A 47453-nucleotide genomic window follows, 5' to 3' on the forward strand; every position below is an offset into this window, starting at 1 on the left:
CAACTCCACTCGCTCGGCCAGCGCCGGAGTCAGCCGAGCCACGTGCGGGCTCTCGGGAGCCAGTTCCAGTGAGACCTTCCCTGCGCCGGAACCCGGTCGTCTACCAACGCCCGCGAACACTGCTGCCGGAGACGCCCCTGTGTTCGTCACTGACGACGCAACCCGATTCAGACAGCCAGCGAGCGACCCAACCGCAACGAGCCCGCTCGCTGCGAGTAGTGACCGACGGCTGACGGTCGCACACGGCACCGTATCTCCGTGACTGGTACGTCTCTCTGAACACATAATCAGACTGTAGACGTTACACGTTATGATAAGCTTTCTTATATTTATTACCTGATAACAGGGCGACTGGTGGCCGACTCGTGCGTTGTATCTCGTCGGTTATTTGACTCCATCCACCGCTAAACACTCGCAAAGGCGGAATTGCTTGTTGTGGAACGGTACGCCGCTACATCTGGTACCAGAGGAGGTTCCAGTACGCGAGCACGAGCGCAAAGACGACGCCGACGAGGCCGACCGCGGTGTACTGAAGTCGTGTCAGGGGACGCCAGACGCCCTGTCGCCAAGCCACCCCGACGAGGACAAGGGTCGTGACACTCGCGAGTGCTCCCACAGCCGGCAATAGCAAGACGACTTGCAGCGGCAGTGGGTCCCCGAGAAGGGCCGCCTGTGGGTCGCGCAACACCACGACGGCCAATCCGATCAGGAACGCGAGATAGCTCACCGCTGTGAGGCCAGCGATTCGTCGAGTGTGTCGGAGTGGGGAGCTCGGTCCGTCTCGCGTTGCACCACGGTACCATCGCCAGAGCCCCGTCGCCGTCCACCCGACGACGGCGCCGAGAAACACGAGGATGCTCAAGCCAGCGGCAACTGCGTGCGTGGCCGGTTGCTCACTGACACCGAGTCGTTCGTAAGCCGAGGCAGGCCTGCTGTCGAAGAACAGGTGCGTGATTTCGCCGTCCGTCTCGCCGAACGCCAGTGCATCCGACCCATCGACGGCTTCGAAGTGCAGTTCTTCCACCTCGACCCACCGTTTCGACCCGCCGGGACCGGTCGTGACGAGTCGCCCCTGGTCATCGACGGAGACGGAGACGTTCGACTGCACGCCCAACAGTTTCTCCGACGTGGTGTACGGCGATCTGAGTGTGCGATACGTGCCGGCCACATCGCTCGCCCGGGTCGGCTCGCCATCGGGCAGCGGTGTCGACTCCTCGCTCGAGAAATACTCCGCAAGCAGCGCATCGAGCAGTTCGTCTCTGGCTTCGATACCGCCGGGGCTGTTGTACGACACGAATAGGCCGACGTCGTGTTCGGGAAAGAGCGCCAGCAGACTGTGGAACTGCTCGGTATCGCCGCCGTGTCCGACGATACGCACGCCTTTTCGGCTCAGTTCGTAGAACCCAAAGCACATCCCGTTTAGTCGGTCGTCGTTGCCGAATCGTCGCCGGTGCATCGTCGCGACGGAATCGGACTCGAGGATACGTCCCTGGCCGGTTGCGCCACCCCGCAAGTGAGCGCGGACGAACCGCGCCATGTCGGTTGCCGTCGTACTCATCGATCCAGCCGGCGCCATACCGACGTACTCGAAAGCACCCTCTCGGTACCGGCCGTTCGGGGTCGTGTACCCCTTTGAGAGCGTCCCATCGATAGCATCCGGGACAGGCTGGTCGAACGTGCTCTGGTCCATCCCTAGCGGGTCGAAGATCTCCGCTTCGACATACTCATTGAACGACGACCCGGCAGTCGCGGCGCCGATATGACCGGCAAGCGCGGCTCCGTAGTTCGAGTAGGCGGTGAACGCACCCGGCGGCCGAACTCTCGCCGGCCGTTCATGCTGGAGCATCGTCGGGAGCGGGCGCAGATCCGATTTGTTCAGAACGAACGTCCCACGAGCGCGCTCCTCGAACCCCGCAGTATGAGTCGCAAGGTGGTCGAGCGTGATCGGCTGATCATACGTGTCAGGTATCGTAACATCATCGAGGTACTCGTTCACGTCAGTCTCGAGATCGAGTCGGCCGGCCTCGACACCCTGCATGACTGCCGTCCAGGCAAACAGTTTCGACGTCGATCCGATGCGAAAGAGCGTCTCGTCGGCTTCGACCGGCGCGTCGGTCCGGACGTCTCGGACACCGTATCCCCTGGTGAACGTCGAATCACCGTCTACGACCGCAACAGTCGCACCGGGGATGTCGTGGGCGTCAAGTTGGGCGTTCAGTACGCCGTCGAGAAATGTCTCGAAGGAATTCGGATCGGAGAGTGGTCCGTTGGAGGGCCCCTGCCGGCCGTGGTCGGCCGCGCTCGCGCTCTCGGATGTGCTGTTGAGCGCGAGCGCTGCGGACCCTGTCGCCGCGAGCCCGCGAAGCACGGTGCGTCGGGAGTGCGCGGAGTACAGACAGTCCTCCCCGGTGGCATCGATCGGTGTCTGTGATTGGGACATTGGTCGACCTCGTTTCTGAACTGCTTGGCCTACACTGCTGGCAGGATGGGCGGAAATTCGACATTCACAGACATAAACACACAGGGCAGATATCCTGATAGCGGTGGGGAATCCAACCACGAGTCTACGACGGCCTATTTTTTCACTGACTTTATTTATGTTACTTAGAGAGTACAGTTGTGAACGTCCCCATATCACGACGCAGATACCTCCGAACGGCCGGCGTAGCCGGAGTAGCCAGCCTCACTGGGTGTTCACGCACCGTCAAAGAGGGGATAGGAGCTGAGAGATCGGCTCCTTCCGGCGTCCCGATGTTCCGATACAACCCCGCCCGGACGGGAGGGCCACTGGGCGCGACCGGCCCGACCGGCTCAGTCACCGAACAGTGGGTCGTCCAGACTCAGAGTGGAATCGGATATTCGCTCGCAGTCTTCGATGACACCGTTTACGTCGGGAGCAACGACGGGGTAATCTCCGCTCTCGCTGCGGGCGATGGCACTGAACAGTGGTCCGTCGAGGCCGACGGGCAGATCGGCTGGCCACCGGCGGTCGTCGACGACACCGTCTACGTCGGCTGCGGCGACGGGGCGCTCTGTGCGCTGGCTGCCAGCGACGGGACCGAACACTGGGTCTTCGAGACCGGCAAACAGGTGGCTCCGGCTCCGGCGGTCGTCGACGACACCGTTTATATCGGAGGTGTCGGAGACGACGAGGGGGTGCTCTACGCGCTGGACGCCACCGACGGCACCGAGCGGTGGTCGTTCGAGATGGGGTTCAACGCGTACGCGTCGCCGGCGGTCGTCGACGGCACCGTGTACATCGGTGGGAGCAGCGCCTATGCGCTCGACGCCGCTGACGGCACTGAACAGTGGACCCACGAGTTCAGCTATCTGGACAGCGCGACCCCGGCGGTGGCCGACGGCACCGTCTACCTCAAACACGGCAAAAGAGCCTGGGCACTGAATGCTGCCGACGGGACCGAACGGTGGTCGTTCGAACCGGAAGACCCCATGGAAACGGTCTGGATAGGACCGCCAGCGGTACTGGACGAGACGGTCTACATCGGCGGTCACGATACCGCGTACGCGCTCACTGCGGACGCGGGTACCGAACGGTGGTCCTTCGAGGTAGCTGATAGCGTCGGGTCCTCACCCGCAGTGACCACTGACGCTGTCTACCTCGGTGGGAACGACGGTGCGGTCTACGCGCTGGCTACGAGCGACGGCACCGAACAGTGGCGCTTCGACGCGGGTAGTTGGGTGTCGTCTGTGGTAGTCGTCGACGGAACCGTCTACGCTGGCACTGCCGACGGAGCTATCCACGCGCTGACCGCTGAGTGACGGTCCGTTTCAGGAGGAGATCACATGCTGCTCCGTTGCACTTCTGTATCTCACAGCCGGTTTCTGTCGCGATGCAAATTGGCTAGTGTTCTCCTCGATATCGGAGTCTCAGTATCCATCGCAATCAGAACAGAAGACAGCACTTGCTGAGGGTTTCAACAGAGCCTGCAGCACTCGAAAATCACGGAGAGGATGAGAGTTTAGCAGTGATTCGCGGAAGGGTAAGGGTTCCAATAAGAAGCCCAACAGAGATGTTGCGGCTGATCAGTAATATAGTGCTTACTAAGCTTGAATCTGGTTGCGGGACGACAAAATAGAACATGTTAGAGCTAAAAGGTGTCAAGATCAGAAATACCGAACCAGCGAGGACAGCAGTCTGAACTCTCCGTCCCAACTGCGAAAACGAACGACCACTCTGAAGAACCATCCAGAACAGACGAAAAGCAAGAAGCGTTACGAGAATCTCACCGGCATGTTCGATTGCGATGACCATGAAAATCCCAACGATGAGACGTTCAACACCACCAAATAGCTCTATGAGATGCCATATTTGACGGCGTAGTAGCCGAGCAATCCAACAAATACCAGCAACTGTCGAGAGTGCGAAGACCCCACGGGGGACCTGATCGGGCACAACAGTACGTTGCGTGGACTATATTAAGTATTTGTGAGTGGTTGAATATCGATTCACGAGCCGCTTCGGCATCTAGATGGCCCTAATCAAAACAACAGACGATGAGCGCGAGTGCGAGACCGAAGGTGAGGGCACCGACCGTAGCGAGAACCGCTGTTGGTGGCGTATCTGCGAGCACGCCCGATAACGTCACAATCATACAGACACTCAGTCTAATAGATATTTAAAATAAACTACCTCGTCCGAGTGAAAGACGAAGGGGAGCGGATTTGAACCGCTGTAGCAAGTCATTTTCAGACTGCCACCACCGGAGTGGCGCTCTACCAGGCTGAGCGACCCCTTCACAATACACCCATGTTCTCCTTGTATATTAGTTACCTTCCAAATAATTGAGACATCTTGTTCCAATCCGGTCGGGCAATGGAAGATATACAGTGGATAACCCGCGCAAACAGCCCGGCGAGAAGGCAGTCCGCGGCTTCAGTCGGGACGGAGTCCGGCTGCCGTCTCCAGATCGCGGTGATCGTCATCGCTTGTCATTCTCTATTCCACGTGAACGCGGGTGCCGAGCGATACTCCACAATGTTCTAGTTGGTACCTATCGGATCATATGTAGGAGATGTTGGGAGCGCTCGGAACGGGAATCGTTCTGGCCTCTCTCGGAGCCAGTTCCGGCGCGCTGTATCTGTTGTGGTATCTGTACCACCAGCGAGAGCGATCCGGAGCAGGCTGGTTCATGGGGAATATCGCGGCCGTCGCCGTGTTCTGTGCCGCCTACGGGGGCGGATTGCTCGTCTTCGACCCGACGATCCGGATGGCGCTCGGAGCGATCGCGTTCGTTGCTCTGGGGGTTATGGGCCCATCCTTTCTCGCGTTCGGCCTCGATTACACGGGGCGCGGAGACCTCATCCGTACGCCGCTTTTCGGGATCGTCACCGTCGTCCCGCTGCTTACGGTCGCCCTCGCTGCGACGAATCCGGCTCATCAGCTCGTGTGGACCGGGTTTCAGATCGCCCCGGTGTTCGGGCTGGCAACGGCCGAGTACACGGTCCAGCCGTGGGGGCTCTTCGCCCTGTTGTTCTCTATGGGAACCGCCGCGATCGGCTCACTTCTGCTCATCGGTGCGATACTGAGTTACGGGCCGCTGTATCGACGTGAAGCCATCGCGGTCATCCTGAGTACCGTCCCGCCGATAGTTGGCGTGTCTGTGTGGCTGTTGGAACTCGGTCCGGTGTCACAACTGCATCTCACGGCACCGCTGATGCTCGCCCACGTGTCGCTGGATGCGTACGCGTTCGTCGGGACGCATATGTTCCAGACGAACCCCGCGACACAGCGGATGGCCGAACGGACCGGCCTAGACTCACTTTCAGATCCCGTCCTCATCCTCGATACGGAACGACAAATTGTCCGCGCAAACGATCGCGCAGCGGACCTGTTTCCGGGCACGCTAATGAACACGGCACCGATCGCCATCGAGACCGTCCTCGGCGTCGGGTTAGAAACCCTCCGTGAAACCGGAGAACTCAGGGTCGGTACGGAGCGGGGCAAGACGTTTGCCGTGTCGTTCACGGGCTTAACCGATCCGAGCGGTACCTCAGTCGGGAGTATGCTGGTGTTGTACGATGTGACCGAGGACCGGCAGCGTGAACAGCAGCTCGCGGTGTTGAATCGGGTTCTCAGACACAACCTCCGGAACGAAACGACGGTTATCGGCGGCTATGCGGATCTGCTTAAAAACACGCTTGAGGACCCCGAACGAGCAGCACAGGCGGGGAAAATCGAAGGCGCAAGCGATCGATTACTCGCCATCGCTGAAAAGGCGCGCACGTTCGAGGAGCTTCAAACCCGAGACAGAGACCCAGCGGACCTGGATGTCTCTACCGCCATAGCCGAAGTCACGCAGCACTATTCGGCTGCACACGGCGACGCCACGATTGAGTGGACCGTCACTCCACCGGAGCTTCGGCTTCGAACAGATTCGGTACTGCTCTCGGTGCTGCTCGATAATCTCGTCGAGAACGCGATCATTCACGCGGAAGCGCCCGAGCAAACAGTGATCATCAACGTCTCTGACACACCGGACACCGACGGCGACGTCGTTTTCGAGATCCGTGATAGAAATGAGCGGATCCCAGAAATGGAAATCGAAACGCTCCGTGCGGGCGACGAGACGCCGCTGCAGCACGGACGAGGGATCGGCTTGTGGATCGTCTATTGGTGTGTACAGAAGCTACACGGTCGTATCGACTTCGAGTACGACGACGGGAACGTGCTCGTCGTTACGCTTCCGAACCGAACAGAGTGATCTGTGCTGTGGTCGTGTTGGCTCCAACACGAATTGCGTGATTTGCGTTCCGTACGCAGCCCGTGTGACCCAACCGATCAGTCTCGGGCCGCCGAGACGGCCTCAACGACGGCTCGCGCGTTCGCTTCGATCCGGTCGTACGCGCCGTCGTCGATCGCCTCGTGATCGACGATCGAACCGCCGACGCCGACCGCGACCGCGCCGGCCCGGACGTACGCGCCCGCGTTCTCCCCACCGACGCCGCCGGTCGGGATGAGAGGGATCTGTGGGAGGGGACCGCCGATCGCCGCGACGTGATCCGGGCCGCCGGTCTTTGCGGGGAACACCTTCACCGCGTCGGCGCCGGCTTGGTAGGCCTCAAGCGCCTCGGTCGGCGTGTACGCGCCGACCGCGATCGGCGTTCCGTAGCGGTTCGCCGTCCGGATGATCTCGAGGTTCACCGTCGGCGTCACGAGGAACTCCGCGCCGGCGAGTTGGGCCGCTCGCGCCGTCTCCGAGTCGAGCACGGTACCGGCCCCGACCAGCGCATCGTCGACGCGGTCCGATATCGCCTCGATCGACGACATCGCGTTCGGTGTGTCCGCCGTTACTTCTAGTGCTGTCACGCCGCCGTCGACGACGGCGTCCGCGACCGCCACGGCGTCGTCCGCGTCGACGCCGCGGAGGATCGCGATCACCCCACCGTCCGTGATCCGGCCGAGTCGAGCAGTTCGCATGATGGGTATCTGCCCGGGTGGGGTATTAAAACGGACCGTGTCGGGTGCGGCCGCGCCGCGTCACAGCAGTTCGAGTTCGATCGTCTTCGCGGCACTGGAGACGAGTCCGGCGGTGTCCTCCTCCAGTCGTTTGCCCTGCATCTCATCGGACGGTCCGGAGACGCTGACTGCGCCTACGGGGTCACCGTCGACGACGATGGGGGAGGCGACGCACTGCCAGTTTTCGTCGAGTTCGCCGCGATCGAACGCGATGTTTCGGTCCCTGATCGATCGGAGTTCAGATCGGAGCGTCGCCGGGTCCGTCACGGTCCGCTCGGTCTTCCGGTCGAGCCCGTGGCGGGTGACGTACTCGTCGACCGCGTCCCCTGACCGATACGCGAGGATCGCCTTTCCGGCCGCGGCCGCATGGAGTCGGACGCTGCCGCCCACCGGGATGGGATGGTCCCGGGAGCCGATCCGGTGGAGATAGACGGCGGCGGCGTCTTCCGGAACCACGAGGTTCGCGACCGCGCCCGTGTTCCGCGCGAGCATGCGGATCTCGCGTTGTGCGGCCTGGTAGACGGGGTTCCGTTCTCTCGTCCCGAACCCGATCCGGAGAAACTGGTGGGTGAGCTCGTAGGTGCCACCCGAGTTTGTTACGTATCCGAGGGCACAGAGCGTCGAGAGGTGGTTGTGAACCGCACTCTTCGAGACGTCTAGCGTGTCGGCTAATTCGGTGACTCCGCCGCCGTCCCGCTCGTACAGCTCTTCGACGATCCGGAGAGACGTCGCGGTCGCCTGAACGGTGATAGTGTCCGTGTTCCCCATCGTTTCTCAGAGTGGTATGAACGACAGGTGTATAACGTTTGTTTAGTATCGGAGAACACAACCAGAGATCGAGAGATAGAACCATGCTAAATACGCATGGATTATAAAAACAAAATTTGAAATTAAGGTATGAGCCGCTCAGAATCTGGAAAATAGTATATAATAGGCTGATGTTCACCCCAAGGAAACGCAAATGAAGCGTTTCTAAGCCGGTTTTAGGACAGATGTACAGTAATTTTATATATCTACAATATAAGGGACGAACAGTCAGGTACAATCATGACTAACAAACCAGACTACGCACGATACGGGCGGCGGCGACTGATGAAGGGCGCGGGGCTCGCGGGGCTCGCGGGGCTCGCGGGATGTATCGGAACCGGCGATCCCGAAGGTGGAAGCAACGGCGGCGACGGGAGTGAAGGGAGCGACGGAAGCAACGGTAGTAGCAGTAGCGACGAGGACAGCAACAGCGACGGTGGCGATAACATGGCGTCCGAAATCGACGTGTGGGGGTGGGACGTCGCCGCGCGGGCGCTGACGATTACGGCCGAAGAGTACGAGTCCGAGAACGACGCGACGGTCTCGGTCGAGGAGTTCGGTCGGTCCGCGATGAAAGACCGACTTCAGACGAACCTCCTCTCGGGGTCCGGCGCACCTGCGGTGTCGATGCTGGAGTCCGTTGACGGCCCTTCGCTCATCGACACGGGCTCCGTCGCGTCGCTCACTGACGAGATCGAAGAGGCGGGCATTCGCGAGGACTTCGTCTCCGGAAAGTGGGAGGCACTCACTGTCGACGGAGACATCTACGCGCTTCCGTGGGACACCGGTCCGACGGCGGTCTACTACCGGCGGTCGGTGTACGACGAACACGATATCGACCCGGACAGCATCGAGACGTGGGCGGACTTCATCGAAGAGGGACAGAAGCTACCGGACGATCAGTACATGCTTAACCTCCCCGAGGGGGACCTCTCCGGCGTCTGGCGGTACCAGTTCCGCCAGCTGTCCGGCGAGCCCTTCCTTGAGAGCGGCGAGGTGAACATCCACAACGAGAAATCCCTCCGCGTGGCTCGTAACATCAAGGAAGTATACGACGCCGATATCGCAGCCAACATCGAGGGATGGACGTCGGCCTGGTTCAGCGCCTACGGCGACGCGACCATCGCGTCGCTCCCCTCGGCGGCGTGGATGGAGGGAACGCTGCGCGCCGAGCTCCCCGACACCGCTGGCGACTGGGGCGTGTTCAAGATTCCCGCCCTGGAGTCGGGCGGACCGCGGGCGTCGAACTGGGGCGGCTCCAACCTCATGATCGCCGATCAGGTATCCGACGAAAAGAAAACGCGCGGGTGGGACTACATGGAGTACTCGCTGGCGGCCGAAGAGATGCAGCTGGCGATGTACGACGAGTACGGGCTCTTCCCGGCGCTGGAGACGACGTACGAAGATCCGGTGTTCGACGAGGAGCTCGACTTCTACGACGGACAGCCCGCACGGGCGCTCTTCGCAGAGGTCGCACGGGAAGCGCCGGGGTACCGGTTCACCGCGGATACCCCTGAGGTGTCACAGGCTATCGAGACTGAGCTCCAGCGCATGATCAATGGAGAACAGTCGCCCGAAGAAGCCGTCCAAGCAGCTGCGGAGACGGTCGCCGAGAATACCGATCGGGACCTCGCGTAACCCCAAGGGATCGATCGCATGGCAACTTCTGATGAAACGGACGACCGGGTTGGGCAGGCGTATCGCCGCCGCATCCGCACGAAGATACGGACAGCCACGCGGCGGTCCAGACGAGCGGCGCGGCCGGTCTGGGATCGGGTGCGATTCGCCAGACAAGACCTGACAGCGGCGACACCAGCGCTGCCTCGGGTCGCGTACCTGTTCATCGCGCCGTTCTTCCTGCTTTTCAGCGTGTTTCTCGCTTTCCCGGTGTTTTACACGCTGTACCTCTCGTTTTTCGAGTACCAGGGCGTCGGTCAGGGATCGCTGTTCTGGATCGATCTCGGTCCGGTGTACATCGAGATTCCGCAGATCGCACAGCTGAATTTCGTCGGACTCGGGAACTACGCTCGCCTGCTCGGCAACGACCTGTTCTGGCAGTCGATGTTCAACACCTCGTACATCCTCGTCATCCAGGTCCCGCTGATGATCGGGCTCGCGCTCGCGCTCGCGCTCGCACTGAACGCGTCGTTCATGCGGTTCAAAGGGGTGTTTCGCACCGCCATAGCGCTGCCAGTCTCTGCGAACCTCGTGGCGTACTCGACGGTGTTTCTGCTGCTTTTCAACGAGCAGTTGGGCTTCCTCAACTACGTCCTCGCCGGCGTCGGGCTCGGCCCGGTTCCGTGGCTGACCGACGGCTTCTGGGCGCGAAACACGATCATCGCCGCGGTGACGTGGCGGTGGACGGGGTACAACATGATCATCCTGCTCGCCGGGCTCCAAACGATCCCGCAGCAGCTGTACGAGGCGGCCGAGATCGACGGCGCGAACCGATGGGAGAAATTCCGCTACGTCACGCTCCCGCAGCTCAAGCCGGTGTTTCTGTTCGTCGTCGTACTGTCGACGATCGGGACGTTCAAACTGTTCGCCGAGCCGTACGTCATCACTGGCGGCGGGCCGACGAACTCGACGATCACCATCGTACAATACATCTACCGACAGGCGTTCGTCAACTTCAACCTGGGCTACGCGAGCGCACTCACAGTCGTGTTCGTGGCGGTCGTCAGCGTGTTTTCCGTCATCCAGATCAAGATCGGGGGTGAGGACTGATGCGCGAACAACGACGTAAGGACGCGGTCTGGCGGTTCCTCACGTACGCCTTCGTCATCACGATGGTCGTGGTGATGATGGTTCCCTTGTACTGGATGCTGGTCGCGGCGACGCTCCCGCAGGAGCAGTTCCTGCAGTTCCCACCGCGGCTGCTACCCGGAACGGCGTTCCTCGATAACTTCGCGGCGCTGCAAGAGCGGCTCGATTTCGTCAGGACGATCCGGAACAGCGTTCTCATTGCAGTGGTTTACACGCTGCTCTCGCTGGTGTTGTGCTCGATGGCCGGCTTCGCGTTCGCCAAGTACGAGTTCAAGTTCAAAGAGCCGATCTTCTACGCGATTCTGGCGACACTCGTGTTGCCGATCCAGCTCCTCGTCATCCCACTTTTCCTGCTGATGGCACAGCTAGACTGGACGAACACGTTCCGAGCGATCATCCTTCCGTGGGCGGCGAACCCCATTGGGATCTTCCTCATGCGGCAGAACATGAAATCGATTCCGGACGCGTTACTCGAGTCTGCTCGCATGGACGGGGCGACGGAGTTCCAGATCTTCTATCGGATCGCACTCCCGACGATGCGGTCGTCTCTGGCCGCGCTAGCGATCATCCTGTTCCTGTTCCAGTGGGACCTGTTCTTGTACCCGCTCGTGATCCTCGAGACGGCGGACATGTACACGATCCCCGTTGGACTGGCGCAGTTGACCGGATTCCAGCGGATATATTACGATCAGATCATGGTGGCAGCGACGCTTGCCATCGTGCCGATGGTCGTGCTGTTCTTAGTGCTGCAGAAACAGTTCGTCAGCGGCATCCTCGCGGGGTCGCTCAAGGAGTAATCAATGTCAGGAATCAATATCACAGAACTGGATAAGGTGTACGACTCTGGAACCGAGAAGGTGGTCGCAGTGGAGGACCTCTCCATCGAGATCAACCACGGCGAGTTCCTCGTGTTGGTCGGACCGTCCGGCTGCGGGAAGTCGACGACGCTCCGCTGTCTCGCCGGCCTAGAGGACGTGACGACTGGCTCGATACAGTTCGGCGACGAAGACGTCACGGACCACCGAGCCAGCGAGCGAGACGTAGCGATGGTGTTCCAGAACTACGCGCTGTATCCGCACATGACCGTCCGAAGCAACATCGGCTTTGGACTGAAGCTCTCGACGAAGCTGACCGGCGACGAAATCGAACAGCAAGTGGAGGACGTCGCCGAGATGCTCGGAATCAGCGAACTGCTCAACGAGAAACCCAAAGCACTCTCCGGCGGGCAACAGCAACGCGTGGCGCTCGGGCGAGCAATCGTTCGAGAGCCATCCGTGTTTCTGATGGACGAGCCGCTCAGCAACCTCGACGCAAAGCTCCGGTCGGATATGCGGACCGAGTTGCAGGAGTTGCAGGCAGACCTCGACGTCACGACGGTATACGTCACGCACGACCAGACGGAGGCGATGGCGATGGGCGATCGGATCGCCGTGATGGACGGCGGCGTACTCCAGCAGGTCGGGCCCCCGGAAGAGGTGTACCGGTCACCGGTGAACCAGTTCGTTGCGGACTTCATCGGTTCGCCGAGCATCAACCTCCTCTCGGCCGACGTCGAAGGAGAAACCCTCCGAGGGCCCGGCGGGTTCACGTACGAAATCGACGATACGGAACCCGTCGCGGGCCACGACCGCGTCCGCGTTGGCATCCGACCGGAGGACATCACTGTCGTCGATTCAGGCCAGAACACAGCCGATGTAACGGTGGTGGAGCCGATGGGGAACGAGAACTTCCTCTACATGGAGATGGACGGACACGAACTCACCGCTCGCGTCGATCCGGCGATCCGACCGGCAGAGGAGACGCAGGTCTCGTTCGACTTCCGCGAAGCGGCTCTCTACCTGTTCGACGCCAAAACCGGCGACGCACTCAAGACGAAGACGGATACCGTCGACCCCGCGGTCGTCGGGACGACTGAAGACTAACCTATCATGTACATTACTGACTACGAGCTGTTCGAAGTACCGCCCCGCTGGCTATTCTTGAAGCTGACGACGAGCGACGGCACCGTCGGCTGGGGAGAACCGATCGTGGAGGGGAGGTCCCACACGGTCGTCGCCGCCGTGGAGGAGTTGCTCGACAACTACCTCCTCGGCGAGGATCCGACGCGGATCGAAGACCACTGGCAGGCGATGTACCGCGGCGGCTTCTACCGCGGCGGCCCGGTGCTGATGAGCGCCATCGCCGGCGTCGACCAAGCGCTGTGGGACCTCAAGGGAAAGCAGTTCGGCGCACCCGTCCACGAACTGCTCGGCGGCCGCGCGCGGAACCGGATCCGCGTGTATCAGTGGATCGGCGGAGACCGACCGGCGGACGTCGGCGATGCCGCCCGTGAGAAGGTTGACGCGGGCTTCACGGCGCTAAAGATGAACGCCACCGCAGAGATGCGACCGATCGACACGCCGGCCACCGTGGCCGACGCGGTCGATCGGATTGCGGCCGTTCGGGAGTCGGTCGGCGACGAGGTCGACATCGGAGTCGACTTCCACGGGCGCGTGTCGAAGCCGATGGTACGGCGGCTCGCGGCCGCGTTGGAGCCGTACGACCCGATGTTCATCGAAGAGCCGGTGTTACCGGAACACAACGATGCGCTCTCGTCGATCCGGCAGTCGACGACGATCCCGATCGCGACCGGCGAGCGGATGTACTCGCGGTGGGATTTCAAGGAGGTGTTCGAGACGGACGCCGTGGACGTGATCCAGCCCGACGTCTCGCACGCGGGCGGGATCACCGAGATGAAGAAGATCGCGTCGATGGCCGAGGCGTACGACGTGTCGGTCGCGCCGCACTGCCCGCTCGGGCCGATCGCGCTCGCGTCCTGTATCCAGGTCGACGCCTGCACGCCGAACGCGCTGATCCAGGAGCAGTCGCTCGACATCCACTACAACGAGACGAGCGACGTGCTCGACTACCTCGCCGACCCGACGGTGTTCGAGTACCGCGACGGCTTCGTCGATATCCCCGGCGGCGACGGGCTCGGGATCGAGATCGATGAAGAGCACGTCCGGGAACAGCGCGGCAACGTCGACTGGCACAACCCCGTCTGGCGGCACGACGACGGCTCTGTCGCAGAGTGGTGATCCGGATGCCGACGCAAACGCGGCGGCGCGGAAGGGAGCGATGACCCGCCGACACGAGTCCCCGACCGAGCATGCGGTGCCCGGGCGGTTCGCCGGCGAGACCGTGATCGTCACGGGATCGACGCGCGGGATCGGTGCCGGCGTCGCGGAGCGGTTCGCCGCCGAGGGGGCGAACGTCGTGGTCAGCGGCCGCACCGCCGAGGCCGGCGAGGCCGTCGCCGAGCGGATCTCAGAACGGACCGGAGACGAGGCGACCGACGACCCGCCGGCCGGCGACGCGACGTTCGTTCGCGCCGACATGCGCGACCCGGACGACGTGGCCGCGTTAGCGGAGGCGGCCGCCGAGCGGTACGGGTCGGTCGACGTGCTCGTGAACAACGCCGGCGTGCAGACGGAGACGGCCGCCGACGACGCGACGCTCGACGACTGGGCGTTCGTCGTCGAGACGGACTTCAGAGCGTACTGGCTCGCCGCGCGGGCCGCCCTCGAACACATGGACCGCGGGGCGATCGTGAACATCTCGTCGAACCACGCGTACGCCACGATGCCCGCACACTTCCCGTACAACGCGGTGAAGGCGGGCATCAACGGCATGACGCGATCGCTCGCCGTCGACTTCGGCCCCCAAGTCAGGGTGAACACGGTCGTCCCCGGCTGGGTGGAAATCGAGCGGACGCGCGAAGAACTCCCGGAGGGGCGGCTCGCCGAGGTCGAATCGATCCACCCGACCGGTCGGATCGGCACGCCGGCCGACGTCGCCGGGGCCGTCTCGTTCCTCGCGAGCGAGGACGCCGCCTTCGTCACGGGCGGCGCGCTGCTCGTCGACGGCGGTCGCGGAGCGGTGATGCAGGACGACACGCTCCCGGACTACCGGGCGCGAGAGCGCTCGGAGTAGCCGGTCGGCGAAAAGTCCGGATTTTTTGGCTCTGTTGAAATTCTCCGAAGATCACAGATTGCGAATTGCGGTGGGCAATACAGGGACAGCGGGCTGATTACGGGAGTGAGTGTTGCAGACCGCCGACGGCGACGTGGTTTATAAACAAGCAAGAGCGGCGGCGACGGACATTTATAAATGAACGACTGTGGTGGCGCGCTCCGGTGAGCACCGCGAAGCGGTGCGAATCCGAGCGCGAGGGACGCCGCGAGCGGAGCGAGCGGCGAGGCTGGGGAGGTGTGAGGTGCGGTTGCGGTGCGGATGGGTAGGACTCAAAGGGGCAGCCGTGAGGACGGCGCAGGCGATGTAAGCACCGCAACGAGGGAGCGAACAACGCGAGCGACCGAGTGAGGCGCGCAGCGAGCGTGCGCCGTCCTCCCGGCTGGGGCTTTGGGGTGGTTCACCCCTCGATCAACGATTTATAAACAGTCGACAGCAACACCACCGCTCGTTTATAAACAACCACCCCACTCGCGTACAACACCCACTCCCGCACTCGATCAAGAAGTACTCTTCAGCGATCGGCTGTTTCAGGCGAAAGCATATCTGAAGAATGGGGATTCGACAGCGCCGGATTTTTGACTGACGTGTCCGACTACGGCTGAGCGACCCGCAGCCCGTCCACGTGGTCACCCTCAACGACGACAACTCCGTATGGCCCCACGACAGCGGCATCATCGCGCGAGGCCTCGCCGCCGTCGCCCGCTACCGCGTCGATGCCGACCCGATCGGCGTCGTCGACCGCGAGCGAGTCGGGGTCGATTCCGGGCAGTCGGAGCCGGTCGCTCGTGAAGTTCGTCACCCACGTGCGGCCGCCGCGGTACCCGATGCGGACGCCGTCCGGAAGCCGCTCGGCGTGTCGGACGCCCGCGCGGTCGAGCAGATTCGACGCGAGCGCGTCCGCTAAATCCGACCCGGGCCAGACCCCGCAGTAGGTGACGCGACCGTCACCGACCGCGTTGGTGACCACTGCCGGCCGGCCGTCCGCCGGGCCGTCGACGTCGTACGCGTATCGGGGCTCGGCGGCGACGGGGTCGAGCCACTCGGCCCAAGTCCGGAACGAAACGGGCGGGGCCGTGTCGTCGCCGGCGACGCTGTCGTCAACTCGCCGGACAGCCGTTCCGAGGCGCCGCGGCAGCGACTCGTGCTGGTCGACGGTCGCGCCGACGAGGTCGGTCAGCGGGCCGGGCTGAGACATCGGTCGGAGCTTGTTTTCCGCGTCCTTCACGCCGGTCCGGGGACCGAAGAGGACCTCCCCACCGCCGGCGACGTAGTCGGTCAACCGGTCGGCGAGGTCCTCGGTAACGAGGTGGAGCGCGGGCGCGACGACGGCCGCGTATCCGGAGAGATCGGCGCTCGGCGGAACCACGTCGACCTGAACGCCGCGGCCGCGTACGGCGCCGTAGAACGCTTCCTGGAGCGCCCAGTAGTCGAAGTCCGGGGCGTGCGGCTGCGCGTCGAGCGCCCACAGCGAGTCGTAGTCGAACAGGACCGCCACCGGGGCGTCCACGTGACTGGCACCGTCGAGCGCCGCGAACTCCCCGGACGCGTGTGCGGCGTCTTCGTACCCGCGGTCGGGCGACCCGTCGGCCTTCCGGAGCCCGGCGTGATACTGCTCTTGCCCCTCGAGACAGCGCCGCCACCTGAAGTAGAGGACCGCGTCGGCCCCGTGAGCGGCGGCGTGGTGGGCCCACAGCCGCATCGCGCCCTCGCCCGGTTGCGGGCAGTGCGGCGGCCAGTTGACGTCGCCCGGCTGCTGTTCCATCACCCAGAACGGCCGGTCGAGCGCGCTCCGGTAGATGTCGTGGTCCATCCCGACTTGGTCGGGGTCGCCGGCCCGTAGCTGGTCCGGCGATGCCTCCCCGGCGTAGCGGTCCTGGACGAACCCTGTGGGGTACGAGTCCCACGCGACGCGGTCGAGGTCCTCGCTCACGTCGTAGGCGTTCAGCGTCGGGAACCGCCCCATGAAGTTGTGGGTGACGAACCAGTCGGGGTCGGCCTCGCGTATCAAGTCGGCGTGGAGGCGATTGTACTCGACGACGGAGTCGCTGGAAAAGCGCGCGTACGCCAGCAGCCGCGAGGGGTGATGCTCCGCGGGGGTCGGTCCCGGCGGATCGACCTCCTCGAACGAGCCGTACTGCTGGCTCCAGAACGTGTTCCCCCACGCCTCGTTGAGCCGATCGATGTCGCCGTACCGGTCCGCGAGCCACGTTCGGAACGCGTCGGCGCAGTCGTCGCAGTAACACCGGACGGTCTCGTGACAGCCGAACTCGTTGTCCGTCTGCCAGCCGGCGACGTGCGGCGAATCGGCGTATCGCTCGGTGATCCGCTCGACGATCCGGACCGTCTCCTCGCGGTAGGCGTCGGAGTTGAAACAGTACTGCCGGCGGCTGCCGTGTTCGCGGACGGTTCCGTCGGGGTCTTCCTGTCGGATCGACGGCCGCTCGTCGACCAGCCACTTCGGCGGTGTCGCCGTCGGCGTACACAACACCACCTGCATGCCGTGGTCGCCGACGAGCTCGACGGCTTCGTCGAGCCACTCGAAATCGAACGCACCGCGCTCGGGTTCGAGGGCCCCCCACGAGAACTCCGCCATTCGCACGTATTCGAGGCCGGCGTCGGCCATCGCGGCGACGTCGCGTTCCCACTCTTCGCTCGGCCAATGTTCGGGAAAGTAACAGACTCCGAGACGCATAGCGCATCCTCTCAACCGCGGCACCTAAGCGTTCGGATGGGTTGACGCGACCGCCGCTGACCGTCGAGTCGCACCCCGCCGCGCACGTGTCGTAGCAGGGTATTTGTAGGGGCGAAAAGAGGGTGTGATATGAAGGAACGCAGGGCGGACGCCACCGCAGTCACGCACGATCCGGACGGCCACGAGGTCGCGGTCGCGGACGACGCCGGCGACCTGCTCATCGGGGCGGTTCGCGCGGCGGCGACCGACGGAGACGCCGGGCGGGTACGGGTCGCTGACGTGTCGTTGTCAACCGAAGCAGGCGGTGTCGCCGTGACCTGCACCGTGGAAAACACCGGCGACGAACCGGTCCGGGCGGGCGACGTCACGCTCGCGTTCGAGACCGCGTTCGGCCCCGACGCCCGCGTCTACCGACACGGGTACCAGTCGTGGTCGTCGACGGGAACGCTCCCCGTCGGAGAGCGGTTCCCCGCCGAGAACTCGGACAACGCCCCGATGATGAACGACCTCGCGGCGTCGACGGACGACCGAGTCAGCAGCTACCTGACCGGGCTCGTCGAGGGCGACCGGCGCGTCACGGCGGGGTTCCTCGAACACGACCGCTACTGCACCCGGTTCGAGATCGACGACGACGTCGACGGCGTCGCGACGCTGCGCGCGGTATGTCCGCTGGAGGGGACGCGGCTGGCGCCCGGTGAGCGACTGACTCTACCGCCGCTGTGGATCGACGCCGACCGCGAACTCCGAGAGGGGCTAACCACGCTGGCCGACCGCGTCGGCGAACGGATGGACGCTCGGGTACCCGAGACCGCACCGACCGGATGGTGCTCGTGGTACCACTACTTCACCGACGTCACCGAGGCGGACGTGCGAGAGAACCTCTCGGAGCTTCGCGAGTGGGGAATCCCGGTCGACGTCGTCCAGATCGACGACGGGTACATGGAGGCGTTCGGCGACTGGCGGTCGATCGCCGACGGGTTCGATGACATGAGCGCCGTCGCGGACGACATCGAGACCGCGGGGTACCGCCCGGGACTGTGGCTCGCACCGTTCTACGTGGAGGCCGGCGCGGACCTGTACGCCGACCACCCGGAATGGTTCGTCACGGAGCCGACGGACGCGACCGCTGACGGCCCGGGAACGCCCGTCGACGGCGGCTTCCGCGCCGGATCGGCGCTGTACGGGCTCGACACGACGCATCCGGCGGTCCTCGAGTGGCTCAGAGAGACCGTGTCGACGGTCGTCGACGAGTGGGGGTTCACGTATCTGAAACTCGACTTCCTCTTCGCGGCGGCGCTGCCCGGCGAGCGGTACGACGCCGAGGCAACCCGAATAGAGGCGTACCGCCGGGGGGTCGAGGCGATCGCGGAGGCGGCCGGCGACGACGTGTTCCTCCTCGGCTGCGGCGCGCCGATGGCCCCGAGCGTCGGGCTCTTCGACGCGATGCGGATCGGCCCAGACACGGATCCGGTCTGGGAGACGCCGGGAGAATCCGGGAGCCAGCCGGGATTGAAAAACGCGGTCCGCAACACGCTCACGCGGAACTACCTGCACCGGCGGTGGTGGCTCAACGATCCCGACTGCCAACTCGTTCGGGACACGAGTGACCTCACTGCGGCCGAGCGCAAGGCGTTCGGAGCGCTCGTCGCCGCGACCGGTGGTGTGAACGTGTTCTCGGACCGGCTCGCGGAGATCGGTTCGGCAGGTCGGCGACTGCTGGAGCGATCCATCCCACCCGCGAGCGGCGGCGAGGTCTCGGGGCTCAGCGCGGAGCGGTTCCCCTCGCGTGTCGTCTGCGACCGGCCAGGCGACGGGGCCACGACCGTCGCACTATTTAATTGGACGGACGAGTCGTCGACAGTCCAGTTTGACGCACGCGAGCACGTGGCGGGCGACTCGGGTGCCGATCACGTCGTCTGGGACGGGCTGTCCGGCGCGGTCGTCGACGGCCCGGTCGTCGAACGAGAGCTGTCGCCGCACGGGGCGGCGGTGTTCGCTGTCGTCTCTGCCGACGCGGGCGACCTGCTCGGCGACGCCGCGACGCTCACGGGCGGGTCCGACCGCGCGTCGACGGCGACGCTTCGGGACGGATCGCTCGAGGCAGCCGTCGACGGGGAGACGGTGACGTTCGCGCTCGATTCGGACGATCCCGCCCCTGCTCAGGAGTAGCCCGCGCCCGTCCGGGAGCGGCCGCGGTGTCGGGACAGCGACGGCCGACGCTGATCACCGTTACTTATAAGCGACCGATGACAGCATCCAGTATGAATCCGTTCGGAGCGCACGCCGTGGAGTGGTTTCGATGACTGACCTGGTCACGTTCGGCGAGACGATGCTCCGGCTGTCGCCGCCGCGGGGCGAGCGGTTGGAGACGACCGGTGACCTGGCCGTCCAAGCCGGGGGAGCGGAGAGCAACGTCGCGGTCGGGGCCGCGCGGCTCGGTGCCGACGCCCGCTGGCTTTCGAAGCTCCCCGACTCGCCGCTCGGTCGGCGGATCGTGAACGAGCTCCGGAGCCACGGAGTCCGATCGGGGGTCGCGTGGACGGAGCCGGACGAGAGTCGTCTGGGGACCTACTACCTCGAACACGGCGGGGCCCCGCGGGGGACGAACGTGATCTACGACCGGACCGACGCGGCGATCACGACCGTCAGCCCGGACGAGCTCCCGACGGACGCAGTCGAGGAGGCGGAGTGGTTCCACACGACGGGGATCACGCCCGCCCTGTCGGCGGCCGCCGCGGAGACGACGACGGCGCTGCTGAAAACGGCCGGCGACGCGGGGACGACGCGCTCGTTCGACCTGAACTACCGGTCGAAGCTCTGGGACCCACAGACGGCGCGGGCGGCCTACGAGGACCTGTTCGAGCACGTCGACACCCTGTTTGTCCCCCGGCGCGACGCCCGCGAGGTGCTCGACCGCGAGGGCGACGCCGTCGAAATCGCGCACGGGCTCGCCACGGAGTTCGCGTTCGACACGGTGGTCGTCACCCGCGGGCTCGAGGGGGCGGTCGCGCTGCACGACGGATCGATGTACGAGCAGGACGTGTTCGAGGCGGACACGTTCGACGCGATCGGTACCGGCGACGCGTTCGTCGCCGGCTTCATCGCAGAGCGCCTGCGCGGCGGTGACCTCCCCGCAGCCCTTCAGTGGGGGTCGGCGACGGCGGCGCTGAAACGCACCACCGACGGCGACCTCGCCGTGACGACCCGAGCGGAAGTGCAGAGCGTCATCGACGGCGAGGGCGGGATAAATCGGTAAGATACCGGTTTATATACCGACAGTACAGAGAGGTCCGATCGGAGTTCGAACGTAACGCTTCGCGCTTAAATAAACCACAGATGATATTGGTACTTAATAACGCGGTCGAAGGCGGCTACATGGCCGATGAGATCGCACAGTTCCTCCCCGACACCCGCGTGTACAACTACCCGAACGAGGACGGCGATCCGAGCCTCGAGGACGTGGACGGCGTCGTCATCGGCGGAAGCGAGGTCGGCGTGTACGACGAACCGGACCAGCCGTGGATCACGGCCCAGAAGCGGTTCGCGCGCCGACTCGTCAAGGAGGGGGTCCCAACGCTCGGCATCTGTTTCGGCCATCAGATTCTGAACGCCGCCCTCGGCGGCGAGGTCGTGGACAGCGGGACGTCTCGCCTCCGGCTCCACGACGCCGAGCTCAACGCCGACGAGCCGCTGTTCGACGGCGTCGAACCGACCGTGCCCGTCCTGCACTCCGACGTCGTGACGGAAATCGGTGACGGCATGGAGATCATCGGCCGTGCGGATTATTACGAGTACTTCGCCACTCGACACCGCGACCAGCCCGTCTGGTCAGTTCAGTATCACCCCGAATTCACGCCGCGGATCGTCGACGAGTACGACGGCTGGGAGGAGGCCGACCGCTCCTTCGAGGACTCCACCGCCACCCGAACGCTCGCCAACTTCGCGGACCTCGTCGAAGCGAACGCGAGCGAATCGTAGCGGCTGCGGGCCGAGTCTCGGAAAGATAACTGGATGCTGACCGCCGCGGAGATCGATCAGACCGACCGGATCACCGACGAGCACCCAACACGACTAATTGATCGCCTCGCGTTGTGGAACCCATGGTCCTCCACGCCGTCGAAAACGTCGAGGAAGCGTTCGGTGTCACGCGGGAGTTTCTGACGCCGATCGACCTCCGCCGCTGGCTGAAGCTCGCTTTCATCGTGTTCTTCGTCGGGAGCGGTGTGAGCTTCCCGACGGTACAGTTCAACACGTCGACGCCGCCGGGAGACGTCGCAAACGGTGAGATTCCGTTCAACGCCCCGATCGACGCCCCGATCGACGTCGTGACGCTCGTCGTCGCACTCGCCGTTGCGGGAGTCCTCCTCGGTGCGCTGTTCGCGCTGATCGGGGCGATCATGGAGTTCGTGCTGATCGAGTCGCTCCGGACCGGCGAGGTGTCGATCCGGCGCTACTGGCGCCGGCGCTGGCGCCAAGGCCTGCGTCTGTTCGTGTTCCGGGTCGTGATCGGGCTTCCGATACTCGCGCTGGTCGTCGGGTGGCTCGCGCTGCTCATCGCCCCGATCGTCACCGGGGGCGACCCAGCGATCCCCCTTACCGCGTTTTTCGTCGGGATCCCCGTGGTGTTCCTCATCGGCGTGCTGTACGCGCTGGTGTCCGGGTTGACGACCGTGTTCGTCGTGCCGCTCATGGTCCAAACTGACACCGGCGTGCTCGCGGCGTGGGGGCGGCTCTGGGGGTCGATCAAGACGGCGTGGAAACAGTACGTGGCGTACGTCGTGGTCGCGTTCCTGTTGACGATCGCGGCCGGGATCATCGCGTCTATCGCCATCGGGCTCGTCGCGATCGTGCTTCTCATCCCGGCTCTCGTCGTGGCGGGAGTCACACACGTGACCGTCTCGCTCTCGTCGACGGCCGGAATCGTCGTGCTCGTCGGGCTCGCGCTGCTGTTCGGACTGTCGGTGTTCGGGATGTGGCTGCTCGCGCAGGTGCCGATCGTGACGTACCTCCGGTATTACGCGTTGCTCGTGCTCGGTGACATCGAGGAGTCGTTCGACGTCCTCGACGATCGGCGGCCACCGGCCGACGGCCGATGACCGGCGCCGCCCCGACGTGGCGTGCGACCGCCCGCGGCGCGGTCGCGCTGTTCGCGCTCGGAATGGCCGGCGTCGTCGCGCTCGCGGTCTACTCCGTGCCGGCCCTCCGAGCGATCCCGGAACTGGCAGTGCTGTCGTATCCCGCGCTCGTGGCGCTCGCGGGCGCGAATTCGACGGTCATCCTCACCGTGTTCGCGGTTCTCGGCGCGGCCACCGCCCCGCGGACCGGACTCCGCTCACACGTCTTCGCGTGGGCGTCCGGCGGCACTCCGGACTGGCGCGCGTTTCGGCGATCGCTGCCGCTTGCGGTCGCGATGGGTGTGGTGCTGTTCGCGCTCATCATCGCCCTCGACGTCGCGTTCGCCCCGTTCACTGAACTCACCGTCGTCGACGGCACCACGGGCGCGACAGCGCTCGGAGACGTGCTCGCGGCCGCCCCGATGCGGCTCCTCTACGGAGGGATCACAGAAGAGATCCTGCTCCGGTGGGGAGTTATGGCTCCGATCGCGTTCGTGCTCTGGTGGGTCCGAAACGCGATTCGCGAGGCGACGGAGACCCCGTCTCCGACGGTGATGTGGATCGCGATCGTCGCGAGCGCGGTGGCGTTCGGCGTCGGCCACCTACCCGCGCTCGCGACGACGGTCGACCTCACGGCCGTGCTGGTCGTCCGAACCATCCTGTTGAACGCGATCGCAGGCGTGGGGCTCGGCTGGTTGTTCTGGCGGCGATCGCTGGAAACGGCGATGGTCGCGCACGCGACCTTCCACGTCGTGCTCGTCGGGGTGTCTGTGGTCGCGATTCTGCTGTCGTAGTGCTCGAGTCGCCGTTCACCGGAGGTCAGCTGGAGGTCACACCCCGTGTGTGCACACCAGCGTCCGGATATCTACCATGGCAACACCGGCGATAGTGTCAAATAAAAAAAGTTATGAGCGTCGATCACCGCTTGACGATATGGCGCCCTCCACAGCCAGTATCGTCACAGCAGCGCTCGGTACACTCGCGGTCGTCGTCGCAGCAGGTCCCGGTCTGTGGACAGCGATCACGCACCGCGACAGCGACAACGGGCTCTCATTTGGGCTCCTTACCGTTGGAGTGGCCGTCTGGAACGGGACGACTATCCTGCAGGTGCTGGCTCAAGAAGTAGCAGTACAGACGTATTTTCTCGGGTTGTCGCTTGTGGGAACAGCGATGACGGGATTGGGGTGGGTACTGTTCGCGAGTACCGCACACAGTACACCGAGGCACCTCGAACGGCGCTCGGTCTATGCGTTGGCTGCTCTTACCGTCGGATTACACAGCGGAATCGCCGTGACAGCACCGATTCACGAGCTGTATTGGAGCGGCATCGCAGACACGAGCGCGGTGTACGGGGTGATCACGGTGATCGCGACGACGGGGTACTGGGTGCAGCTCGCAGCGATGATCGGGTTGTTCGGCGTCGGCAGCTGGTTGTTCGCACTAACGCCACAGCAGTCCACAGAGCGGCGATACTCCACGGCGTACGCCGGCTGTGGGATCGCGGTCGCTCTCACACTGCTTGCCAGCAGTGCGATGGCGCCGGGTGCGGGAATGCTGGCGCCGCTGGTCGCAACGGGACTCGTCGTGATCGGCGTTGTGCAGGCCGCTCGACCGGTGTAGAACACTCCGACCAAATAGCGCCGTATGAGCCACTCCGGTTCGGCTCCCGCGTCCGACGATCTTGCTGCCCTGCTGGGCCGACGGGCACACGCGAAGGTACGGGCGTGGCTCAGGCGACTCGAATCCGCTTCCGCCGAGGAGCGAAAGGCGGTACTCTCGAGACCCAGAACATTGACCTCGTCCGAAAAGCGCTTCACCGAGAAGTACGCGGTCTCCGGTCGAACAGGCGACGTCCGCAAGGAACGCCGGCGGCACGAACCGCACCCTTTTTGTTTTAGGTTTGCCTAAAGACTACCAATGGCCACTGGTACTCAGTCACACCCCGAGCCGACATCGGAGCCCAAGCCACGTCCGGGACCAGACATATCGCTCTGTGAAAGTCGTCCCGGGAAGTCGGTGTTCATCGAATCGGGGAACACGGACGGGTGGATCGCGAGCGACACGACCGTCAGCATAACTCGGTAGAAACAGCAATGAGCAATTCCGAACAAGACGAGCGAACCGTCATCAGAAGCGGCCGCGACTTCGAGCAAGAGTATCGCCTAGACGCGAGCGAGGCAGGCGAGTTCCTGATCAAACTGGGCGAACAGCTCCGCGACGGGGACGAACTGACGATCGTCACCGACGAGTGGGAACTACCGTTCGCGTTCGGCGAGCCGGTGGAACTCGAGATCGACTTCGAGGGCGTCGGAGAACCCGAACTCGAGATCGAACTAGAACTTCCGGGACGAACCGACGAGACGGCACCGGACGTGGAGTGACCCACCGGTCCGTACCGCCTCAGTTCGTTGCGGATTCGAGGACGAGCGTGTCGTCTTCGAGGTAGTGTTCGATGTGGTGGGCGTGCGCTTCGAGGGTCTCGAGCTGTTCGCGGAGCATCTCCTCGGTCGCGTAGTCGCCGAGACCGGAGGTGAGTTCGATATGCTCGCGGTAGCTTTCGATCACGTCGCCCATCATCTCGAGGTCGTTAGCCAGCGAGGTCCGGATGTCGTAGACGTCCTCGTCCTCGGCTTCGACGGTCGCGTTCTCGACGAGCGCCGTCATACTCGCGTGCGGGACGCCACCGAGCGCCTGGAGTCGCTCGGCGAGTTCGTCGGCGGCGGCCTCGACGTCCTCGTAGACCTCCTGGAGGAACACGTGAACCTCGAGGAACTCCGCGCCCTCGACGTTCCAGTGGTGTTTGTGGAGCTGGTGGTAGAGGACGTACGCGTCCGCGAGGTCCGTGTTGAGTGCCGCGACGATCTGCTCGGCTTTCTCGGTGTCCAGTCGGAGTGCGTTCTCCTCGACGGTGCCTGCTTCCTGTTGTACGGTCTTTTGGGTGCTCATTACAGTCTTCGATTGGGACCGAACTCTCTTATAACTTTTCAACTAAAAAACAATTTTTCGTACGACCTAAAACGAGCGCGCAGACGTCCGATCTGAACGGGAAAGGCGATGCGTACCCGCATTCGAGCGCTGGACACAATCGTGGCTCTAAACGGCGATCATATCAAAATTATAGGACAGCATCTGAGGGCGGTTTTCGGTGGCGCGCTGCCGATTCGGTTCGGTCCCCGGGAGAACAGGGCCGGGCAGTGGGCGGTCAGATACCTGTGGGTATCGAGGCGCGGACAAGCGGCCTTGTCGTCGACTCCGTGTCCGCCCCCCACTACTCGGAATTGGCTGCCACAGATCGATTCGACCGGAGAGTCAGCGACCGACGAGGGCCTCGCCACCGACCGTTCCGACAGTGGCGTTCTCCGCGCCGGAAGTCGACTGGTTCGTCGGTGTTTCGATCTCGATGGACTCGTCGTCGTACACTTCTAGGGTCTCGATCACGGTCCCGTTCGCCGCCACTCGGCGGACGATGACGGTTGGCGGCTCCTGGGCCGGCTCATCGGTCGCTTCGTCGTCGGGCGCCTCGACGGGCGTCTCGACGGGCGTCTCCCCCGCGAGGAATTGGGTGATCGCGTCGGTCTCTTCGAACCCGTCAACGTCGCCGGAGCGCGCGTCGACGAACGCAACGTACGCGATGCCGCTGTTGTCTTCGGGGACGACGCGCACCTGCCAGTACTCCCGATCGTCGATGACCGTGAGGATCGGCTCGGCCGGAGAGAAGCGGTCCCAGTCCGTCTGCGGGGCCGATTGCCGGACGAGATCCGCCGCGCGCTGCGGGCCGAACAGCGAGTCTTCCGGAACGTATCGCTCGAAGGCGCCGGTTTGCCCGTCGATCGTCCACAGCTCCTGGAGCCCCTGCGCGTCGCCGTACGGCTCGACGGCGACGACGTACTGGGGGCCGGATTCGGTGAGGACGAAAAACGGCTGATCGTTTCCGTCTCCGGGAAGCGGTGCGACCTCGATCTCGTCTTCGTGGCTCGTGTACGTGTTGAGAATGCCGTTCCGGTACTGCGTCGCTGCGACCGACCGGAGCACCAGGTCCTCTGGGTACAACTGTTGGTCGTCGAGGATCGGGCTGTCTGCGGCCGCCTCGGGCGAGAGCGTCTCGATCGCTCCGCTCGGATCGATAACGGCGACGCCGCCCCACTGCGGCGTCGAGTGCGGAATCGGCGTCAGATGGAACGAGGGCTCGGAGAAGGGAACGACGATGTACTGCGTGTTCTCGTGAACGACCATCTTGGGGTCGCCGTAGTCGACGAGGTACGCCTCGGATTTGAGGAGCTGCCACCGGTAGTTGCGGTGGAAGACCGTCCCGACGCCGGTCTGCAGTTCCCCGTCGACGGACCGGACGTTCGCCTGTTGTGTCGTCATGTCGACGAGCACGGTCCCGGCTTGGCGCTCCGTCAGGGCGTTGAACAAGCCGTCCGGAGCCAACGGAGCCGCCCAGTACGGTGTGCCGTTCACCACGCTAATGTCGGTCTCGCCGACTCGGTACTGCGGTCTGTTGAGCGTGTTCGACGCGTATCGATCTGCGACAGCCCGGGTGACGATCCGCGGGTTGTCGGCGTCAGCGTTGTCGAGACGCTCGACCGTCGCCGCGCTGCCCATCGTCTGGTCGCTCAGCGTCACGCCGGCGACGGCGTTGGCGACGGGCAACAGCGCAAACGCGGCGATCACGAGCACGACCGCACCGACGCGGAGCGGCGTGATCGCGTGATCGTCGCTGGTGAGCGCGTTGATCGCCGTCGCGGCGCGGTCGCCGGATCGCGAAACTAGCCACGCGGTGACTCCACCGGCGACGACGGCGAGCAGCAACAGCGGCGTCGTGTACACCGTATAGACGACACCGTGGAGCCACGGTCGGAAGAACCACCCGACGGCGACGGCGAAGAGACCGACGACGCCGAGGGGAATCCACGCGGGAGACGACGATTTCTGCGGCCCCGAATCGGTCGGGGGCCAGTCGGTGAGATCGTCGTCGGGCGACGGTTCGTCTGAATCATCGGAGGGAGGGCGTGTCGACATCGTACTGGAGAGTGGAATCGGTTGTCACGAGCGGTCGCTCCGCAGCGACGCGAGCCGACGAGCAGGCATCGAAACGCGGGATTGCAACGACCTGCCAACGTGGAGGGCGACTCGGAGGACCACGGAACGAACTGTCACCTGCCAGTATAAAATAGTGTCTCTGTTGAAATCAACAGCGGTCGACTCCGGGAGTTGAGAGTCCGATGTGGCGGTCTGTGCATATTGTAACGGGGAGGTTCGCGAGACGCGCCGTCAGGACTCGCGCCACTTGCGGCCGCACTCGACGCAGGTGAACAGTCGGACCTCGTAGGAACCGCCCGGCTTCGGCATCATCTCGTAGGAGGCCCGGTCGCTGTCGCAGTCGTCCGCCGGACAGGGCTCCTGCATCGTCTCGGTAGAGCCCTGGGTCGCGTCGGCCACGGCGGGGGCGCCGTCGTCTCGCTGACCGTCTTGGGTCGCCATCGCCGCTTCTGCTTGCGAGTCCCGGGGCTCCTCGTTCTCACAGGAGCGACACACCCACGTGTCGCCCTCCGTGTGCATCATCGAACCACATTCGGCACAGAATTGCATATAACCGAGGAGCACACGGTTGTCGGATATATGTGTTAACTTCCGATCCGCCGTGGAGTTCAGGCAACTGCACGTGCCGACGAGGCTGAGTCATAGACGATTCGGAATAAGACTTCCAAGTCGATGCCGACACGATCGTCCGAATCGGCGGTTTCTACTCGTGGCTCCTCGGGTTCATCGACTGCGATACAGAGTGAGCTACCACGCGCCGCTCGCGCGACTGGACGGCCGGCGAGGGCGTCTCTTCCCCCGACGAGGTCGGCCCGTATCGTGTCGGTCCGTTCCCGTGGCGGGCTCACAGTGGGAGCAGCCGATGGCGATGGTCGGGAGATGTGGTCAGATACGCGATCGAAACGTGGACCACCACCATCACCGTGAGGAACCCGACGTTGATCCAGCTGGCGTTGTACCAGACGACGTCGATGCCCCAAGACCCGTCGACGAGGGGCCACAGCGGTTCGATGGGCGTCGAGAGGTCAGGCGCCGAGAGCATGTCCGCAAACACGTGACTGAGGCCTCCGGCCAGGAGTCCCAGGAACGAGAACACGAACAGCTGGGACCTGTCGAACCGCTCGCTCTCGATCCACTCGTCGATCCGACCGGTGAACAGCGCCGCGAGGACTGCTGCACTGACCAGACTCGCGACTGTCACGAACAGGACCGTGTGCGTCACCCCGTGGTGATGTACCTGGCCGGGGAACAGCTTCACGAGCCACAGGTCGATATCGGGGAAGAGCGAGGCGACTGCCGCGAAGGCGACGAACACGACGCTAGCCCTGTCGTTCCAGACGAACCACGCCGGAAGCGCGAACAGCAATCCGAACGCGACGTGGCCCATCAGGTCTACCATCGGCCGCCACCTCGAACTGACTCGACAGGCGTCATTCTGAGCCTACAGAGTGAACGTGACGATTGCGAGGATGACGAAGCGGGTGACGAACCGTTTTGCGACATTCGTACTGAATCCGACCATCCACCCGAGCATCGAGCACCAAGTACCGCTGCGACGACCGCGAGTCTCAAAAAGAGGGCTGCAAGCTCGATGAGATCACCCCCGAACTGCAACGGCGCCGCCTGGGTTGAGACGCCGCTATCTAGCTCTTCGCGTGATACAATCATAGCCAACCTACGGTTCTCGAGTACGTTAATCCGTGACCTATTCACCTTCATTCTGTTTTTGAGTAACCGGGTGATTCCATCTGTAGCAACGGTGCTCTCGTTTGAGCAGATCACGGTCTTTCGACCCCGTTGCATCTCTCTAGAGTGGATTTTCAGAAGCGTAGCACGTCACGCGGAGTTTCCCGGACCCGGTGAGGATTTGACTGCTCAGCGATTCGCTAGCATACCGGGTCGAGACGATCCCGTCGGCGAGCTCTCGAAGGTTCTCATCGTCGGGCAACTCGATGAGGTGCAGGTCGTCCAGCACAGCCATCCCGAGGTAATTGAACAGTATCGTCTGCATCACGTTGAAAACACACTATGAGCTGATATTTATTCGATTGTATCAAGAAAAATATCTGATGTATTTCCTATTTTTATATCGATCGTGTTTCTATTCGTATGTGTTTATGGCACGCTTGAGGAAGTGAGACCAAACCGTCAACGAGAGTGGAATCGCGTCATCGGCGAGAGAGAGCGCAGTCTCTACGTCGCGTTTTTCGCGGACCTCCACGAAAGACGGTGCCGCGAACGGATCGTTTCTCGTCGTGTAACGCCCTGAACGTAGCAGATCGTCCGGTGTGGATCAACGGTGGAGTAGTGTAATGCTGTTTCACCGACTGTTGAATCACCGTTGTATCAACCGCGGTGTGACTCGAGTTCCGACCAGTTGCTGGCCGGAGAGCCAATAGTATAAATATACTATAATTTATTTATCGGGTATGCTTGTACTTATTTATAAGAAAACAAGATAGTTATTGAAATGTATAAATCAGGCAGAGCGCTAGACACCGAGTGTCACTAGCGGCGGCGGTGTTGCTTCTCAGTCCTCGGACGCCACCCGGCTCGGCACCGACGCGAAACGCCCCGACTGGGAGTGCTGATCACCCCAGCGGAGAGAGCGGCCGTCGGTAAGCCGGGTCACTGGTTCGACGGTGTGTGCTCGACCGGGACGATAGTCACCGGAACTGACGACTCGAGCGCCACCGACTGAGTGACGCTCCCGAAGAGCGCTTTGCCGGCCGGCGAGCGTTTCCGTCCGCACAGCACGACCTCGTCGGCGTCTAACTCGTCCGATAGATCCACGATCGACTCCGCTACCGGAACGTACAGCTCCCTCTGTTCGACCGTGATGCCGGCGGCAGAGAGGATGTCCGTTGCTTCGATCACGCCTGGGCTCTCCTCGTCGAAGCGGTCGTCGCCTGTACCGCGCGAATCGTCGCGGTAGGCGTGAGCAACCGTCACGGAGAGTTCGTCCGTCTCGCCGGGAAGCCCCGAGACGTACCGGGCCTGGGCGGCCGCCCGATCGGTGTCGTCGTCTACCGGGAGTAGTATCTCGTACATCGCGTGCGAAATAATAGCGTGTGTCGATAAATACGTTCCCCTAGACGGCAGTCGGGAACGTCGACCGTCCACGGTCGATGGGGCGTCCCCCACAACGTGTGAGATTGCCGCCCCGAAGCGAGTGGGCGGCAAAGCCGAACCGAGGAGTCGGGGACGAGACAGAGCGAGAGCGCCCAAAATTCGGAGTCCAGGGACCGTAACAGCTACAATCCGGACGGGAATAGTCGAGGTGTATGCACGCAGTTCGCATAGCCGGTGCTGGTTCGACAGCATTCGGTGCATCTCCCGAACGGACCGGGCGCGACCTCTTCGGAGAGGCGGCCCGTATCGCCATCGACGACTCGGGCGTCCCGAGGGCGGATATCGACCGCCTCTGTTACGGGAACTTCGTCGGAGCGATCACCGAACGTCAGGGTCATCAGGCACCGCTGATGGCGAACGCGGCGGGCGTGACCGCACCAGCGACGCGGTACGAGAGCGCGTGTGCGTCGGGCGGCGTCGCGCTGAAAAGCGCGGTCGAGGCGGTCCGGTCCGGAGCGGCCGACGTCGTCCTCGTCGGTGGGATGGAGCGGATGCACAACGTCACGACGGAGCGGGCGACTGAGGGGCTGGCGATGGCGGCGGACGACCTCTACGAGAGTCGTGCCGGCGTGACGTTCCCCGGTGCGTACGCGCTCATGGCGCGTGCGTACTTCGAGGAGTTCGGCGGAACGCGGGAGGACCTCGCCGCGGTCGCGGTGAAGAATCACCGAAACGCCCTCGGAAACGAGAACGCCCAGTTCCAGAAGGAGATATCCACGACCGACGTCCTCGAAGCGCCAACCGTCGCCGATCCGCTCGGACTGTACGACGCCTGTCCGATCACCGACGGGGCCAGTGCGTGTGTCCTCGTCAGCGAGGCGTACGCGGAGCGTCACGACCTGAACGCGTCGGTCGCCATCACGGGGACCGGACAGGGGACTGACGCGCTCGCGTTACAGCACCGGGCATCGCTCACGCGGACCCCGGCAACGACTCGAGCGGCGACGGTCGCCTACGACGACGCCGGGATTACCCCGGGGGATGTCGACGTGCTCGAAGTCCACGACTGCTTCACTATCGCCGAGGTACTGGCGCTAGAGGGGTTGGGGCTGTACGACCACGGGACGGCCATCGACGCCGCGACGGCCGGGGAGACGGCGGCGGACGGCGACCTCCCGGTCAATCTCTCGGGCGGACTGAAGGCGAAAGGTCACCCGGTCGGGGCGACCGGCGTGAGTCAGGTCGTCGAGCTGACGAAGCTACTCCGCGGCGACCACGTCAACAGTACCGCGGTTTCCGACGCCTCCGTCGCCGTCGCCCACAACGCCGGCGGAACCGTCGCGAGTGCGACGGTCCACGTCCTCGAGGTGCGTTCCCTGTCTCTTATACACATCTCTGATGGCGCGAGGNTCCGTCGCCGTCGCCCACAACGCCGGCGGAACCGTCGCGAGTGCGACGGTCCACGTCCTCGAGGTGCGTTCCTGATGCGCGAACAGAGAGAAGACGGCTACGACGACCTGCTCGACGCGCTCGAGTCCGACGCCGGCTACTACCTCTCCTGTCCGGCGGGCCACGGGTCGCTCCCGCCTCGACAGGTGTGTCCGAGCTGTGGCGACGAGACGCTGTCGACGGAGCCGCTGCCAGACACGGGGACGGTCGTCACGTTCACCGAAATAGCCGTTCCGGCCCCGGCGTTCACCGGCCAGACACCTGTGGTGGTCATCGCCGACTTCGGTCCGATCCGACTCACCGGACGACTCCTGAACAACTCGGACGCACTTGAGGTGGGAAGTGAGGTGATACCGACCGTCGCGTCGTCTGGAGGCGGCGGCCGTCACGTCGGCTTTCGACTCGCGTCCGAACGCTGAGTTCGGCCTCGCTCCTCGCATCGTGACGCTCCGTACCGTATCGTTTCTGCAGCAGTCCCGGTAGCACTATAGTGCCCTGACCTCACTGTGTCAGCATGCAGCGCACTCTCGAGGAGATGACGCCGACCGTCGCGGAGTCAGCCTTCGTCTCGGAGCAGTCGTACCTGATCGGCGACGTCGTGGTCGGTGACCGTGCGAGCCTCTGGCCGTTCACCTGTCTTCGGGGGGACGGCGGCTCCACGGTCGTCGGCAGGGAGACGAACGTCCAGGAGTTCACGATGCTCCACGGCGCGATCATCGGCGACGAGGTCACCGTCGGTCACAACGCCGTCGTCGACTACGCGACCGTCGAGGACCACTCCCTCGTGGGGATGGGGAGCCGCGTCCTCCGGGACGCGACGGTCGAATCCGACTGCATCGTCGCCGCCGGTGCGGTGGTCCTCCAAGACCAGACGATTCCGGAGGGACACCTCGCTTACGGCGCCCCGGCCGAGACGAAACCCCTCACGGACGACCAACGCGACGAGATCGACCGCGTTCACCAGCACTACGTCGATCTCGGCCGTCGGTACAAAGCGGCCGGCGGGTTCGAGTGACCGGAGCGGTCGGGTGACCGACCGCGGCCGTCGAACGGAACGTATCGACGGGTCAATCGCGGTGACCCCGATATTTTATATCGATTGCTGCAGCAAGCTTGAGGTACGCAACCATGACAGAGGGCACCCACGAAGAGCCATCCATCGTCCACGAGCCGAGCCGGGAGTTCGTCGAGTCGACGAACGTCTACGAGTTCATGCAGACGTACGGGATCGACGACTACGACGAACTCGTCCGTCGAACCACGGAGGAGGTCGACGGCGTCGGGGCGTCGGGCGTCGAGTGGTTCTGGGACACCATGCCGGAGTACCTCGGTATCGACTTCTACGAGCCGTACGAGACGGTCCGTGACGACGCTAACGGCCCGCAGTTCTCAGAGTGGTACCCCGGTGGTGAGCTCAACCTCGCACACAACGTGGTGGATCGCCACGCCGCCCCCGATGCCGAGGCGAGAAACAGCGTCGCGTGTCTCTTCGAGGGCGAGCCGGGCGACGTCAGGGAAGTGACGTACCACGAACTCGCTCGCCAGTCGAACAAGGTGGCGAACTACCTCGAATCGGTCGGCGTCGAGACCGGTGACACCGTGGGGATGTACATGCCGATGGTCCCGGAAGTCATCTCGATCCTGTACGGCTGTTTCAAGGTCGGCGCCGTCGCGGTCCCGATATTCTCCGGGTTCGGTGTCGAGGCCACGGCCACGCGCATCGAAGACTCGGAGTGCTCGGTGCTGTTCACCGGTGACGGGTTCTACCGGCGCGGGAAGTCACTCACGCTCAAAGGGGCGGCCGACGACGCCATCGCGGCGGCGGGCCACGTCGAACACACGGTCGTCTACGACCGCCTCGGCGACGACGCCGAGGTCCCGATGGGGGAGCGCGACGAGTGGTGGGAGGACGCGATCGAAGGCCGCGACGACGAGTACGACACCAAATCGCTTCCCTCCTCACAGGAGTCGATGCTGCTGTACTCGTCGGGGACGACCGGCAAACCGAAGGGCATCGTCCACACCCACGCCGGCGTGCAGTTGCAGTGTGCCAAGGAGATTCACTTCGGCTTCGACCACAAGCCCTCGGACCGCTTCTTTTGGGTCTCTGACATCGGCTGGATGATGGGCCCCTGGACGCTCATCGGCAACCACACCTTCGGTGGGACGGTGTTCATGTACGAGGGGGCGCCCGACCACCCCGAGCCCGACCGGTTCTGGGAGATGATCGACCGGCACTCGCTGTCGACGTTCGGCATCTCCCCCACGGCCATCAGAGCGCTGCGCAAACACGGCGACGAGTGGGTCGACGACCACGACCTGTCGAGCCTCCGGATTCTCGGGTCGACCGGCGAGCCGTGGGACCCCGAGTCGTGGCAGTGGTTCTACGAACACGTCGGGCAAAGCGAGGCGCCGATCATCAACATCTCCGGCGGCACGGAGATCTGCGGCTGTTTCCTGATGCCGATGCCGACCCAGCCGCTGAAACCCACCTCGTTAGGCGGTCCGGGACTGGGAATGGACATCGATATCGTCGACGACTCCGGGAACTCTATCGCCGACAGTCACGAGCGGGGCTACCTCGTCGCCCGCGACTCCTGTCCGTCGATGACGAAGTCGCTGTGGTCCGGCGACGATCGGTACCTCGAGGAGTACTGGTCGACGTGGGACGACCTGTGGGACCACGGCGACTTCGCGCAGAAGGACGAAGACGGCTTCTGGTTCCTCCACGGGCGGGCCGACGACGCGCTCAACGTCGCGGGTCGAAAGGTCGGCCCCGCCGAGATCGAGGGCGTCCTCACCGAACACGAGGCGGTGAACCAGGCCGCCGCCGTCGGCGTCCCCGACGAGACGACCGGGACCGCAGTCGTGACGTACGTCGTCCTCGAAGACGGCTACGACGGGAGCGACGACCTGCGTGGCGAACTGTCGGCGCTCGTCGGTGATGAACACGGCAAACCGTTCCGCCCGCGTGAGATCCTCTTCGTGTCCGACTTCCCGAAGACGCAGTCGGGCAAGGTGATCCGACGGGCCATCTCGTCGCTCTACCAGGGCGAAGCGCTGGGCGACATGTCGAGCATCGAGAATCCCGAGGCGCTCGACGAGATCGAAGCGGCGTCGTAGCGGGAAGCGACGGACGGACTACGGCGACTGCGTGTTACTTTTCGTGGTGATCGTCGCGCAGGTCGATCTGCGTGAGCGCGTGGAGAACGGAGAGTCGACGGGTCGAACGGTCGACTCGGTCGATTCGGTCGGCTCGGTCGACTCGGTCGGCTGGGTCGATTCGGCTCCCGCGGTCAGTCCGAGCGCTCGGCGTAGGGGGTAACGCCGGCGGCGTCCATCTGGTCGTGGAAGCGCTTCCGTCGGGCCTCTCGCTGCTCGGTCGCCATCCGGTCGTTGGTCCAGATCTGGCCGCTGGTGTCCTGGTGGACCTCGCAGGTGTCGACCTCGTCGAGCGCCTCGACGCGCTCGCGCACCTCGTCGTTGATGTCGAGGAAGTACGTACACCGCTGTGAAGTGAGGAGGAGCGTCACCTCGACGTCGCGGTCGTCGACTGCGATGGACTCGACGAGACCCAGATCGAGGATGCTGATCGGGTGATCGCTCATGCAGCTACAGGGGTCGAGCACCTCGTCGAGTTCGGCTTTGACCCGCGTTTTGCGCTCGTCGTCGAACTCCGTGTTCGGGGTGACGTGTGTGGCTGCTTCCGTCCGTGCGTAGGGGTCGGTGTGTGCGGACATGGTCAGTCGTCGGACGCGAGCACCGAGTCGGCCTCGTAGGTCGACCACGGGTCGGCGGGGTAGTCGCCGCTCTCTTCGCGCTCTTTCCGAAGCTGGTCCCACTTGTCGCCCTTGATATCCTTCTTGATCTGCTCGGGGTCCTTATCGAGGAGCCGGAGCGCGTTCTTGCCCAGAATCTTCTCTTTCATGTCCTGGGTGACTTCGGGGTAGTCGTAGTCCTCGATGAGGTCTTCGGGCATCTCGAAGTTCTGAATGCCGTCGATGGGGGGTTGCGGGTGCAGCGCCGTCGCGCCGCCGGCGTAGACGATGCGGTCCGGCCCGGCCCAGTAGAGCATCTCACCGAGCGCCTTCGCGAACTTCCGCGGGCGGGTGTTGACGAGACAGGCGGTGTTCTCGAGGTTGGCGTAGACGTTGTCGTGACTCGCCATCGCGAGCACCGTCTCCTCGACGAACGAGAAGCCCGCGTGAATGATCTCGAAGTTGATATCAGGGAACGAGTTAGCCGCGTCTTCGATGTCGTCCGGTTTGAAGTAGCGGACGGGCGCCGTCGCGAACGGGATGAACTTGTGGATCGCCAGCGTGTCGACCTCTGAGTCGGCGACGCGCTGGAGGAGCGGCCAGACGGCGTCTTCGGTCAGCTGAAGCGAGAGGTCGTTGCCGTTCTGGTAGCGCGCGGGGTAGAACTTGATGCCCTCGACCCCGTCTTTCGCGGCGAACTCCTCGATCTGGTCGCCCGCGTCGTCTTCGAGCGGGTTGACGTCGACGTACATCGAGACGCGCTCTGGGTTCTGCTCCATGAACTCGAACCCCTTCTCACGGGAGACGTAGCCGTCGTGGAAGTAGTCGTCGAGCGGCAGCGAGTGGTACACCGAGTAGTCGATCTGACTCTCTAAAAAGAGGAGCCGAGCGAGCTCTTCGGGCTGGTGATCGCGGTAGAAGACCTCCTCGGACGGCACGTACCCCTCGGGGAGAATCTTCGCCCCCATTTCGTACGTCTCGTCGTCCCAGACCTGTGCGTGCGGGTGTTTGTGATTCTCCGGCGTGTGATTGAAGCAGTGTGACACGGAGTCCACTACGAGTGAGCCACTGTCTAGCATCTCGTTTGAGAGATTAGATGAATCATTAATAAACATTTGGGTTAGTGGCGGGACGTGTGTGCGTTGACAGTGCGCGACCGAGTCGGGACACGGCCAACTGAGCCGGAGCCCGAGAAACACTTATTTGAGCGGCAGTAGCACCTTCGTTCGTTATGTCCGAGCGTCTGCAAGGGAAGACAGCACTGGTCACCGGTGGCTCCTCCGGCAACGGACGGGCCATCGCTCGACGGTTCGCCGAGGAAGGGGCGAACATCACCGTCGCCGACGTCCGCGACGACCCTCGAATGGGCGGCGAGCCGACACACGATCTCATCGAGAGCGAGGGCGGAAACGCGCAGTTCGTCCACTGTGACGTCAGTTCGGTCGACGACCTCCACGCGGCGGTCGACGCCACCGTCGAGGCGTTCGGCTCGCTGGACGTGATGGTCAACAACGCCGGCGTCGAGCGTCAAATGCCATTAGAAGACGTCACGGAGGAGGACTACGAGTGGCTCATGGACATCAATCTCAAGGGCGTGTTCTTCGGGAGCCAGGCGGCCGTCGAGGTGATGCGCGAGCAGGACGACGGCGGCAGCATCATCAATATGTCCTCGATCGGCGGCATCCGCGGCTTGGAGAACTCCTCGCTGTACTGTACCTCGAAAGGCGGGGTGACGAACTTGACCCGGGAGTTGGCCGTCGAACACGGCGAGCACGACGTCCGCGTCAACGCCCTCAATCCGGGGTTCATCGAGACGGCGATGACGATGGAGGACGGTGACACGGCCGGCGGCATCCTCGAGCAGACGCCGCTGGGGCGGGCGGGCCAACCCGAAGAGGTCGCGGACGCGGCGCTGTTCCTCGCGAGCGACGAGTCGTCGTTCGTCACGGGGCACAACCTCGTCATGGACGGCGGCTTCACCGCCTGAATCGGGGCGGGGTGAGCAACACTTATTATTTGGTGCCCGCGACAACTGTGTGCATGCTTCACGCAGAGGGACCCCTCTTGACGGTCGACATCGGCGACCGCTCGACGGAAACGACCGACATCGACGAGATAAACGAGACGTTCATCGGCGGGCGCGGCGTCGCGACGCGGCTCGCTCACGACCGACTCCCGTTCGACGCCGACCCACTGGGAGCGGCGAACCGGCTCTACTTCGCGACGGGACCGATGCAGTCGTCGACCATGTCGTTCACCGGTCGGATGAACTGCACTGGCGTCTCACCGCTCACGGGGGGGCTGCTCTCGTCGAACGCCGGTGGATTCATGTCGCGTAACTTCGCCGCGACGGGGTACAGCGCCGTCGAACTCGTCGGGGCGAGCGACGACCTTGTCATCATTCACGTCACCGACACCGGCGTCGAGTTCGAACCCGTCCCCGATCTCGCGGGCGCGACGGTGCCGGAGACGCTGGAGTACATCGAGACAGAACACGGCATGGAGAGCGACCACGTCGCCTGCATCGGCCCCGGCGGGGAAAACCAGGTCCGCTTCGCCTCCATCTTAACCTCGGAGTCGAGAGCGTTCGGTCGTGGGGGGCTGGGTGCGGTCCTCGGGTCCAAGGGGGTCAAGGCGATCACGTTCGACGGCGATTCGAGCCCGGAGATCGAGATTCCTCCCATCCAGATGGACGTCCACCGCGACGCGGCCACCTCCGACCACATCATGAAACGGCAGGGAACGACGTCGGTGACCGAACTGGCCAACGAGGTGTCGGCCCTGCCGACGCGGTACTTCTCCGAACTGGAGTTCGAGGGGGTCGAGGGCATCAACGGAGACAGAGTCGAAGAGAAGAAGTTCAAGAAGGCGACCTGCTCGTCGTGTGCATTCGCCTGCAAGCTCCCCACGAGAGACGAGGACAGAGGCGTCGAGACGGAGGGCCCGGAGTTCGAGACGGTGATGTCGTTCGGATCGAACGCCGGCGTCGACGACATCGTCGACGTGATGCAGTCGAACGAGCTGTGCGATAGATACGGGCTGGACAGCATCACCTGCGGGAACGTCGTCTCCGCCTACTTGGCGAGCGAGGGGGAGTTCGGAAACACGGAGCTCATCTTCGAGACGGTCGAGAAGATCGCTCATCGGGAGGGTATCGGCGACCTCCTCGCGGAGGGGATCGACCGGTTCCACCGAGAGTTAGGCGTCGAGAACTGGACCGTCAAAGGGCTGGACTTCGCCGCCCACGACGGCCGCACGCTGAACGGCCAAGGGTTGTCGTACGCGACGGCCACCAGGGGTGCAGACCACATGTTTACCACGATGTACGCGTGGGAATATCCCCTCGTCGACGGCGAGGAGGCGTACGATCCCACGGGCCTAGAGGGGAAACCCGAGATGGTCATCGAGCAGGAGAACGCCCGCGCACTGGAGGACTGCGGCATCATCTGTCGCTTCTCGCGGAGTTTCATGACGCCCGAACGGCTCGAGGGGTTGTTCTCGACCGACTACGAGACGCTTCTGGACGTGGGGTCGACGGTCGTCGACCTCGAACGGCACTTCAACAACCAGCGCGGTGTCGACCGCGAAGACGACACGCTCCCGTACTCGCTTCCGGACTTCGAGGCGGCGCTCGACGAGTACTACGAACGCCGCGGCTGGACCGACGAAGGCACCGTGCCGAGCGGTCGCGTCGACGCCGTCGCGAGCGCCGACTGACCGGCCGCTCCGCCTTTTTTCTCCAGTTCTAGTATCAGCCTGCCAGCCGCCCTCGGCTGCCGCGATCGGGATCGGTGATGGATTCGGTAAAAATCGGGACGCGCCGTTTTACTTCACCACGTCGATCTTCTCACGGTCGATCGACAGGGCCACCGCCCCGACCACCACGAGTCCAAGGATAATTTCCTGGACGAACGAGTCGATACCGGTCAGGTTCATGCCGTTGTTCAGGACCGATATGACGAGCACCCCCAGAATGGTTCGGTGAGGCCCGCCGACGCCGCCGGTCAGCGCCGTCCCGCCCATGACGATGGCGGCGATGCTGGGGAGCATGAGCCCGCTCCCGATGTTCGGAGAGGCCGACGAGATGCGCAGCGTCAGCAGCACCCCGGCGGTCCCACAGAGCAGTCCCGACAGCACGAACGGGTAGATCTTGTAGCGGTCGACCTTCGCCCCGGCCAGTTCGACGACGCGCTCGTTCTCGCCCAGCGCGAAGCAGTACCGGCCGAACTTCGTCCGGAAGGCCAGCACGATGGTGCCGACGTAGATGAGCAGCCCCCAGAGCACGAGGTTGGGAATCCCGAAGACCTCGCCGTTCGAGATGGTTCGGATGGCGGGGTTCCGGAACGTGATGGTCGACCCGCCGGTGATTATCTTCCCGACCCCGGCCATCACCGAGAGCGTCCCGAGCGTGACGAGGAACGAGGGCACCTTGAGCTTCGTGAAGATGATGCCATTGAACAGGCCGGCGAGCATCCCGACGCCGATGGCGATCGGGATGGCTAGGAGGCCCAGGCCGAACTCCGAAATCAGGACGACGGTCACGACGCCCGTCAGTAGCACCATCGACTCGACGGAGAGGTCGATGCTTTGCTGGAGAATGGGGAAGGTCCCCGCGAGCGCGACCAGCAACAGCGTGACGGCGTTCTTCGCGACGTTGTCGATCAGGTTGGCCTCGGTCAAGAAGCGGTCCGTCGTGAACGAGAACGTGATTATTAACCCGAACAGCATGACGAACGGGCCCAGATCCTGTATCCAGTCTTGGAGCGTGCGCTGTTCTCGCTGGTCGGTGATCCACTCGCTGACGCTACTTGTACTCATTGTCAGATCATCTCCTGTATCAGGTCTTGTTCGGTCGGTTTGTTGCCCGGCGAGGCGTCTAAAGGCTCGCCGACGAATTCCCCGTTCGCCATCACGGCGATGCGGTTGGACATGCCGATGACCTCGGGCAGCTCGTCGCCGATGAAGACGATCGAGACGCCCTGGTCGGTCAGCTCACGGCAGAGACGGTACACCTCCTCTTTGGCACCGACGTCGATACCCCGAGTCACGTTGTCCATCACGAGCACCGGGGTCTCTTGGGCCAGCCAGCGGGCGATAACGACCTTCTGCTGGTTCCCGCCGCTCAGACCGTGTACTAACGCGTTGGGTCCCGGGGTCTTGATCGACAGTTCCTCGATGGCGTCGAGGGTCGCCTCCTTCTCGGCGTCGAGGTCAAGTAACGGGACGTTGCCGTTCATGTCCCGAACCATCGCCAAGGAGGTGTTGACCAACACCGACTGGTAGAGGAGCAAGCCCTCCGACTTCCGGTCTTTCGGGATGTAGCCGACGCCCGCGTCGACCATGTCGGAAACCGTCGGATTCTGCAGGGTGGTGCCGTCGACTGAGACCGAGCCCTGCGTGATGTCGAGATCGCCCGCGAGCAGACGACCCAACTGCTGTTTTCCCGAGCCCTCGACGCCGACGATCCCGAATATCTCGCCTTCACGGACGGAAAACGAGATCGGCCCAACTGCGTCCTCGTGGACCGCCTCGTTCGCGGTCAGCGTCGTCTCACCGAGTTCGGTTTCGCGCTGCTGGTCTGGGGTCCGGTAGTACTCGTCGGCGGTCTCCCGGCCGACCATCGCCTGCTGCAGCGAGTCCGTGGTGGCTTCGGCCGCGGTCGTGTCGTCGACGCGCACTCCGTCTTTGAGAACGTAGATCCGGTCGGATATCTCTAGTACCTCGTCGAGTTCGTGGGAGACGAAGACGAACGTCGCACGGTCCCGCAGATCGTTTACGAGGTCGAAGAGGATCTGGCGGCCGCTCTCTTCGAGCGCGGCCGTCGGTTCGTCGAGCAGGATGACGGGATTTTCGGACTTCTTCGAGACGTGGAACGACTTCGCGATCTCGAGCATCTGTCGCTCGTTGAACGTGTAGTCGCGTACGCGCTCGTCCACGTCGATGTTGATACCCAAGTCGTCGACGAAGGCCTGCGCCTCCTTGCGCATCTTCTCTTTCTCGAGCACGCCGAGACGTTCGATCTCCCGCCCGAGATAGAGGTTCTCGTACCCCCGCATGGTCTTGATGATGTCCTGCTCTTGATGGACGAGCGAGACGCCGTAGTCCGCCGCCTCACGCGGGTTCGTGAACGTGACCGCTTCCCCGTCGACGAACAGTTGACCCTCGTCGGCCTGCAACACGCCGGTCAAGATGTTCAGGAGCGTGCTCTTGCCCGCGCCGTTCTCACCGACCAGACCGATCACCTCGCCGTGGTCGACTGCCAGCGATACGTCCTTGAGGGCCTGTACGTGTCGGAACGACTTCGAGATACCCTCGACGCGGAAGCTGTGGTCGCCCCCGCTGGTCGGGGTGTCCCGGTCCGCGTTCGTCGCATTGGTGTGTGTCTGTGATGCCATGGGGGTGTGTAGTGAGCGTTATTCGAGCGGATTCGACTGGAATCGGTCTGCGTACAGTTGCGTCGTCTCCTCTTGAGCCGCGCTATCGGTGTAGGCACCCGGTAGCGAATACCCGTTCGGCTTGTCCTCCTCCTTCCAGTCGAGGACGGTTTTCATATCGTCGAGGTTCATGGGTTGCATGTCGATCTGGGGGTCCCAGGCGTCCTCGCCGGACTCGACGACGGACATCTTTTTCCAGTCGTACGGCGTCTCCCCCGAGAAGATCGCGTCGTTGTAGTCGGCGGCGTCGACGACCGGGAGCCGGTCGATGGTGTCGGTCCATTCGTCCGGGTTCTTGACGCAGACCGGCGCGTTGAACGACATCATCTTCTCCGCGTCGCTGAGCGTGTGTCCGTTGAGGAAGTCGTGGCACTTCGCGACCGACCAGCCGGCCTGCCACGGACCCATACCCGAGACGGTTCCGGTCATCCGGTCTTCGGCGACGGCCGCGAGCCCCGGCTCGCTGGCGTCGATGCCGACGACGGGCACGTCGATGTCGTTCTCCTCGAGGACGGTGATCCCACCGAGCGCGACGGCGTCGTTCTGGCCGAAGAAGCCGTCGATGTCGTCGCCGTACTGAGAGACCTTGTCATTCATGACATCGCGAGCGTCCGAACGGATGAAGTTGCCCGGCTGGCGGGACCCCGCCATCTCGATGTCGGGGTACTCTTCTAACGCCAGGTCGACGCCCTTGTTCCGGCCGATGTTCGGGGCCGTGCCGCGGTTACCCTCGATGTGAACGAAGGTCCCGCTCCCCCCCATCGCCTCGAACAGCATCTTCGCGGCGCTGTAGGCGTGATTGACGAAGTGAGGTGTGAAGAACGTCACATACTCTCCACCGGCGTCCTGCGGGACGTACCAGTCGGCGATAGTGACGGCGAGCACACCCGGGGTGCCTGCCTCCACCAGCGTCTCCGCCAGCGTGATCGCGGCGGCGTTGGTGTACGTCTGACCGACGATGAAGTCGGCGTCATTGGAAACCGCCGAGTCGAACTGTTGTTGCTGTGTCTGTACCTCACCGTTGTTCGTCTGGACGTTCGTGTCGTAGCCGAAGGCCTCGCACGCCTCGAGGTAGCCTTTCTCCCAGCTGAGCCAGTAGGAGTTCTGTCGGTTCGCGATGGAGGCCATCGAGGTCATCGAGCCGTTAGACTCGCCTGAGCCGTCCGAGGATGACGACGATCCGCCGTCGCCCGACGAGCCGTCACCGCCCGAACCATCACCGCCCGAGCCACCTGTACACCCCGCCAGGCCACCCAGTGCGACCGCGGATCCACCGACGGTGGTTTTCTTCATGAACCGGCGTCTCGTCTGGTTGGTGCTATCTTGTGCCATGTTTGCGTCTATATGCTGTGGAGAGCCCCCGGTTATATAATTTATGATCGATCATGCGATACGTTTCCGCGGTCGTCACTCCCGACGGACGGGTTCCGTTCCGTCGGCTTGCGCGTCGGGTCTCCTCAATACATCACTTTGCCCGCCGAGACGTTGAGGTCCTGCCCGGTCATCCGATCGGCGGAGGGCGAACAGAGGAACGCGGCCGTGTTCGCGACGTCCTCTCTGTTGACCAGTTCGTGCCGAGGGCTCTGGTCCTCGGCGTCCGACCGAACCGCTTCGTACGACCGGCCGGTCGCCTGTGCTTTCTCCTCGAAGACTCGCTGGATGCGGGGGCCGTCGACCGATCCCGGACAGATGGCGTTGACGTTGATGTCGTGGTCACCGACCTCGGCGGCGAGCGTTCGCGTGAATCCGATGAGCCCCATCTTCGAAGCCGCGTACGGCGTCCGCTGCGTGAGCGGCCGCTTCCCCGTCACCGAGGCGATGTTGACGATGCGGCCGTACGACTGTCGTTTCATCGAGGGAAGCAGCGTCCGACAGGTGTAGAACGCCCCCCGGAGGTTCACGTCGAGGGTATCGTCCCACTCCGCCGAGTCGATGGACTCGCACGGCGCGGTCGGTCCCGCGATGCCGGCGTTGTTGACGAGCCACTCCACGCTGCCGAACTCCTCGAGTGCGGTCTCGACCGTCGATTCGACGGACTCGAGGTCGGTGACGTCGGTCTCTACTGCGCGGGCGCGCTTGTCCTCGGCGGTGACGAGTTCGACGGTCTCCTGCATCTCGTCGGGATCGAGGTCGGCGACAACGATGTCGGCTCCGTGTCGTGCCAGTTCGACGCAGATGGCTTGGCCGATACCGCGGCCGCCACCGGTAACCAAGGCTGTGCTATCTTGCTGCATACTCTCTCATCCAGAACCATGATTAATAAAAATTAGGGTTCACGTCAAGTCACGGCCCGTCACACACGCACGTACGTACCGCTCGAGAGCCGGCGTGGGATCGAGTGGCGTCACGAAACGGCCGTCCCAGACGTACCCCCGGAAGAATTAACACGATGAGATGGATGGATCGGGGTATGCCATACAGTGGGTACGAAGATTACTTCGACCGAAAGCTCATCATCTCCGTCGCGACGACCGGGGGGCATCAAGGAAAGGAGGCGAACCCGAACCTCCCGACCCAGCCCGTCGAAGTGGCACGGGACGTCGCCGCCTGTGAGAAGGCGGGGGCGTCGATCGTCCACCTGCACGCCCGTGACGAACGCGGTGAGAAGACGAAGTCGGTCGCTAGATATCAGGAGCTCAGAGACGCGATCGACGAGCACTGCGACGATATCATCGTCAATTTCACCACGGGCGGTGGGGGTATCTACCCGCGAGAAGAGCGCATCGCCCCGGTGCTGGAGACGGATCCGCGGCCGGAGATGGCGACCGTCGACCTCGGTCCCATCAACTTCGGCCAGACGCGGACGGCCGAGAATACGCGCGAACAGAACGAGGAGTACGCCGAACGAATGCGTGAGGCCGGGGTCAAACCCGAGCTCGAACTGTTCAATCCGGGGCACATCCCGGAGGCGGAACACCTCATCGACGAGGGTCTCCTAGCGGAACCCTACTGGGCGACGGTCATCTTCGGGATGCAAAACGGGATGCCGCCCGGTCCTCAAAATATGAAGGCCTTCGTCGACAACTTGCCCGACCCCGTCGAGTGGCAGTGTCTCGCGGTCGGCAAGCACCAACTCCCGATGACGACGGCGGCTATCGCGATGGGCGGCCACGTCCGCGTCGGGATGGAAGACAACGTCTACTACCGGAAGGGTGAACTCGCCGAGAGCAACGCACAGCTCGTCCGCCGGACCGCTCGCATCGCCGATGAACTCGAACGACCCGTCGCGTCCCCCGCGGAGACGCGCGAGATGCTCGGGATCTGAATCTCGAACGCTCCGCGACACCCGAAAAGCGAACGATTTTTCCAGATATATTCGGGAGGTGCGAATCGCCGTTCGGCCGCTGCCACGTGCCGGATTCGTCGGTGCCAGTACCAAGTTCAGCCGTATCGTGCTCGAAAATGAGAGAGATGTCAACTTTCGTCGGATCCGTCTTGTCGATTCCGGCAGCCGACGGAGATCTGCCGTTCGCTCGTCGCCAGAAATCGGTTGTGCAGACGCGAATACTATATACTATGTTGTCGTGTAACATGGTGACACGGAATTCAATTCCTCATCGATATCGAGAAAGTATCTCATGATTCGGTACACACGAACTTTATATACTATCCGAGGCATGCGTACGCATGAACAAGAAAAGCGGCGGTCGACAGGTACAGACCACGATGACCTCACTCGAGATTATCGAGACGTTACGCGAACTGGACAGCGCTCGAGTAACGGAACTCGCAGAGGTGCTCGACCTCTCGCCGAGCACCGTTCACGCCCACCTCTCGACCCTCGTGGATGCGGATTACGTCGTCAAATCTGGGGACATCTACCACCTCAGTCTCCATTTCCTCGGACTGGCCAGCTACGTTCGCAACAGGCGAAACGCCTACACGATCGCCGACTCGTACACCGACCAGCTCGCACGGGAGACGGAGTGTCGGGCCGTCTTCGTCGTCGAAGAGAACGGTCGGGGCGTCTACATGTACACCTACTCCGGGAAACACGCCGTCTGGAAGTACTCCACTGTTGGCAAACGGTTCCACCTCCACCAAACCGCCGCCGGAAAAGCGATCCTCTCCCGTCTCCCCCGAGAGCGAGTCATCGACATCGTCGAGCAGTGGGGGCTCCCGGCGAAAACGGAGAATACCATTACTGACCGGTCCGTGCTGCTCGAGGAACTGGAAGCCATCGAAGACCGGGGTGTCGCGTTCAACGACGAGGAGCAATTGGACGGAGTGAAGGCCGTCGGCGTCCCCGTCAACGGCTCCGATGGCCGTGTCGTCGGTGCCTTCAGCGTCGCCAGTCCCGCGAACCGGATGACCGAAGATCGGTTCGAAGCGGAGATCCCGAAGATTCTGCTCGGCGTCGCAAACGAGTTCGAACTCGAGAACTCGATGTCCTGATGACGACACGACGAGACGGCATATCCATTACAACCTTACGTTCGTAATGGTAGTCGCGGTTCGGACGACAACCCACCTCCGTTAACGTTACACTCGTACTATTGTAAGTATATCACCCGCGTACCGGCAGTCGAGACGTCGGGCCGGCCACGGTAGATCAGCCGTGGGGCGCTCACTGCGCCGAAGAGTCGCTGTCGGACCCGACCTCCTCAACGGCCGTACAGAATGGATCGGCCGGGAGCTTGTGGAGCGAGAGCAGACATCCGACAAGGTCAGTGAAACCGGTGTTCAATTCTCGTTCGTCTAAGTACCATATTTAAATACTAAACTGTATCTTGATAAGTTGGATGTCAGACGGAGGCAAACACAATTCACGACGGGATTCAACGAGCCGATCGACAGCCATCTAACCTGTCTCTTATACACATCTCT

The 47453-nt window shown here is 63.5% G+C and carries 37 protein-coding genes, 1 tRNA gene and 1 pseudogene; 22 read left to right on the forward strand and 17 right to left on the reverse strand.

Features of this window, described 5'->3' with window-relative positions:
• Window positions 1–451: 451 nt before the first annotated feature.
• Window positions 452–2440 (reverse strand): serine hydrolase domain-containing protein, encoded by a 1989-nt coding sequence (locus C461_RS00805; RefSeq protein WP_007997745.1) that lies wholly within the window; start codon window positions 2438–2440, stop codon window positions 452–454.
• Window positions 2441–2619: 179 nt separating this feature from the next.
• Between C461_RS00805 and C461_RS00810 the strand changes: the two genes are divergently transcribed.
• Window positions 2620–3780: an outer membrane protein assembly factor BamB family protein gene (locus tag C461_RS00810; RefSeq protein WP_239639075.1), complete on the forward strand. Its 1161-nt coding sequence runs from the start codon at window positions 2620–2622 to the stop codon at window positions 3778–3780.
• A gap of 888 nt (window positions 3781–4668) precedes the next feature.
• On the opposite strand, the gene C461_RS00815 is transcribed toward C461_RS00810, so the two are convergent.
• Window positions 4669–4757: transfer RNA gene (locus tag C461_RS00815), tRNA-OTHER, on the reverse strand.
• Between the two features lie 276 nt (window positions 4758–5033).
• On the opposite strand from C461_RS00815, the gene C461_RS00820 reads away from it, so the two are divergent.
• Window positions 5034–6722 (forward strand): sensor histidine kinase, encoded by a 1689-nt coding sequence (locus tag C461_RS00820; RefSeq protein WP_007997748.1) that lies wholly within the window; start codon window positions 5034–5036, stop codon window positions 6720–6722.
• Between the two features lie 77 nt (window positions 6723–6799).
• Here C461_RS00820 and C461_RS00825 read toward each other — a convergent pair whose 3' ends face one another.
• Together C461_RS00825 and C461_RS00830 are read right to left on the reverse strand one after the other, a co-directional pair.
• Window positions 6800–7438, reverse strand: a complete 639-nt coding sequence (locus tag C461_RS00825) for a bifunctional 4-hydroxy-2-oxoglutarate aldolase/2-dehydro-3-deoxy-phosphogluconate aldolase (protein WP_007997749.1) — start codon at window positions 7436–7438, stop codon at window positions 6800–6802.
• Window positions 7439–7498: 60 nt separating this feature from the next.
• Window positions 7499–8245, reverse strand: a complete 747-nt coding sequence (locus tag C461_RS00830; protein ID WP_007997750.1) for an IclR family transcriptional regulator — start codon at window positions 8243–8245, stop codon at window positions 7499–7501.
• Window positions 8246–8524: 279 nt separating this feature from the next.
• Here C461_RS00830 and C461_RS00835 point away from each other — a divergent pair, with 279 nt between their 5' ends.
• Genes C461_RS00835 through C461_RS00860 form a run of 6 tightly spaced genes read left to right on the forward strand, consistent with a single transcriptional unit; the run spans window position 8525 to window position 15022 of the window.
• Window positions 8525–9922, forward strand: a complete 1398-nt coding sequence (locus tag C461_RS00835; RefSeq protein WP_152418277.1) for a sugar ABC transporter substrate-binding protein — start codon at window positions 8525–8527, stop codon at window positions 9920–9922.
• 18 nt (window positions 9923–9940) lie between these two features.
• Window positions 9941–11011: a carbohydrate ABC transporter permease gene (locus C461_RS00840; protein WP_049906156.1), complete on the forward strand. Its 1071-nt coding sequence runs from the start codon at window positions 9941–9943 to the stop codon at window positions 11009–11011.
• A complete protein-coding gene (locus C461_RS00845; protein WP_007997753.1) occupies window positions 11011–11847 on the forward strand; it encodes a carbohydrate ABC transporter permease in 837 nt (278 codons plus the stop codon). The genes C461_RS00840 and C461_RS00845 overlap by 1 nt, the downstream gene beginning before the upstream one ends.
• A gap of 3 nt (window positions 11848–11850) precedes the next feature.
• Window positions 11851–12972, forward strand: a complete 1122-nt coding sequence (locus C461_RS00850) for an ABC transporter ATP-binding protein (protein WP_049906157.1) — start codon at window positions 11851–11853, stop codon at window positions 12970–12972.
• A 6-nt stretch (window positions 12973–12978) separates the two neighbouring features.
• Entirely contained in the window at window positions 12979–14127 is a 1149-nt protein-coding gene (gene dgoD / locus C461_RS00855; RefSeq protein ID WP_007997758.1) for a galactonate dehydratase, read from the forward strand.
• A 40-nt stretch (window positions 14128–14167) separates the two neighbouring features.
• Complete coding sequence (locus tag C461_RS00860) at window positions 14168–15022, forward strand: SDR family NAD(P)-dependent oxidoreductase (RefSeq protein WP_007997761.1); 855 nt, start codon at window positions 14168–14170, stop codon at window positions 15020–15022.
• Window positions 15023–15656: 634 nt separating this feature from the next.
• Here C461_RS00860 and bga read toward each other — a convergent pair.
• Window positions 15657–17756: a beta-galactosidase Bga gene (bga, locus tag C461_RS00865; protein ID WP_007997764.1), complete on the reverse strand. Its 2100-nt coding sequence runs from the start codon at window positions 17754–17756 to the stop codon at window positions 15657–15659.
• Window positions 17757–17885: 129 nt separating this feature from the next.
• Here bga and C461_RS00870 point away from each other — a divergent pair, with 129 nt between their 5' ends.
• The 7 genes from C461_RS00870 to C461_RS00900 all read left to right on the forward strand — a co-directional run bounded on the left by C461_RS00870 (window position 17886) and on the right by C461_RS00900 (window position 25251).
• Window positions 17886–19925, forward strand: a complete 2040-nt coding sequence (locus C461_RS00870) for a glycoside hydrolase family 36 protein (RefSeq protein ID WP_007997766.1) — start codon at window positions 17886–17888, stop codon at window positions 19923–19925.
• 130 nt (window positions 19926–20055) lie between these two features.
• Window positions 20056–21012, forward strand: coding sequence for a bifunctional 2-dehydro-3-deoxygluconokinase/2-dehydro-3-deoxygalactonokinase (kdgK1, locus tag C461_RS00875; RefSeq protein WP_049906158.1), 957 nt, complete (start codon window positions 20056–20058; stop codon window positions 21010–21012).
• 80 nt (window positions 21013–21092) lie between these two features.
• Window positions 21093–21734, forward strand: coding sequence for a glutamine amidotransferase-related protein (locus C461_RS00880; RefSeq protein ID WP_049906159.1), 642 nt, complete (start codon window positions 21093–21095; stop codon window positions 21732–21734).
• A gap of 122 nt (window positions 21735–21856) precedes the next feature.
• Window positions 21857–22852 carry a DUF7544 domain-containing protein gene (locus C461_RS00885; RefSeq protein WP_007997773.1) on the forward strand — a complete coding sequence of 332 codons (996 nt, stop codon included), beginning with the start codon at window positions 21857–21859 and terminating at the stop codon, window positions 22850–22852.
• Window positions 22849–23664 (forward strand): CPBP family glutamic-type intramembrane protease, encoded by an 816-nt coding sequence (locus C461_RS00890; RefSeq protein WP_007997775.1) that lies wholly within the window; start codon window positions 22849–22851, stop codon window positions 23662–23664. Before C461_RS00885 ends, C461_RS00890 begins: the two co-directional genes overlap by 4 nt.
• Before the next feature lie 139 nt (window positions 23665–23803).
• Window positions 23804–24490, forward strand: a complete 687-nt coding sequence (locus tag C461_RS00895; protein ID WP_007997777.1) for a histidine kinase N-terminal 7TM domain-containing protein — start codon at window positions 23804–23806, stop codon at window positions 24488–24490.
• Between the two features lie 473 nt (window positions 24491–24963).
• A complete protein-coding gene (locus C461_RS00900; protein ID WP_007997780.1) occupies window positions 24964–25251 on the forward strand; it encodes an amphi-Trp domain-containing protein in 288 nt (95 codons plus the stop codon).
• 19 nt (window positions 25252–25270) lie between these two features.
• Here the strand turns inward: C461_RS00900 and dpsA are convergent, their stop codons facing one another.
• From dpsA to C461_RS00930, 6 genes are all read right to left on the reverse strand, one after another.
• Window positions 25271–25816, reverse strand: coding sequence for a DNA starvation/stationary phase protection protein DpsA (dpsA, locus tag C461_RS00905; RefSeq protein WP_007997782.1), 546 nt, complete (start codon window positions 25814–25816; stop codon window positions 25271–25273).
• A gap of 363 nt (window positions 25817–26179) precedes the next feature.
• Window positions 26180–27892 carry a hypothetical protein gene (locus C461_RS00910; RefSeq protein WP_007997784.1) on the reverse strand — a complete coding sequence of 571 codons (1713 nt, stop codon included), beginning with the start codon at window positions 27890–27892 and terminating at the stop codon, window positions 26180–26182.
• Between the two features lie 252 nt (window positions 27893–28144).
• A complete protein-coding gene (locus C461_RS00915; RefSeq protein ID WP_049906160.1) occupies window positions 28145–28462 on the reverse strand; it encodes an RPA12/RPB9/RPC11 RNA polymerase family protein in 318 nt (105 codons plus the stop codon).
• 295 nt (window positions 28463–28757) lie between these two features.
• Window positions 28758–29312 carry a metal-dependent hydrolase gene (locus C461_RS00920; protein WP_049906161.1) on the reverse strand — a complete coding sequence of 185 codons (555 nt, stop codon included), beginning with the start codon at window positions 29310–29312 and terminating at the stop codon, window positions 28758–28760.
• 408 nt (window positions 29313–29720) lie between these two features.
• Window positions 29721–29924, reverse strand: coding sequence for a hypothetical protein (locus tag C461_RS00925; RefSeq protein WP_007997789.1), 204 nt, complete (start codon window positions 29922–29924; stop codon window positions 29721–29723).
• A 617-nt stretch (window positions 29925–30541) separates the two neighbouring features.
• Window positions 30542–30964 (reverse strand): universal stress protein, encoded by a 423-nt coding sequence (locus C461_RS00930; protein WP_007997790.1) that lies wholly within the window; start codon window positions 30962–30964, stop codon window positions 30542–30544.
• A gap of 233 nt (window positions 30965–31197) precedes the next feature.
• Between C461_RS00930 and C461_RS00935 the strand changes: the two are divergent.
• From C461_RS00935 to C461_RS00945, 3 genes and pseudogenes are all read left to right on the forward strand, one after another.
• A pseudogene (locus C461_RS00935) lies at window positions 31198–32355 on the forward strand (thiolase domain-containing protein); the annotation flags it as partial.
• Between the two features lie 593 nt (window positions 32356–32948).
• Window positions 32949–33449: a gamma carbonic anhydrase family protein gene (locus tag C461_RS00940; protein ID WP_007997792.1), complete on the forward strand. Its 501-nt coding sequence runs from the start codon at window positions 32949–32951 to the stop codon at window positions 33447–33449.
• A 113-nt stretch (window positions 33450–33562) separates the two neighbouring features.
• A complete protein-coding gene (locus tag C461_RS00945; protein WP_007997793.1) occupies window positions 33563–35557 on the forward strand; it encodes an AMP-binding protein in 1995 nt (664 codons plus the stop codon).
• 173 nt (window positions 35558–35730) lie between these two features.
• Here the strand turns inward: C461_RS00945 and C461_RS00950 are convergent, their stop codons facing one another.
• Both C461_RS00950 and C461_RS00955 read right to left on the reverse strand, forming a co-directional pair.
• Window positions 35731–36174, reverse strand: a complete 444-nt coding sequence (locus tag C461_RS00950; RefSeq protein WP_007997794.1) for a metal-sulfur cluster assembly factor — start codon at window positions 36172–36174, stop codon at window positions 35731–35733.
• Between the two features lie 2 nt (window positions 36175–36176).
• Entirely contained in the window at window positions 36177–37271 is a 1095-nt protein-coding gene (locus C461_RS00955) for an amidohydrolase family protein (protein WP_049906162.1), read from the reverse strand.
• Window positions 37272–37423: 152 nt separating this feature from the next.
• Between C461_RS00955 and C461_RS00960 the strand changes: the two genes are divergently transcribed.
• A complete protein-coding gene (locus C461_RS00960; RefSeq protein WP_007997796.1) occupies window positions 37424–38179 on the forward strand; it encodes an SDR family NAD(P)-dependent oxidoreductase in 756 nt (251 codons plus the stop codon).
• 53 nt (window positions 38180–38232) lie between these two features.
• Entirely contained in the window at window positions 38233–39909 is a 1677-nt protein-coding gene (locus tag C461_RS00965) for an aldehyde ferredoxin oxidoreductase family protein (RefSeq protein WP_007997798.1), read from the forward strand.
• Between the two features lie 108 nt (window positions 39910–40017).
• Here C461_RS00965 and C461_RS00970 read toward each other — a convergent pair whose 3' ends face one another.
• The 4 genes from C461_RS00970 to C461_RS00985 all read right to left on the reverse strand — a co-directional run bounded on the left by C461_RS00970 (window position 40018) and on the right by C461_RS00985 (window position 44860).
• Window positions 40018–40920 carry an ABC transporter permease gene (locus C461_RS00970; protein WP_049906179.1) on the reverse strand — a complete coding sequence of 301 codons (903 nt, stop codon included), beginning with the start codon at window positions 40918–40920 and terminating at the stop codon, window positions 40018–40020.
• A gap of 92 nt (window positions 40921–41012) precedes the next feature.
• The gene (locus C461_RS00975; RefSeq protein WP_007997803.1) at window positions 41013–42587 is read right to left on the reverse strand and encodes a sugar ABC transporter ATP-binding protein; all 1575 of its coding nucleotides are present in this window, start codon (window positions 42585–42587) and stop codon (window positions 41013–41015) included.
• 18 nt (window positions 42588–42605) lie between these two features.
• Entirely contained in the window at window positions 42606–43919 is a 1314-nt protein-coding gene (locus C461_RS00980; RefSeq protein ID WP_239639076.1) for a sugar ABC transporter substrate-binding protein, read from the reverse strand.
• A gap of 164 nt (window positions 43920–44083) precedes the next feature.
• The gene (locus C461_RS00985) at window positions 44084–44860 is read right to left on the reverse strand and encodes an SDR family NAD(P)-dependent oxidoreductase (RefSeq protein ID WP_049906165.1); all 777 of its coding nucleotides are present in this window, start codon (window positions 44858–44860) and stop codon (window positions 44084–44086) included.
• A 176-nt stretch (window positions 44861–45036) separates the two neighbouring features.
• Between C461_RS00985 and C461_RS00990 the strand changes: the two genes are divergently transcribed.
• On the forward strand, window positions 45037–45891 hold the full coding sequence (locus C461_RS00990) for a BKACE family enzyme (protein ID WP_007997806.1): 855 nt from the start codon (window positions 45037–45039) through the stop codon (window positions 45889–45891).
• 362 nt (window positions 45892–46253) lie between these two features.
• The gene (locus C461_RS00995) at window positions 46254–47021 is read left to right on the forward strand and encodes an IclR family transcriptional regulator (protein WP_007997807.1); all 768 of its coding nucleotides are present in this window, start codon (window positions 46254–46256) and stop codon (window positions 47019–47021) included.
• The last annotated feature ends 432 nt before the right edge of the window (window positions 47022–47453 follow it).

Origin of the sequence: Halorubrum aidingense JCM 13560 (assembly GCF_000336995.1) — an archaeon.
In the GTDB taxonomy this organism is placed as follows: domain Archaea; phylum Halobacteriota; class Halobacteria; order Halobacteriales; family Haloferacaceae; genus Halorubrum; species Halorubrum aidingense.

Bases quoted from the DNA above. Each gene is read 5' to 3' on its own strand.
- C461_RS00805 (WP_007997745.1), bottom strand. From the start codon at position 2,440: ATGTCCCAATCACAGACACCGATCGATGCCACCGGGGAGGACTGTCTG.
- C461_RS00820 (WP_007997748.1), top strand. From the start codon at position 5,034: ATGTTGGGAGCGCTCGGAACGGGAATCGTTCTGGCCTCTCTCGGAGCC.
- C461_RS00825 (WP_007997749.1), bottom strand. From the start codon at position 7,438: ATGCGAACTGCTCGACTCGGCCGGATCACGGACGGTGGGGTGATCGCG.
- C461_RS00830 (WP_007997750.1), bottom strand. From the start codon at position 8,245: ATGGGGAACACGGACACTATCACCGTTCAGGCGACCGCGACGTCTCTC.
- C461_RS00835 (WP_152418277.1), top strand. From the start codon at position 8,525: ATGACTAACAAACCAGACTACGCACGATACGGGCGGCGGCGACTGATG.
- C461_RS00840 (WP_049906156.1), top strand. From the start codon at position 9,941: ATGGCAACTTCTGATGAAACGGACGACCGGGTTGGGCAGGCGTATCGC.
- C461_RS00845 (WP_007997753.1), top strand. From the start codon at position 11,011: ATGCGCGAACAACGACGTAAGGACGCGGTCTGGCGGTTCCTCACGTAC.
- C461_RS00850 (WP_049906157.1), top strand. From the start codon at position 11,851: ATGTCAGGAATCAATATCACAGAACTGGATAAGGTGTACGACTCTGGA.
- dgoD (WP_007997758.1), top strand. From the start codon at position 12,979: ATGTACATTACTGACTACGAGCTGTTCGAAGTACCGCCCCGCTGGCTA.
- C461_RS00860 (WP_007997761.1), top strand. From the start codon at position 14,168: ATGACCCGCCGACACGAGTCCCCGACCGAGCATGCGGTGCCCGGGCGG.
- bga (WP_007997764.1), bottom strand. From the start codon at position 17,756: ATGCGTCTCGGAGTCTGTTACTTTCCCGAACATTGGCCGAGCGAAGAG.
- C461_RS00870 (WP_007997766.1), top strand. From the start codon at position 17,886: ATGAAGGAACGCAGGGCGGACGCCACCGCAGTCACGCACGATCCGGAC.
- kdgK1 (WP_049906158.1), top strand. From the start codon at position 20,056: ATGACTGACCTGGTCACGTTCGGCGAGACGATGCTCCGGCTGTCGCCG.
- C461_RS00880 (WP_049906159.1), top strand. From the start codon at position 21,093: ATGATATTGGTACTTAATAACGCGGTCGAAGGCGGCTACATGGCCGAT.
- C461_RS00885 (WP_007997773.1), top strand. From the start codon at position 21,857: ATGGTCCTCCACGCCGTCGAAAACGTCGAGGAAGCGTTCGGTGTCACG.
- C461_RS00890 (WP_007997775.1), top strand. From the start codon at position 22,849: ATGACCGGCGCCGCCCCGACGTGGCGTGCGACCGCCCGCGGCGCGGTC.
- C461_RS00895 (WP_007997777.1), top strand. From the start codon at position 23,804: ATGGCGCCCTCCACAGCCAGTATCGTCACAGCAGCGCTCGGTACACTC.
- C461_RS00900 (WP_007997780.1), top strand. From the start codon at position 24,964: ATGAGCAATTCCGAACAAGACGAGCGAACCGTCATCAGAAGCGGCCGC.
- dpsA (WP_007997782.1), bottom strand. From the start codon at position 25,816: ATGAGCACCCAAAAGACCGTACAACAGGAAGCAGGCACCGTCGAGGAG.
- C461_RS00910 (WP_007997784.1), bottom strand. From the start codon at position 27,892: ATGTCGACACGCCCTCCCTCCGATGATTCAGACGAACCGTCGCCCGAC.
- C461_RS00915 (WP_049906160.1), bottom strand. From the start codon at position 28,462: ATGCAATTCTGTGCCGAATGTGGTTCGATGATGCACACGGAGGGCGAC.
- C461_RS00920 (WP_049906161.1), bottom strand. From the start codon at position 29,312: ATGGTAGACCTGATGGGCCACGTCGCGTTCGGATTGCTGTTCGCGCTT.
- C461_RS00925 (WP_007997789.1), bottom strand. From the start codon at position 29,924: ATGCAGACGATACTGTTCAATTACCTCGGGATGGCTGTGCTGGACGAC.
- C461_RS00930 (WP_007997790.1), bottom strand. From the start codon at position 30,964: ATGTACGAGATACTACTCCCGGTAGACGACGACACCGATCGGGCGGCC.
- C461_RS00940 (WP_007997792.1), top strand. From the start codon at position 32,949: ATGCAGCGCACTCTCGAGGAGATGACGCCGACCGTCGCGGAGTCAGCC.
- C461_RS00945 (WP_007997793.1), top strand. From the start codon at position 33,563: ATGACAGAGGGCACCCACGAAGAGCCATCCATCGTCCACGAGCCGAGC.
- C461_RS00950 (WP_007997794.1), bottom strand. From the start codon at position 36,174: ATGTCCGCACACACCGACCCCTACGCACGGACGGAAGCAGCCACACAC.
- C461_RS00955 (WP_049906162.1), bottom strand. From the start codon at position 37,271: ATGCTAGACAGTGGCTCACTCGTAGTGGACTCCGTGTCACACTGCTTC.
- C461_RS00960 (WP_007997796.1), top strand. From the start codon at position 37,424: ATGTCCGAGCGTCTGCAAGGGAAGACAGCACTGGTCACCGGTGGCTCC.
- C461_RS00965 (WP_007997798.1), top strand. From the start codon at position 38,233: ATGCTTCACGCAGAGGGACCCCTCTTGACGGTCGACATCGGCGACCGC.
- C461_RS00970 (WP_049906179.1), bottom strand. From the start codon at position 40,920: ATGCTGTTCGGGTTAATAATCACGTTCTCGTTCACGACGGACCGCTTC.
- C461_RS00975 (WP_007997803.1), bottom strand. From the start codon at position 42,587: ATGGCATCACAGACACACACCAATGCGACGAACGCGGACCGGGACACC.
- C461_RS00980 (WP_239639076.1), bottom strand. From the start codon at position 43,919: ATGAAGAAAACCACCGTCGGTGGATCCGCGGTCGCACTGGGTGGCCTG.
- C461_RS00985 (WP_049906165.1), bottom strand. From the start codon at position 44,860: ATGCAGCAAGATAGCACAGCCTTGGTTACCGGTGGCGGCCGCGGTATC.
- C461_RS00990 (WP_007997806.1), top strand. From the start codon at position 45,037: ATGCCATACAGTGGGTACGAAGATTACTTCGACCGAAAGCTCATCATC.
- C461_RS00995 (WP_007997807.1), top strand. From the start codon at position 46,254: ATGAACAAGAAAAGCGGCGGTCGACAGGTACAGACCACGATGACCTCA.